Origin of the sequence: Salegentibacter maritimus, assembly GCF_016236975.1 — a bacterium.
Classification (GTDB): Bacteria; Bacteroidota; Bacteroidia; order Flavobacteriales; family Flavobacteriaceae; genus Salegentibacter; species Salegentibacter maritimus.
Genome location: NZ_JAEHNY010000005.1, coordinates 57,672 through 115,342, shown reverse-complemented (window position 1 = coordinate 115,342; position 57,671 = coordinate 57,672). Strand labels below are relative to the sequence as shown.

Sequence of the window (57,671 nt, the reverse complement as noted above, 5' to 3'; positions counted from 1 at the left end):
ATTACCTGATTTGAGTAACTTTCAAAAATGAACTTCTTAGCACATATATATCTCTCGAATGAGAATGATAACTTAAAAATTGGAAACTTTATAGCTGATTCGGTTAAAGGAAAGCAATATTTAAACTATCCTACCGAAATTCAAAAAGGAATAGTATTACATCGTGCTATAGATAACTTTACCGATACACATCCCATTGTGAGTAAAAGCGTAGAGCGCCTATTTGCCCGTTATGGCCACTATAGTAGGGTTATTGTAGATATTTTATATGATCACTTTTTAGCGGCAAACTGGAAAGATTATAGCGACATCCCACTAAAAACCTACACTGAAAATTTTTACAAACTTCTACAGGAGAATTTTGAATTATTACCGAAATCTATTCAAAGTTTTCTACCCTATATGATTGCTGATAATTGGCTTTATAATTACCGAAAAATTGAAGGTATTGAAAAAATACTGTTTCAAATGAATAAAAGAATTAAATACCGAATTAAAATGCACCTGGCCATAGAAGAGCTACAAGAGTTTTATGCAGAATTTGAGGATGAATTTAAGAGGTTTTTTCAAGAATTAAGAGCTTTTGTTAAGGTTCAAATAAGCCATTAAAAAAGAGCCCGGTTTGGGCTCTTTAGTTTTAGAGGTTACATTACCTCAATTTATATTCCTGGGTTTATATGATCTACGTCATTTAAACTGGTAGGATCATTGGAAATATTTATGTTATCCATTCCAAAATCATTTCCTTCCCAGTTTCCATCGGGATCTGAAATTTCGAAATCTATATTTCCAGAACCATCTGCCATAAGAATAAACCCAACTTTAGTCCAGGTATCATAACCGGCCAAGTCACTAATCTCAAACAATGCTATTTGTACACCATTAGCTGTTATTTCAAGCTGAGCGTCATTACCACCGTCACCTTCATTAGGAGTACTGATGTCTACCAAATCCATGGTTATGTAATAAACATCCTCATCGCAAACGGTTGGTATATTTTCTGAAAAATAAACGCGCCTAAGGGTTTCATTAGGGTTTAAATCGTCTCCATCAAAAACTACAAATTTACCATTGCTATCATTATCGGCATCCAAAAGGCTTGAGAAACCACTATAGAATTCTTGTGCGTTAGTTACAATATTATAAGTACCGTATGGGTCTTCACCAGTTGTTTCACTCCAGGCATACTCGGTACCTCCTATTGTTACATCACCAAAACTTTCAGCATTATTAAAGTCTTCTGTTTCATTAACTACACTAGCTAATAAACAAGGGTCTGAATCTTCACCACAGTATTCACCACCTTCTCTAAAGTGCCAGTAATTATACTGTTCGGTTTCCGAATCATAAAGTTGATCAATTTCGGCTGCTGTAAAATCTCCTCTTCTAATAAGGGTGCCTTGAGTACCCCCCTGTGAATCAAGTATATACAGTTCCGCATAGAAAACCTGGCCTTCCCTATCTGGTAAAGCTATACACAAAGGAGAAGCTTGTGTTACCACGGCATTTTCACCTTCACCGCTCCAAACAGCATCGTTAGAAGCTACCACGAAAGCATCATCTTCATTAAATGTAATATTACCCAAATCTATGTTAGCTGGATATTCCCATACTTTAATCATAAAATTAGAAGGATAATGACGCCCCTCATCTGTACATTCATTTCCAAAAATACAGATGTATTGTAATGGAAGCATCTCAAAATCGAAGAATAAATAACCGTATTCTTGTGCAAAAACCTCATCATAACAAAGTACTTCTAACTCTATATAAGTTTTTGTGCCATTCTCTAACTGAACACTTTGAGGAAGTGGGTTCTCAACAAAATTTTCAAAGTTGGCAGGCCCGTAGCTATCGTTAGAAGATGGCGCGATATAAAGTACCTCTCCTGCAGAATTTCTAACATCAAAATAAATAATGGTGTATTCACCGTTTTCCAGTTCAAGAAAACTTTCCTCGTAGGTTAACCAGTTTGGCATTCCATCGCCATCACTATCATTATTATCAACTGGAATGATGCCAATATCTACCGCTTCGGCATTACTGGCATCCCCATCATCCACATAATTAGTTGAGTTTTCATCTCCAACAGCTATTACGGCCCGTATAAAACTGGGTACGGTGTCTTCATTCTCACAGCTGGGTACCTCACCCTCTCCTAAAATATGATTTTTGGTTTGAGCAGCGCGCTTATCTTCAAAGTCTTCCAGGAATACCTCAAAGGAAAGGCTTGAAGTGTTTTCCCCACCTGGACCATCGGGATCATCAGGGTTGTTGTCCTTACTACAGGAAGTCATAAACATTGCAGCTATTGCTACAAATGCCAAACAAAACTTAAAGTTTTTCATAATAAATAATTTAGATTAATTAATAAAAGGTTTGAATTATAAGCCTGTAAAAGAACCACCCAATGACAGGCTTATGGGTTTTAATATTGTGTGTTATTCATTAGAACTGCAGATTAATTGATCATCTACATTTGTTGCTGAGATCAATTGAAAATTATTATCCCCAAAAATTTGTCCGGGAAATAATGGCTCTGAGCAACTAATATGAAGATCATAGTTTACTTCTGAAATTGTGAATTCCATCTCGGTCCAAACAGAAGGAGTTTCATTTCCTCCTGTTGTTGCCTCTCCTGTTAGAAGTATTATATCGTTTGGATTTACCACGTCATTAAATATTTCGTAAGGAGAATTAGGACCGTTATGGGTAACTAGCAAATTTGCTGGGGTATTACCTAAAAATTTAACCTCTAAAAGTTTTATTTTACCACCCTGATCATTATCACAAGGCACGCAATTTTCAGAAGGATCCTGAGGTTCTTCACCACATTCTCCTTCATTTTCGGTTAAATCATCCAGTAAAATGAAATTATCTTTATCACCACAACAAGCTTCTCTAAAGTGGTAATAATAATGTTGTTGTTCTTCCTGGTATACATTTGTAAGATCCTGGGCATTAAAATTTCCTTCTCTTATTAAAGTCTCTGATTCGTCCTCTACCAGCCATATTTTCGCAAAATATTCCTCTGTTTCCGGAAGTGGGAAGCAGAGTGCATCGGCATAATAATGCTCTCCATTTTCATCGGTAAAGGTTTTTCTTTCATTTTGCGCCACTACCAATAAATCTCCCTCGCTTGAATCTTGCCATACTTTTATCTTGAATTGGGCAGGAATGTGTTTCTGATCTTCCCTACATACATTGCCATAAGTGCACAAGTAAATTAAGTTGCTTGAATTAAAATCGAAAAATAAATAGCCAAAAGCAAAAGCATAATGTTCTTCATAACACAGTACTTCTACCGGCTGATAGTATTTTACGCCAGGATGAATTTGCACTTTTATGGGTAAAGGCTTATTCACAAAATTATGATATTGAATGCTTTGCGTATAATCTAGAGTACCTTCAGGAATTCTGGGAGCCATATAAATAATTGCTTCCTCATCCTCACCTGTAGCAGTGGCAACTGCAAAGTATTCAATTGAATATTCTCCTTCTTCCAATTCCAAATCGGCTGATTCCTGGGTAAACCAGGCATCTAGATCTCCGTCCTCATCCAGGTCTGTTCCATTTGGGTTCACTTTAATTTCTATTTTATTTGTGTTAGAATTTTTATACCAAACCCAATTACCGCTTTCATCTTTAAACTTAATTGCAAGCCTAACAAACAATGGATCTTCTTCTGAACATTTCGGGATTTTATTAGAACCGAGAGAACGTTGCTTTTTAAACTCACTGCGGTTGGCCAGGTCGCTTAATACACTTCCAAAGGAGAGTTTTCCTTTAACCTGAGAATCTTCTAATTGCTTTCCGACTTCTTCTTTAGCACAGGAAAAACAACATAACATTACAAATAATCCCAGGCTTACACGCATAAAATTTTTCATAGTTGGACTCATTAAATTAATTGCTGAAATAAATCAGGCAAGCTTTAATATCTTGTAGGGAAGAATTATTAAATAGAAAGATTCTGGCCAGGTAGGATGTGCGCCTTAAAATCTTAACGCTAATCTATAGGAAGTAGAGATACTAATTTATAAGGGAAAACCTGTAAGATTAAACTAGTAAAATATTTTCTTTTATTAGTCTGTTTCTTACAGAGTTAAATGCAATTAAAAAGTATAGAAAAGCTGAGATGTTAAAAAACAACCAATATAACTGATGATCTGCAATTAGACTCGGTAAACTATAGACATCTATATTCCATTAAAAAGTAAAATACAAATTTAACCTACCCCTCTTAAATTATAGGTATCCTTATTTCGGAAGTAAATTTTAAAAATGAGATAGAATATCTTGAAAAAATTATCTTTAGAAATATTTAAACTCTAAAAACTTTATTTACTCGTTATTTTATGTGGAAATGAACCTCAGCCTGTGTAGAAATTAAACCATTTATTATAAAAAAGCATAAAAAAACCCGGGTTGTAATACCCGGGTTAGTATAAAAATTATCGCGTGATTTTAAACCCAATACCAACGATTATTTCTTAATTCAACTCTTTTAAAACCATATTTAGTCCAAAAATACCAAAGATCATTGGCCCTAAGTACAGTTACGCCACTAATAGTATAATACTTTCCATTTACGTAGGTAGGTTCACCACCATCTCCGGGATACATTGCATTAATACCTCTAATATCTCCTGAAGAAAGCCCCGATCTTTGAACTTTATAAGTACTTCCATCCAGTTTCGTTATGGTAGGCTCACCATTTTTAGAAAAAGAGTAAGGACTGTACATCATTATCGATCCAAAATCCAAGCTACTGGTAAACTCATCGCCATCAAAACCACTTGTCTCGTAAGTATGAAAGTTGTGCTCAGTACCACTTCGAACATTTTCGAAATTAACATCAATATAACTATTACGGTCCACTCTACTTTGCTCATGCCAAAGTCCTACGGCATGACCAATTTCGTGAATTGCGTTACCCGTTGTACAAGCACTAGCCAAGGTAATATTTTGGCGACCTCCAATCATTCCCACATAAGAAGAACAACCAGAACCTGAAGTGAAATAAATATAATTAGATTCTCCAGATCTTTGAACAAATTTAAGAGTCGTATTAGCTTCAAAGTGGTCTATGGCATCATATACACGGTACTTATCCTGTAAATTATTATCTATTGCATAATAAACCGTATTTTTAGGCCACATACCGCGTATTCTACCGGTACTTTTTTGTGCGGCCTCATCACTATCTAAAATAAGGCTTTGTGCAGATTTACTTGTTTGGTTCACCGGAATTAAAATATCACCCTGATATACATAATTCCCTTCCTGAGATTCTACAGGTATCCTTTGCCCCCCATAGTAAACCTCTAAAACAGGTCCAATTTGATTGGGATAAGCTACTTCGGTAAGTTGATCATTAATTTCTTCAGGGTTTAATTGCGTTTCTGATTTGTCATCTTCTAAAATTGGATCTTTACTACATGCCAGAATCGCCAGAACAGGTAATAACAAAAATTTGCTTTTTCTCATAAGTAGGGTACTCATTTTATAAATTAAATAATTAAAAAATTTGAATTTGATTTACAAAGGTCATTCCAAAAATCCACCTCAAAAACACTATAAATATTTAATAGTCAGATTCCTACAAACAAAACCCATAACAGAAAGAAATTGCTTTTTAGAAAAATAATAAGATCAAAAAAAGAATCTCTGCATCTGCTTGCTATTACCGACATTTCAAGTTATTTACGGTGAAATTTATAAGTAAAACTTCAAAATTTAGCTCCGAACATAAATACTTTAAATGAAGGCTCTATTTTTTTTAACAAAAAAAAGCTGTGCGGATAATCCACACAGCCTCTTTTTACATCTCTCAAAAATAGGGAGAAGTAAAAACTACTCAGCTACTTAGTCACCCCCCGGTAAAAACCAGCTGAGATTATTATTCTCCAGACACATCGCAAATATTTGCTCTAAGGTCTATGGAAATTGGTAAATCACCTTCTGTGATATTTGGTATGGTTACAGATCCACCTTCATCCGGAACAGTAACTACTTCACAAGTTACACTTTGTAGCACTGTAACCTCTATATCTGCAATTTCATATGGAATTATGGGTGTAAGACCAACAAATAGTTCTCCATTCGTTATTTGTACTGTCCAGTCTCCGTAAGACACATTTGTTATAACAGGTCCGGCACTTTCCAGGTTAATGTTTAAAACATCTGTAGATTCACAACCTGTTATTGCTTCTGGCAAACATGGCTCTAAAACAGTTTCGCCACACTCTAAATCAGGATTTCTTTCACATCCATCATTTTCCTCGTCGTTAGGAATTCCATCTCCATCTATATCAGAGTCACAAGCATCTCCGGTACCATCTTCATCTAAATCACCCTGACCTTCATTAGGTGTTGACGGACAATTATCTTGCCCATTTGGTATTCCATCATTGTCACAATCATCGGCCGGATTTTCAGGATCGCATTCACCATTTCCATTCCCGGGACTGTCTCCGCCACAATTAAAAAACAAATGCTCATAATCAACCGTTCCATCGTCATTCAAATAACCGGAAATATCATCCCATGAAAGGTCTACTTCTAATGGTTCTATACCTACCGGATCGGGATAATTCCCCTCCCAATTAAGTAGCGTTGCTGTTAAGCGTATATATGGCTCACCACTTCCTTCACCATACTGTGGTGCAGGAACAGCTAAACAAAATGGATCTGCATAATAGTCTCCTGTAGATTCATCAAACCCGGTTCCAGGAAGATTAGCAGTATCATGAAGCAACATCTCCTCATCTCCTCCAATATAAGTTACAGCCAAACTATAATTTGCTGTAAAGTGACGCCCGGCATCATTGCAGTAATTAGCAAAAACACAAAGCTCATATAATACTTCCGGAATCAAATCAAAGAATTGATATCCATAAAGGTTTACCTCTCGATCATCAAAACATACTACCTCTATATCTACATACTTTTTTGATCCCGCTCTAATGGTAAAATCAAATGGGAGCCCCTGATTAACAAAAGCACCATATTCACTTGCCGTGGTAGGGGTTACCCAAATTAAATTAGATGAGGCATCTTCAGGATCACCATCGTATACCAAAAATGAAGTTAAGGATACTGATGCCGTATTGGTTTCACTATTTGCAACCGGAATTTTGAGTCCTTCATCATAGGCGGTATAAAAAGTACCATTATCTTCCATTATTGGAACATTTATTTCTATAGTTCCTTCTAAGTCGGTACCCGCATTGTGTGTAAGCTCAACATGAGCATAAGCCGGAGCTTCTGAAGAGCATTCTGGAATACTTTGTTTGATTGCAGCCTTATTTAACATGCTATTTAAGCTTGCTCCAAGACTTAGTTCTGCAAAGCTATCGGTTCCCGGGTCGTTTGTTATTGTATTGTCTTCCTTGGTACAGGAAGCTAGTAAGAATGAAAATACAGCAATAAATGCCATATATTTTTTTAGTGCTTTCATAATTAAAGTTTTTTGGATTAATATTTAGAATGGTTAATATAATTTTACCAGGAGTGGTTAATTCCTGGTAAATAAAGTTTCAATTAATAACAAGCCACGGCGTGTATTATAATATAAAAGTCGTCGCTATAGTCTCTCTCCCAGGTATAGGTAAGGGTGTTCACATCAACTATATTGTTGAGATTATACTGGCCGGGTGCAAAAACATTATTTCCAGACGGTGCAGTTTCACTCAAATTAATATGAAGTTCGTCTAAACTCACCCCTGTATTAAGCGTAATTTCCAAAGAGATTTCGTCTCCATCAATAGAAATTTCAGCAGTACCTATATGCTCTCCTTTCGAAGTATCATTTTGTCCTGCACCAGCCCAAATATCAAAGGTTTTACTAGTTCCGTCATCATCTTCCTGGAAGTGCTCAGCCCACCCCCATCTATTAGCATTTGCCAAGGTATTTAAAGCAGTATCGCCTTCCATATATGCGGTTTCGCAAGTATCACTACCCGGAACAGGACAACCATCATTAGACTCGGGACCAGCCTGATAAGGACATTGATCAATACAGTCATTTAAACCATCACTATCTGCATCTCCTATACAATCATCTATTGGGCAACCACCATCTAATGGATCTCCAAAATCTTCAGGACAAGTATCACATCCATCCGGAACTCCATCCTGGTCCATATCATCCCTATCATCATAACCTGGACATTCATCCTCTACATCGGGCACACAATCGCCATCTGTATCTTCTTCTGTAATGGGGCAATCATTAACCTGATCATCACAGTTAAAGAAAATATGTTCAAAATCTATAGTATTATCTTCTCCAAAATATTGCTGAACATCATTCCAACTCAACTCAACAACTTTAGAATACTCCCCTGCCGGGTCGCCATAATTATCATCCCAGGCAATAAGAGTTACAGTAACCTTTAAATAAACATCGGAATCAGTTTCACCATACATAGGAGCAGGAATAACCAAACACAATGGTTCAGCATACCAATCTCCTGAATTGTTGTCTTCGGTATTTCCTATTTCAGGAGATTCCCCCTCATATAGGTTAATTTCTTCTTCTCCTAACAGGTAATCTATATCTACATTATAATTAGCAGTGTAATGTCTACCATCATCGGTACAATAGTTCGCAAAAACACAGAATTCATATAATTTTACCGGTATAAGATCAAAAAATTGATAACCGTATAAATTCACCTCTCTGTCATCAAAGCAAAGCACTTCAACTGGCACATATTTTTTAGAGCCTGCACGCAGATTAAATACAATTGGTAATGGATCATTGACAAAATTTTCATAATCACTACCTTCTTTTGGAGCTATCCATATTGGCATTACCCCTTCCCCGGGCTCTTCTGCATAAACCATAAAATCGGTTAGGCTAACTTCGGTTGTAGTTTCACCTTCCGGAATTGGAATAGCAAGCTCCTCATCATAATCTGTAAATAAACCTGACTCATCTACAAGTATAGGTACTACAACATCTACGTTGCCTAATTCATGAGTTAACATTATTTGTGCATAAGCTGGCTCTTCATCTGTACAGGCGGGTATTTCTCCTTCAGCCTGGCGGTTTAAAAAATCATTTAATATTGGCCCTAATTCAATCATTGCCATTTTTTCGTCTCCTTTTTGCGTGTCTACAGCTTCATCTTGTGTACAGGAGGTAAAAATGAATAATGTGAATACTAAAGAAGTCATTAAATATTTAACTATTATCTTCATAATTCAATTTTTAAGAATTAAATAAGAGATGTCCTTAAAAAGGACATCTCTTAAACTTTTTCTAGTACTCTTCAAATTCACCACAGGCCACCGGCGTAAAATCGGCTTCATGTAGTACTGCTGTTCTATCATCCAGATTTGCAGCATTCACCTCTGCATTCGTTAAAGTAAATGTTCTGGTATAAAACATATTACCCATAGCATCAGCTTCTGGCCATACTCCTCCTGTATAGTCTAGTGTCCAAATTGGATTTCCGTAGTCGTCACAAGAAGCATTTTCGTGAATATGCTGTGGCACATCTCCGGCGGTTAACTCAGTAGCTGCTGTCGTAGCTGTTAACGTGTTTCCTTCCAGTTTTAGGTAAGCAAAGCCAACAGCATTCGCATCTCCTAAATTCTTTAAGCAAGCTTTGTAACGCTTAGCTTCTTTTCTTGGATCATCGAATGGTGGAGGGTTATCATTACCACATCCATAATTAAAGTGATAGTAATCCATAGTTGAATCATCCTCGTCACTATAGAACATTCTAATTTCTTCGTCGGTAATGGGTCCTGAAAGAATTACTTCGCCGGCATCTTCCGAATTATATTCATCTGTATTATTTAAGGTAATCTGGAAGTAGTACGTATCAGTTTCAGCGGTATCAGGTAACCAGAAGCATAATGGGTCTGCATAGTAATCTCCCGTAATCTCATCTTCTACCACGGCATTAGAAACCTCGGTATAAAGCAGATCTCCAGATGCATCAGAACCTTCCCATACACTTACGGTATAGCCGGCAACATAGTGTCTTCCGTCTTCCGATGGACAGAAATTACCGAACAAGCAGAATTTAATTAATGGTACAGGTACCAAATCAAAGAATTGATAACCATAAAGGTTTACTTCTCTATCATCAAAACATAATACCTCAACATCTACATACTTTTTAGAACCCGCGCGTAAATCAAAATTTATTGGTAGCGCATCATTTACAAAATTTTCATAGTCACTACCTTCTTTTGGAGCCATCCAAATAGGCATTGTCATTTCATCTGGTTCTTCGGCATACACCCAAAAATCGGTTAGACTTACAGCAGTAGTAGTCTCCCCATCGGGAATAGGAATTGCTAGGTCCTCATCATAATCAGTAAAATAGGTGGTTCCATCAAATTTAATAGGAACTATTACATCTTCTTCTCCCAGCTCGTGGGTAAGTACTACCCTGGCATACATAGGTGCATCGTCTGAGCATTCAGGAATGCTTTGCTTTAAAGCGTCCTGGTTTTTAATAAAATCATTTAAAACGGCCCCCAAAGAAATAGTTGCCATCTCATCGCCCACTTTGGGCTCGCCTGAGGTTTCGTCTTTACTACAGGAAGCAAAAAGCATTGCAACTATTGCAATACCAGCAAAGTAATTTTTAAAATTTTTCATAATCGAAAGTTTTTAATTAATAAATATTTAAGAATGGTTAATAAAATATCTACACAGTTCTAACTCTAGAACAATTGTATTCAGGAAAATAAAGGTTTGGGGGCTTGAAAAGTAGAGAGGTGGGGTGACTACTTTTACTTAAAATTTCAAGTATAAATGTAAGGTAATTCTTTCCTACAAGGCTATGGGGGAATTCTTCTATTTTTAACCTTCAATAAAGCTTACTGCACTTTTCGGTAATCTATAAGGTCATGACTAATTGCATAAATAATACTCTCTAAAATCGTATCAGAATTAGTGCGTTTTATAATATTAGAACGGTGTTTTTCTATTGTTTTAGGAGAAATAAATAAAGCTTCAGATATATCCTTTGTTTTATAGCCTTTTATTAAAAGCTGAATAATCTCTTTTTCTCTATTCGTAAATTTAAATTCGGTTAATTGATCATTTTGCTTAAAACAGGCTTCTACTTCCTGTGAAGAAGTACCTATATTATTATTAATTTCTTCATTTTGTTCTATAAAATCAATAAACATTACAAACTGGTGACCGAAGTTTTTATTCAGTTTAGAGAAGTTAATACGTGCATTTCTTAATTTATCATCTCTTAATAGTAAGGTGGTTTTTGTAGCCGCTTTAATATGCTTACCACGGGCAAAATTTCGCAAACTTTCTTTTACTTTTTGCGCATTCTCACATTTCACAAAATCTGTAAGTTTTAACCCCTTACTATTTTTTACCCTAAAACTTTGCTTAAAAGCATCGTTCATAGCTATTATCTCATTTTGATCTAGCAATAGCACTGGTTTTGAGATAAGATTAAACATCCCCATAAAGGCATCTTTCCAGAAATTCGATAAAGATCTATTCGCATATACCATCTTAATAATTTTCCCACACAAAGTTTCTATGCTGGGAGAATAAACAAACTCATCTACTACCTTCCTAAACCTGCTTTCGGCTTCAGCCCTAAAGCGTTCTTCGGCATAAACTATAAGCCAGGCCTTGGTAAGGAAATGATTTGATTTAAAATTAGCTATGTTTTTAAAATTTTTGCCCGATCTAAAAGAAGCATAATCTAAAAGAATAACGTCGGGCAATAAATTTAGTGCGATATTAAAACCGGTGTGTAATGAATTGGCCTCGGTTAATTCAAAATGCATACTTACCCCTTCTTGTACGCAGTCTACCATACTCTGCTTATTGGTAATAAGCAATAATTGTTTTTTATCCGTAATCATATTAAATTGTTTTTTGGCTACTAGCCCGTTAGTTAAAACCTGGGGTTAGGGCCCAAGACCTTTTGTTAACAGAATTAAAAACATAAGGCTTTGAGAACCGATGTTTTAATTCGTAATTAACCTGTAAAAAATAGGGGCAATAAATATTGGGACAAAAAATAAACCTGCTAACAGGTATTAGATTTCCGGGGGGATGGAAAATTTTAATTGAGACTTGGTATTTCAAATATAGGGGATTATCCTTAATTATCGCAAAAAAATTACGTAATATAATACTGACAATCAAATAAATAAGAGCAAGACAAAAGCTAACTATAAATCGACAAGACCTAATTCTTTTTGAAAACTAATAAATTAACTCATAGTAAATCAGTCAGGCATATAAATCTTAATTATTAAATAGAACACCTAAAAAAGTCGTACTATTTTGAGCTTATAATAAACTTTAAATCATTATTAACACCTGCCTAATCCTGCTTTCTTTTTAGTTAGCAACACTTTAAGTACATTTGCGTCCGTGATAAAAAATATGGCTAAAACCGAAGAAAATATAGAAGTATTAGGGGCTCGCGTCCATAATCTTAAAAATATAGATGTTACTATTCCCAGAGAAAAACTGGTTGTAATCACAGGCCTTTCCGGCTCTGGAAAATCTTCCCTGGCTTTCGATACCATTTATGCTGAAGGCCAGCGCCGGTATATTGAAACTTTTTCAGCCTATGCAAGGCAATTTTTGGGAGGATTAGAACGACCCGATGTTGATAAAATTGAAGGCCTGTCGCCTGTTATTGCCATAGAACAAAAAACTACCAGCAAAAACCCTAGAAGTACGGTAGGAACCATAACTGAAATTTACGATTTCCTACGTCTTCTGTTTGCTCGTGCCGGGGATGCCTATAGTTATGAGACTGGCGAAAAAATGGTGAGCTATACCGACAGCCAGATCAAAGACCTTATTTTAAAGGATTTCAAAGGGAAAAAAGTGAACGTTTTAGCACCTGTCATTAAATCCAGGAAAGGACATTATCGGGAACTATTTGAACAAATAGCTAAACAGGGATTTTTAAAAGCCCGTGTAGATGGTGAAGTCCGTGACCTGGTTAAAGGAATGAAACTAGATAGGTACAAAACCCACGATATTGAGATTGTAATAGATAGATTAAAAATTGATAATAAAATAGACGCGCAAAAACGCCTGGACGAGAGTATTAAAACTGCAATGTACCATGGCAGTGATACACTAATGATCTTAGACCAGGATACCGATCAGGTGCGTTATTTTAGCAGGAACTTAATGTGCCCTACTACCGGAATCTCCTATCCAAACCCAGAACCAAATACCTTTTCTTTTAACTCCCCAAAGGGAGCCTGCCCTAAATGTAACGGTATTGGCACATTGTATCAGGTGAATATCGATAAGATTATTCCAGATTATTCTAAATCGATTAAAAATGGCGCCTTAGCACCTCATGGGCCTCAGAAAAAGAACTGGGTATTCTCGCAATTGGAATTAATTGCTGAAAGATGGAATTTTAAATTAACAGATCCCGTTTCCAAAATTCCGGAGGCGGCAATGAAGCTTATTCTTCATGGCGGAAAAGAAACTTTTACCAAAGAATCTAAAAGCCTTGGGGTAAACCGGGAATTTAAGATCAACTTTGAAGGTGTAGCCACTTTTATTGAAACCACATTTAACAATAACGATTCCAGTTCCCTGAGACGTTGGGCAAAAGAATATATGGATAAAGTTGAATGTCCAGATTGCAAGGGCACCCGACTTAAAAAAGAATCGCTTTATTTTAAGATTTACGATAAAAATATAGCCGAACTCTCTTTAATGGATATTGAAGATTTGGCGAAATGGTTTGTAGGCTTAGAAAAAAAACTAAGCGAAAAACAAAACCAGATTGCCGCTGAAGTTATAAAAGAAATAAGAACGAGAATTGGATTTTTGGTAGATGTTGGGCTTACATATCTTTCTCTTAACCGCGGATCTAAATCCCTATCTGGAGGAGAGGCACAACGTATACGCCTGGCTACCCAAATTGGTTCGCAACTGGTAGGGGTTCTTTATATTTTAGATGAACCCAGCATTGGATTACATCAAAGAGACAACGAAAAACTAATCAATTCGCTAGTTTCACTGCGAGATATTGGAAATTCTGTCATTGTGGTTGAGCATGATAAAGATATGATAGAACGCGCCGATTATGTTATAGATATTGGCCCGGAAGCAGGAAAACATGGTGGAGAAATTATTAGCGAAGGGCCACCTTCAGCATTAAAAAAACACAAGACGCTTACCGCCTCCTACCTAAACGGGAAGAAAGAAATTGAAGTCCCTAAAGAAAGGCGTAAAGGAAACGGAAAAAACATAGAGCTTAAAGGTGCTTCAGGAAATAACCTAAAGAATGTATCTATTAAAATTCCGTTAGGAAAAATGATTGCGGTTACCGGAGTCTCGGGAAGTGGAAAATCTACTTTAATTAATGAAACCCTCTACCCTATTATGAATGCGCATTATTTTAATGGGGTAAAAGAACCAAAACCTTATAAAACAATCAAGGGACTGGATAATGCCGATAAGGTGATAGACATTAACCAGACGCCAATTGGTAGAACTCCACGGTCTAACCCGGCTACTTATACCGGCGTGTTTTCAGAAATTAGAAGTTTATTTGCTAAAACACCAGAAGCTCTTATTAGGGGATATAAACCGGGAAGGTTTAGCTTTAATGTTAAAGGTGGTAGATGTGAAACCTGCCGGGGTGGCGGACTTCGGGTGATAGAAATGAATTTTCTTCCCGATGTGTATGTAGAATGTGAAACCTGCCAGGGAAAACGATTCAATAGGGAAACTTTAGAAATTAGGTATAAAGGAAAGTCTATAGCCGATGTTTTGGAAATGACCATCAATGAAGCGACTGATTTCTTTGAACCTATTCCAAAAATCTATAGAAAACTAAAAACAATTAAAAATGTAGGCCTTGGCTATATTACCCTGGGACAGCAAAGTACAACCCTATCGGGTGGAGAAGCACAGCGAATTAAATTGGCTACCGAACTTTCAAAACGTGATACCGGAAATACTTTCTATATCTTAGATGAACCAACTACGGGATTGCATTTTGAAGACATTCGGGTTTTAATGGATGTTTTAAACAAGTTAACCAATAAAGGAAATACCGTTCTCATTATAGAACATAATATGGACGTGATAAAAATGGCCGATTATATTTTTGATATTGGCCCCGAAGGAGGGAAAAATGGTGGCCAGGTGATCGCCAAAGGTACACCCGAGGAAGTAGCTAAATCGAAAAAAAGTTATACAGCTAAATTCCTTAAAAAAGAATTACACTAACAATACTGAAGAATACTATGAGAAATAACCGACAAAATAAAGCCTGGAACGAAATAAAAACAAACGATTCCTGGGCCATCTTTAAAATAATGGGTGAATTTGTAAATGGCTATGAAAAGTTAAGTCAAATTGGCCCTTGTGTCTCAATTTTTGGTTCCGCAAGAACTAAACCAGACCAAAAATATTACAAATTAACCGAAAAAATTTCCAAGAAAATAGTGGAAAACGGTTATGGCGTTATTACCGGTGGAGGCCCCGGAATTATGGAGGCAGGAAATAAAGGAGCCCATCTTGGTGGAGGAACTTCTGTAGGACTAAATATAGACTTGCCTTTTGAACAACACGATAACCCATATATAGATAATGATAAAAGCCTGGATTTTGATTACTTTTTTGTTAGAAAAGTAATGTTTGTAAAATATTCGCAGGGGTTTGTGGTTATGCCAGGTGGATTCGGAACTTTAGATGAGCTTTTTGAAGCCATTACCCTTATTCAAACCCATAAAATTGATAAATTTCCTATTATTTTGGTAGGAAGAAGTTTTTGGAGCGGATTGGTGGAATGGGTTCAAAATACCCTTTTAGATGAATTTCAAAACATAAGTGCACCCGATATGGATTTGGTTCAGGTAGTAGATACCGAAGATGAAGTGATTGAAATCCTGAACGACTTCTACGGAGAGTATAACCTGAGTCCTAACTTTTAATTAATTCTTTAGTGGGGATAAAAACTTTGAGTATATTTAAGTCGCAATTCTTTTTACATTAAATATACTCCGCTTGAGGTTTTATCTATTTTATCTATTGTTTTTCGTGGCAATTGGATGGGGTTTTGCTCAAAACTCCATCTCTTTAAAAGCTCATTTAAACGATAGTACCCATATTCTCACAATACAACAGGAATTGGTTTATACCAACTCCAGTAAAGATTCGCTTAGCCATATTTACCTTAATGACTGGGCGAATGCTTTTAGTGCAAAAAATACCCCATTGGCAAAACGCTTTGCCGAAGAATTTGCCAGGCGATTTAGATTTGCCAAAGCCGAAGAGCGTGGCGCGACATTTATCAATAATATCACCGATGCTCAAAACGATAGTTTAATATGGGAAAGGCCAGAACAAGCTCAGGATCTTGTTAAAATAAACCTGGATAAAGCTTTACTTCCCGGGCAGAGCATAGCGGTTAAGTTAGATTATCACGTTAAAATTCCTATAGATAAGTTTACGCGATACGGAGTAGATTCCGATAACAATTACAAACTTAGATATTGGTATTTTACACCTGGCGTATATAAAGATGGAAAATGGCAGGTATACAGCCATAAAAATTTAGGCGACCAGTATAATGCACTTCACGATGTTGAAATAGAACTTAGCATACCACCTAAATATTATGTTGCATCTGCCCTAAAGCTTAGTGGCGTAAATACTATAAACGGTCAAAAAAAGGTTAAACTTTCGGGTATAGATCAATTAGATAGCAAACTTTACCTCACGAAATCTTTTATATTTGAATCTTTGGCGACCAAAGATTATGAAGTAGTCACCAATGTAGATGATGACGAACTTCAGCCCGAAATAAAAAGCATACTACTAGATCGCATCCTAAAATTTTATGAACAAAAATTAGGAGCATATCCACATAAAAAGATATTTGTAACCCGTGACGATTACTTAAATAGTCCCATCTATGGTTTAAATCAATTACCGGGTTTTATTCGTCCTTTTCCCGATGGTTTTCAATATGACATAAAGCAATTTAAAACCATCACCAACTACATGCTTGAGAATTCTATTCATATTAACCCCCGTAAAGAGCAGTGGGTACATGATGCTATTCTGGTTTCCTTAATGATAGACTATGTGAACGAGTATTACCCACATATGAAACTTTTGGGAAATTTAAGTGATATTATTGGGGTGCGATGGTTCCACGCTGCCGATTTAGAGTTTAATGACCAATACCAATTTCTTTATATGAATATGGCCAGAATGAATTTAGACCAGGCTTTAAGTTCTGCCCAGGATTCACTGGTGAAATTCAATAAAAATATTGCAAACTCCTATAAAGCCGGTATTGGATTAAAATATGTAGAAGATTTCCTTGGGAATGAAAAAGTTACCAAAGCAGTTAAAGACTTTTACCTACAGCATAATATGCAGCCCACTTCTTCTAAAGATTTTCAGCAAATTTTAGAAAATTATGCCACGAAAGATATCTCCTGGTTCTTTAAGGACTATGTAAGTACAAATAAAAAAATAGATTTCAGTATAGAAAAACTATATAAAACCCAAGACTCTCTTCGGGTTACTATTAGAAATAAGAGAAAAAGTAATTTTCCTGTTTCGCTATACGGATTAAAAAACGGAGAAATTGTTTTTAAAAAATGGATTGAAAATATTGATAAGACTAAAACTGTTGAAATTGCCAGGCAGGATGTAGATAGACTAGCTTTAAATTATGAACAAAAAATACCGGAATTTAATCAGCGGGACAATTACAAAGCTGTAACTAAACTTTTCAATAAGCCATTACAAATAAGGCTACTTCAGGATATTGAAGATCCAAGATATTCGCAGCTGTTTTTTATGCCAGAATTTAATTATAACCTATATGATGGCATTTCTATTGGGCCTAAATTGTATAACAAAACGGTGCTGTCCAAAAACTTCAATTTTAATATTTCCCCAAAATACGGATTTAACAGTGAGACCATTGTTGGTTCGGCTTCGATTACCAACAGGCATCAATTTGCAAACAAAGAACTTTATGCCATTACATATGGTATTGGGGGAACACGTTATTCTTATGGCTATAATTTATTCTATCAAAAATATACCCCTTTTATTAATTTTTCCTTTAGAAATAAATACCTACGCGATAACGAACGCCAAAATCTTCTCATTAGAAATGTAAATGTAAGGCGGGATATGAACCCCAGCCGGGATTTAGAAGAACCTAATTATAATGTGTTTAACATAAACTATCGTTACAGCAAACCGCATCTGGTAGATTATTACTCGGCCTCTTTCGATTTTCAATTGGCAGAAAAGTTTAGTAAAATCTCAATGAGTCTTGAGTATAGAAAATTATTTAAGAATAATCGTCAAATTAATTTACGTTTTTTTACCGGAACATTTCTCTATAGCGATGCTATGGAAACAAACTACTTTAGTTTTGCCTTAGACAGGCCTACAGATTATCTTTTTGATTATAATTATTATGGAAGAAGTCAGGGGTCCGGTCTGTTTAGTCAGCAAATTATTCTAGCTGAAGGTGGTTTTAAATCGCAATTACAACCCGAATATGCAAATCAATGGCTTACCACTTTAAATGCGAGTACCAATCTATACAAATGGTTCTTTATTTATGGAGATGTAGGTTTGGTAAAAAATCAACATCAAAATGCTAAGTTTTTATATGACTCGGGAGTTAGGCTAAGCCTGGTCGATGACTATTTTGAGATATTCTTTCCGGTCTACTCCAATTTAGGTTGGGAAGTTGCCCAGGAAAATTACGATCAAAAAATAAGGTTTATTGTCTCTTTGGACATTAACACACTAATAAAACTTTTTACCCGACGTTGGTATTAACAAATTTTTAATGGCCTTACTTAATTCTTAGCTTTCCCCACCCTTATTGCATAAAAACCATCATATCACAATATTTCAGACATTTTATTAAAATAAAAACAACAAAAAGCCCTTTGAATACACTTTTCTTAAAATATTTTGATTTTAATGAATTGTGTACAATCTAAGTTTTCGTTACATTTGTTGTTCATCAAGAACCTTAGGCCCTGCCTTTAAGGTATTAATTTGAGAAAGTACATATAAAATTCGAGGGCAACCTTTGAAGTATTAAACCCGCTATTAGGGATTCAAAATAACGTTCATGCAAAGCGAAACACAAACTAAAGATTCAATTTCATTTGAGGATTTTAAGGCCCAGGTAATGGCAGATTATAAAGTTGCCGTTACCAGCCGCGAATGCAGTCTACTGGGTAGACGCGAGGTCCTTACCGGAAAAGCTAAATTCGGTATTTTCGGCGATGGAAAAGAAGTGCCACAATTAGCCATGGCCAAAGCTTTTAAAAATGGTGATTTTAGATCTGGTTATTACAGAGACCAGACCTTTATGTTGGCCATTAATGAGTTTAGCATAGAACAGTTCTTTGCCGGCTTATATGCTGATTGTAACCTGGAAAATGAACCTATGTCTGGCGGCAGACAAATGGGAGGCCATTTTACCACACATAGCCTCCAGGAAGACGGTAGTTGGAAAAACCTAATGGAGCAAAAAAACTCCAGTGCCGATATCTCTCCTACCGCAGGCCAAATGCCGAGACTTTTAGGCCTGGCGCAAGCATCTAAAATATATAGAAACGTAAAAGGAATTTCCTCTGAAAAATTTTCAGATCAGGGAAATGAAATTGCCTGGGGAACCATAGGAAATGCCAGTACAAGTGAAGGTCATTTCTGGGAAACCCTTAATGCCGCCGGTGTACTACAGGTACCAATGGTGCTAAGTGTTTGGGACGATGAATATGGAATCTCGGTACACGCAGCCCACCAAACTACAAAAGAAAGTATTTCAGAAATCGTAAAAGGCTTTCAAAGAGACGAAGACAATAAAGGTTTTGAAATAATTGTGGCAAAAGGATGGGATTATGTCGCTCTTATTGAAGCCTACGAAAAAGCTGAAAAAATAGCGCGTAAAGAACATTGCCCGGTTCTTATTCACGTGATAGAACTCACACAACCGCAAGGCCATTCTACCTCAGGATCGCACGAACGCTATAAAGATGAAAAACGCCTTTCCTGGGAGCGCGAATACGACTGTAATGCTAAGTTTAGGGAATGGATTCTTGAAAACAATATTAGTACAAATGAGGAGCTGGAGGAAATAGAAAAAGACATAAAACGTGAAGTTAGAGAAGGCAAAAAAACGGCCTGGAATAATTACATACTCCCTACCAAAAACAAACAAAAAGAGCTACTGGCTATACTTGCTAAACTAGCTAAAAACACCGAAGAAAACGACGCGGTTATTAAATTGGCCAAAGACCTAAAAGCCAACAAAGAACCTCTTAAAAAAGACCTTGCCATTGCTGCAAGAAAAACTTTAAGAGTTGTTAGAAAAGAGACATCTGAAGAGAAGTCTAAACTTATTGAATGGTTAAATGATTTCAATAAGGCTATGGCTGATGATTACAGCAGCCACTTACACGTAGCAGCTAAAGATCTTAAGAACGAAGTTTTACCAGAGTATAACGATGATTCCCCTGAAGTAGATGCAAGAATTATTTTACGTGATAATTTCGATCAAATATTTGAGAACAAACCTGAAACCTTAATTTTTGGAGAAGATGCCGGAGAAATTGGTGATGTAAATCAGGGGCTGGAAGGACTGCAAAAGAAATATGGTAAATTACGCGTTGCAGATGTTGGTATTCGTGAGGCTACTATTCTCGGACAGGGAATTGGAATGGCAATGAGAGGCCTTAGACCTATTGCCGAAATCCAGTATCTGGATTATGTGATGTATGCTTTACAAGGTATGAGTGATGATCTTGCTACTTTGCACTATAGAACCAAAGGTAAACAAAAAGCCCCTTTAATTATACGTACAAGAGGTCATCGCCTGGAAGGTATTTGGCATAGTGGCTCACAAATGGGCGGTATTTTAAACCTCATAAGAGGTATGTATGTTTTAGTACCACGAAATATGACCAAAGCAGCAGGGTTCTATAATAGCCTGTTAGAACAGGATACACCGGCTTTATTAGTAGAATGCTTAAATGGCTACCGATTAAAAGAGAAAAAGCCAGGCAACCTCTCTGAACTTAGAACCCCCATAGGAAAAGTTGAAACAATAAGAGAAGGTAGCGATATCACTTTGGTCTCTTACGGCTCTACGCTAAGAATTGTTGCTCAGGTGGCTGAAGAATTAAGCGAATTTGGGATTGATGCCGAGGTGATTGATGTACAGTCGTTACTACCGTTAGACCTTGAGCACGATATTGTAAAGAGCGTTGAAAAAACCAATCGATTATTAATTATAGATGAAGATGTACCGGGAGGGGCTTCTGCATTTATCCTGGATAAGGTTTTAAACGAACAAAACGCCTGGAGATATCTAGACAGTAAACCGCAAACCCTTACTGCTAAAGAACATAGACCGGCCTATGGAACCGATGGTGATTACTTTAGCAAACCTTCGGCAGAAGATATTTTTGAAAAGGTTTATGCAATTTTTAATGAGGTAAATCCTGAAGAATTTCCGGCTATAAAATAGAAGGAACTTATGTAATATCTTAAAATACAAATCCCCAATCTAAAGAGAGATTGGGGATTTTTTATTAGTACCCCCAAAGGTCATAATACCCCAAGGCTTGGCCTAAAATAATTTACTACTTCAATTTTCAAAACAATCATATCCTAAAATAATTCCGGAAGTCTTCAGAATAGGATAGCCACTTTGTACTTCTAATACTTTCCAGGTTTAAAGCCATTTAAACTCACTTATTCTAAACCCAATAAAACAATCGTCTACACAGCCTTTTTCAACAAAACCACAATTAGAAATAATTCCATTTTCATCGGTATCAAAATAGATTGTATTCTCTTCCCGATTTACATTTAAATACTCCGAAAAACAGGTTTCGTACAATTCATCTATAAGCAAAGGGTCGAAACCTTCAGCATTGTTACCAATTTCTTCTTCGGTTTCTATATAAGATTCGATTGCTATTTCTATGGGTTCGCCATCTTCATTTCTATCCTGTTTGTAATACGTATATTCCCTTCTAATTACCGTACCATCTTTTACACTTATATGCGTTCTACTTCCATTACCTGTCCAGGAAATCGAATTTACGGTATAGCTATAACTATCTTCATTTTCAGATTTTAATTTCTTCCATAAACCTTTGCTATCACTGTAATTAATTCCACTTTTACCGCTGGTTTCCCCTATTTCTAAACGACTACCTGAACATGATAACATAAAAAGGCTTAGCGTAAAAACGAATAAATAATTTAGAACTCTCATAGCTTAATTTTTAATTTATAAATAATAGATGCGGAAGCCTATAATTGGTTGCGTTGTTATTTAAAACTAATTTCGCTGTGACGTGAGATGCTACATCCAGTTTCGCTTACTAACTTCAGCTTTATATAAGACATAATTTATGTATTGCAAAATATCTTTGCTAACAGCATAAAACTTAAGATCACCACCGGCGGTATGAAAAACAACATTCACCAGGTTTCTTCTGCGATACCAAATAGGTTGCTGCACACTTATAGATTGTATTTTAAACAATTGAAGGGTTTCTTCAGTTTTGTTCCAAAAGCCTTTTTTCTTTTGTAAAAAATCTTCGGTAAAAATTAATTTTCTAGCCCTAAATGCCAGTATTTGTAATGTTATTGCTATCAGTATATACACACCTACCAACGTTAGCACAGCCCATAATTTAAAGTCTACAAAATTGGTAAAATACCAGGCATAAAGGAATACTAAAACCGGTAACATACTCAATAAAATCTTTCGAAACAGTAATAAATTATCAGGTTTAAAAACAGTTTTAAAATTAGTATGAGAAGATTTACTGTATAAAAAAGACTTTATCTTCTCTACAATTTGCTTTCCAAGACCCGGAATCTTTATTTTATTCTTCTGAAGTTCGTTTTCACTGCTTGATAACGAAATTTGGGCCTCATAAAGGTTAAGCCGCTGCTGTACCGGATTGGTGATTATCCGCATTAATTGAAGCCTTCTGGGTTGAAGCGATACCTTTGTATTGGTTTTTAAACCCATCTCCACTTCAAGCTTTTCCCTTGTTTGCCGAACTTTAAGTCCATAATATTTAATAAAAACCTCAATAATGGTAATGCCTATACTTAATATTAAAAGCAACACAAAAAGCAAGGCACTATATCCAATAGACTGAAGCATCCCCGAAAATTGATCTACATAAACTTCAACATGATCCAGGCGATCTTTAAAGTAAGTGTTGGCCCTGTTATAAATTCCCATTACAAAGGCAACAACCAGCGATAGACCACGTAGATAATTTGTGCTTATTCCTATTTTTAAAAGGCTTAGAATACCAACTTTATGCGTCCAAATTTCACGATCTTCGGCCTCTACTCTTTTTTTATCTATTTGATTTGCTTCTACTTTTTCAGATTTAGCTTTTAAAAGAATTTCTGAAAGTCTATACGCATCATTTTCTGAAATAGCTTGTATTTCTACCTCCTGTTGGTTACTTCCGGCGGTATCTATAACCAGGGTATAAACATTAATTACCCGCTGAAGAATAGAACGTTTAAAATATACCTGTTGAATCTTATCAAAAGGAATCGCTGAATTTTCGGTAGAAAAAATTCCCTTTTCCAATACGAATTCCTCACGTTCATAATCAATATAGAAAATGAATTTAAGGTAATAGACATAACTGTAGATTAAAGTTAAACCCATCAATACCACCAAGCCTATGCCTGTATAAATTAAAGTAGTTTTGCTAGGGCCGCTCAACAATAAGTAAGCACCCATAGCCCAAAATATTTTTACCAGTTTATAGAGACTGGAAATGAAGATGAGTAAAATTCCGGCTATAGATTGTCTTTGTGCAGTATGATAGGCTTTAGAATTCATCTTTAGAAATCTTAACCGCAAGGGCTTCTTTTAGCTGCAATGCCATTTTTGGATCAAGGCCAGGAATCGTAATATCACTTCCGCTTCCTCCCGCCGTAAAAATATTAAGGTTAGAAATACCCAGTATCTTATCCCAAACTCCCCTTGAAATTGAAACATGTTGTACCCTGTTAAACGGAACTATTGTTGTTTTATTAAAGATAAAACCACGCTTATAAACGATATCCTTTTCCCGTACGGCATAGCCCAGGCTTTGTAACAATTTATAATTATTCCAAAATCTAAAAATAAAGGCGGCTATAACAACAGCTAAAAGGATGCCTGTTTGCCACTGGTTTAGTTGAAAAAACCATAAAACACCAAGTATAGTAAACAAGACGAGCATAAATATGCCCGTCTGAATATTCATTTTTATAAGGTATGTAGAAGAAACAGAAGAATAAGCTACCGACTCATATTTGGGTAAAGAGGCTAAATCAATCTGATCGTTACTAAAATCTTTACCTAAGGAATCCATTTTTTATCAAAATTGGGTTTTCTTTTCTCTAAAAAGGCATCGCGGCCCTCCTTGGCTTCGTCGGTCATATAAGCTAGACGGGTTACTTCTCCGGCAAAAACCTGCTGGCCAACCATTCCGTCATCAGTCATATTCATCGCGTATTTCAACATTTTTATAGAAGTTGGCGATTTAGCCATAATTTCCTGGGCCCATTCATAAGCCGTATCCTCCAGCTCATCGTGAGGAATCACGGCATTTACCATGCCCATTTCGTAAGCCTCTTGTGCCGAATAATTTCTTCCCAGGAAAAAGATTTCGCGAGCTTTCTTCTGGCCTACCATTTTTGCTAAATATGCCGATCCATAACCCGCATCAAAACTCGTTACATCAGCATCGGTTTGTTTAAAAATAGCGTGTTCTTTACTGGCCAGTGTTAGGTCGCAAACCACATGCAGGCTATGCCCACCGCCAACAGCCCAACCGGGCACAACACAAATTACAGCTTTAGGCATAAACCTTATTAAACGCTGTACTTCCAGTATATTTAACCTGTGATAGCCGTCTTCCCCAACGTAGCCTTGATGACCACGTGCTTTTTGATCTCCACCACTACAAAAAGCCCATTTTCCATCTTTAGAAGAAGGGCCTTCAGCTGAAAGTAATACACAGCCAATTGTGGTATCTTCATGCGCATCGTGAAAAGCGTCTAAAAGCTCTGATGTAGTTTTAGGTCTAAACGCATTTCTAACTTCCGGACGGTTAAAGGCAATTCGGGCAACACCTCCGGCTTTTTTATAAGTAATATCTTCGTATTCTTTTACAGTTTTCCAATTAATTTCACTCATAATTCTTTATTTTATCCAAAAATAAGCTTTTCAAATTATCTTAATATCTTTGTAGAGCAAATAGATTTGCATTGTTTTTGCTATACTAAAACAAAAGCCCTGATAATGAAATTTCGTTTACTCCTTATAAGCACATTTTTTTTAAGTATAACACCTGTTTTTTCTCAGGAATACTGGGACATGGCCGATTTTGAAATTAGCAATTATAGCATTGAACCCGCCTGGAGCGATCTAAGTTTTGGGCAACAATTTTTTCAGGGGGATTTTGATCTTCCCAGTGGAGAATTTCTAAATGTAGACCAAAATAAGCGTGCTACCGTAGATATGGTAGGAATCCTTGAGCAGCAACGCAATATGAAAAAACGCAGCGTAGATATTGGAACACCTTTACCTACAACTACTCAGAAAAAGAAAGCTTTCGAAATTTCTAATAATTATAGGCTTAGAGATAAAGATGAAGTGTATAACGATGCGCTTAACTCCAATCCTTATTATCAAAACCAGCGAATCTATCAAAATGCCCTACATAGGCAACATCAGCGCCGAATGTATTACGGCTCTTACTATTATGCCCCTCGGGGCCGTTATTACTAGCCTTCTTTAAGATAAAGGCCTTTATCCTTTATCTCTATTTTTCTTTGCTTATAAAGCGTACCGGCAGCACGTTTAAAACTTTTTTTACTAATTCCAAGCTGACTGTGGATTGCCTCTGGCGAAGACTTATCGGTAAGGTTTAAGTAGCCATCATTTTGTTTCAGCTTATCAAGAATAAGTTGGGCATTTGGCTCAATACTTCTATAACCCGGCCTTTGTAAACTTACGTCAATTTTACCATCTGAGCGTGTTTTCTTAATAAACCCGCGCATTTCATCCCCTACGTTTATTTCCTGAAAAACATCGTCATGATAAATTAAACCTAAATGCAGTTGATTAATAATCACATTATAACCTAAATCGCTTTTATTGCTTATTATTAAATCTACTTCTTCGAAAGGAGCTACGGTTAAGGACGAATTATCCAGGAATGCATGTACTTTACTGGAAGCAACCAAACGGTTGGTATCCTCATCTAAATAACAAAAAACAAGGTAACGCCCACCTTTTTTCATAGGGTAAGCCTGTTCTTTAAAAGGTACAAAAAGATGTTTTTCAAGCCCCCAATCTAAAAAAGTACCAAATTCTGTTGTCTCTACGCATTTTAAAAAAGCAAATTCATCTAATTTTACCAGGGGTTCTAAAGTGGTCGCAACCGGACGTTCTTCGTGATCAAGGTATACAAAAACCTCAATCTCCTCCCCTATTTCAAAAGTTTCGGGAATGTATTTATTGGGAAGTAAAACTTCATTCCCCTCTTCATCGGTTAAAAATAATCCGGGTTCGGTTTCCCTTACAATATGAAGTGTATGATTTTCGCCAATTCTAAGCATAAGCAATATTTTGGGAGCAAAGATACTTTATATTTACGGGCTTTTCTGCAAAACAAAAAAAATCCGTTTTCATACTCGGAAAACGGATTTCTATATAACTTTAAATCAAGGCTTATTTAAAAACACTTTCTTTTTTGAAATGCTTTGTAAGTAGGTAGTATACCACCGCACGATATTTATTACGATTAGATTTACCATATTTTTCCATAACGGCATTTAAACCAACATCCAGCTTTTCATCATCTTTTAAACCTAATTTTTTAATAAGAAAATTACGCTTCACGGTTTCCATTTCAGATTCTGAAGAACTGGAAACAGTCTCGGCATCACTCCTAAAAATACTTGGGCCACAAGATTCAGTTACTTTTCGCAATAAATCTACATCGGGCTCTTCTCCGGTTTTATCCTTTACATCCTGGATGTACTTACCTACCTTTTCATCGGTTTTTGTACTCATAATTAATAGTTTTTAGTTATTCATCACTAATTTACTTAAAAGAGCCATATTTAAAAATTAAATACTCAAGATTTCATAAAATTAAAATATTCCAAAAGCACCTCGTCATTAATTTTTCTTGGCGTAAAAATTTCCAGAAGTTTTGGCTTTTCAGTAGGTTTAAAAAATTCTTTAAGATGCTCCTGTATCTCCTCAGAATTTTTAGCCGAACCATACTGAAAACCATACATTTCACTTAGGTGTTTTGCCTGAAGTTGGTGTGTGGTTTCAAAATATTTTTCAAAATTATCGGTATTCTTATTTCCAGGTAGGATCCTAAAAATTCCACCACCGCTATTATTTATAACGATTATCCTAAAATTTTTAGGGATATAATTATTCCATAATGCGTTACTATCGTAGAAAAAACTAAGATCTCCAGAAATTATTAGTGTTGGTTCAGCTTTTACACACGCAGCTCCTACTGCTGTAGAAATGCTTCCGTCTATCCCACTGGTGCCTCGATTACAAAAAATACGTAAACTTTCTTTCCACTTAAATAATTGTGCATATCTAATGGTAGAACTATTGCCCAGGTGTAACAAATAATTTTCGGGTACATAAGGAACAATCTCCTGCATAGCCTTCAAATCTGAATAAGGAATTTCATTCATATATTCCTCATGACGCACTTGCCTATGGCTTTTTACTTCTTTCCAATAAGTTCCATAATCGCTTTGAACATTTTCCGTTAGCGGAAAGAAATGAGTAAAGAAAGAGTTTACTGTGGTCTCAAAATGTTTATTTAAGCAAAAAAATGTATTATATGCTTTCTTAGGATCAATATGCCAGTGTTGCTGTGGCTGATAGTTCCTTAAAAAGGCTTTAACCTTCTTAGAAACAATCATGCCTCCAAAAGTAAGTAAGATTTCCGGTTGAAGCTTTTTAAACAGTTCCTCACTATCCTCATCTTTTTCTATAGGACCAATTAGGGTATCTATTCTTGTGAAAAAATCGGGGTGATTTAAATTAGAAGTGGTTTCGGTAAGCACAATAACCGACTCATCTTTGGCCAGTGCTTCTAAAAATTTCTGCTCAACAATATTGGGTTGTGCTACCCCAACTATTATCATTTTACGTTTGGCCTTATTCCAAAGTTCGGCATAGCCCTGTAGCTGTTTTTGGGTATAGCTTCGTTCTACAATTTCAGGTAAGATTTGCAACGGGTTTACGTTCACATTTTCCACCAAATCATATAAGGGCTCATAAAATGGTACATTAATATGAACCGGCCCTTTCCCCTCTATAGCTTTGTTAAGTGCCAGATTTATTTCACGTTCATTGTGCTTTTGAGACTCAAACTGCTTTTGCTGAAGTTTTTTATCGGTAGCTTCAGCATCCAAAACCAATTCTGAGTGTAAGTTTGCTGAATACAGAATATGGTTTTCAAAAACGTTTTTTTGCCTAATGGTTTGACCATCCCCAATATCGATACGCTCTACAGGCCTGTCGGCCGAAATTATCACCAAAGGAATATCGCTGTAAAAAGCTTCTACAATAGCCGGGTAATAATTTAACAAAGCAGAGCCCGAAGTACAAACCAGCGCTACAGGCTTTTGTAGCTGCTGTGCCATTCCCAGGGCGTAGAAAGCAGCACATCTTTCATCTACAATACTGTAAGGCTTAATATCTGGATGATGTGTAAAGCCTATAGTTAAAGGAGCATTTCTGGAGCCGGGGGAAATTACTACGTGATGTATATTTTTAGCAACGCATAGCGCTACAATAGATCTTGCAACAGGTATTTTAGAATATTTCACAAAGTTTAGTTTTCAAAGCAGCACCCCACAGTTTATAAAATCCTGTGAGGTCTTTATTTTTAATCACACCAATCTAATCTCAGGTTCTAAGTTTGAATAACAACGTAGGTGCTAATGTAAACTTAGAATGACGTTATTTAACACTTGACCTTATTGGTTCAATACCTTATAGGTCATTTTCAACAACTCAAAATTACAATTTCAAAAGTATTTACCGGCCAGGTTTTGCCCTTATTTAACAAGTACAGATTTTATGGTATGAGACTTATTCACCGTCTCCTCCCATTCATCAGCAGGATTAGAATCTTTTGTAATTCCGCCGCCAATAAACAGGCTGGCCGTATCGGCTTCTAATTTCATACAGCGAAGGTTTACAAATAATGAAGTATGCTTTAAAACACTCGCGTAAGCCTGGTTTTCCTGATTTCTTCGATTACTGCTACGTTTAACTTCTTTTTTCATATTCATTTCTCCCAAAAATCCAGAATAGAACTCACGCTTATAGCCTTCACTTTTAAGAATAAACCTTTGTGCTTTTATCTTTGGAAGACCGCATACGGCGGGAGTTGGATGTAAAGCTAAAATTAAACTTTTAAGGTTAGATTTTTCCAAATCCAGTATTCCCTGAATATCTGTTTGTAAATGCAATAAATTTCCAGCTTTGGTAGTATAGGGCTCTGATTTATAAATTTTGCCCGAAACCTTATCTTGCAGGTTTTCCAAAATAGAATCTGTAACAATTTGTTGCTCTTCAATTTCTTTCTCTCCCCAATTTACATTACTTGTTCCTGCAAATGCCTGCGTTCCGGCAAGAGACATGGTTTTAAACTTATTGCGCTCTACATTTAAAAGGGTTTCGGGCGTGGCACCCAACCAGGTTCCTGTTTCGGGATGGAACCAATAGTACACAAAAGCAGTTTCATATTTCTTTAGTAGATTTTTAAAAATCTCAACCGCATTAAGTTGTGTTTGCACGTCTTCTTTTCGGGATAACACTACTTTTTTAAATTCATCCTGTTGAATAGCTTCAATTCCTTGCTGAACCAATTCTTCGTGCTGTATTTTAGATTCAGTATTGGTTAAGCCGGGAGGAAAATGCTGCTCTTCCTGCTTTTCTATAGCCGAAGTTGTAGGCGAATATTCTGTAGTAATACTTTCTGCACTTTCAGAAGGAACAAAAAGTGCGCTCTTAGGGTTTTCAAAAGGAGCAAAAACAAAACCGCTTTCCTCATAAGATGATGTTTGGTAAGTTTTATCTGAATCCTGAAGCAAAGCCCTTGTCAACCCATTTTTGTCATTAGGATTTCTATATGCCACAAATGGATTTCCACTACGAATTTGCATCTCTAATTTTATAAAAAAATCTTCGCTATTCATTTTCTATTTCTTTTTAGGCAATGCTATGGTAGTGAGTTTTACAATAGAAATAAGGTTTTTATCCTCATCGGTAACCTTTATTTCAAAAAGTTGGGTGGTACGGCCTTTATGAACAAAGCTGGCTTTAGCATAAACAACACCTTCTGAAATACTTTTTACGTGATTGGCCGAAATTTCAATCCCGCGAACATAAAATTTATCGGTATCCAAAAAAACATAGCTTGCCAAACTCCCTACACTCTCTGCCAAAGCCACACTGGCCCCACCGTGCAATACACCATCGGGCTGGTGAACTTTTGAAGTAACCGGCATTTTAGCGATTAAATAGTCTTCTCCTACCTCGGTAAACTCTATCTCAAGAGTTTCCATAAGCGTATTTTTACAAACTTTTTTAGAAAGCTCCAGAAGTTCTTCTTTGGTCATAGCAATAAGATTGGTTTCTTTGCAGGCCACCTCGGGTAAACCGAGAGGCACTTTATAAAAATCTTTTTGATTCGCAGCAAGCTTCGAATCATTTAAGCCTTTATTATTGAGTAAAAATACAAAACCGCCCTAAAAGATGAGTATTGAAAAGGAGCTTTCTTATCAAATTACCAATACGTATAGTGTTTTAAACCATTTCACTGAAAAAACAAAAACGGTATGGCTGGTTTGCCACGGAATTGGTTATTTGAGTCGCTATTTTCTTCGGCATTTTTATCATTTAAATACTGAAGAAAATTATGTGATCGCCCCACAGGCACAATCCAAATATTATCTCAACAACCAATATAAACACGTAGGCGCCTCCTGGCTTACCAAAGAAAGAACCGAGGCCGAAATAGAAAACGTACTAAATTATTTAGACGGGGTTTATACAGCCGAAAATCTTAAAAATGCACCAAGGCTTATTATTTTGGGGTATTCTCAAGGAGTTTCGGTGGTAACCCGTTGGATAGCCTCCCGTGAAATTAATTGCGAAGAATTGATTATGCATTCAGGAAAAGTTCCAGCCGAATTAACAAGAGAAAACTTTCAGTTTTTAAAAAATACTAACTTCAGTTTTATTCATGGAACCGAAGATGAATACCTGAAAAACGGAATTATTAAAGTGGAAAAAGAACGATTAAAAGATCTTTTTCCACAAAATTTTAAAATAAAAACCTACAAAGGTGGTCACGAATTTAATACTGAACTTATAACGGAATTTGCTTAAATTGACTTTTCGGCTACACATTCAAAGCTTTTAAATGAAACAAAAAATTAATTCTAAAAAATCTATCCTAAAAAGTATAGGACCGGGCTTTTTGTTAGCCGGGGCTGCAATTGGTGTCTCACATTTAGTGCAGGCCACAAGGGCCGGTGCCGATTACGGTTTTATCTTAATTTGGGTTTTAATTATAGCCTGTGTTTCAAAATATCCATTTCTGGAATTTGGTTCTCGTTTTGCCGCAGGTACCGGAAACCATTTAATTACCGGCTACAAAAAACTCGGAAAATTCCCTTATTGGACCTATATCCTAATCACTGTAGGAAGTATGTTTATTATACAAGCTGCTGTAACCATTGTCACTGCCGGTTTAGCCGAGCGTTTATTTAATTTTGGTTGGCCGCCATTTCTATGGAGCGCAATTATTCTTATTGCCTGTATCGCTCTGCTTTTAATAGGAAAATATCCCGGCCTCGATAAAAGCATGAAAATTATTGTTACGGTATTAACCCTTGCAACCCTAGCTGCCGTTATCCTGGCCTTTAGCCCCGAAACTATAAATAATGCAATAAGCATACAGCCACCTTCGCTTTGGACAACAGCAAGCCTGGGGTTTATAATCGCTTTTATGGGCTGGATGCCTATTCCTCTAGATGCTTCGGTGTGGCATTCTATATGGACTCGCGAAAAAGCCAGCCAGAACAAAAACAAAATTTCGGTTAAAGGAGCTTTTGCCGATTTTAACGTGGGATATCTTTCGGCCGCATTTATTGGTTTACTTTTCTTTTTACTGGGGGTTTTAGTAATGTTTGGCAGCGGTACTTCTTTCTCCAGCAACAGTGTAGAATTTTCAAGTCAGTTGGTGGATTTATACGGAAAGACCCTTGGCGAATGGAGCAAGCCTTTAATATCGGCAGCTGCTTTTATTACCATGTTAAGTACGGTTATAACAGTTACTGATGCCTATCCAAGAGTGATTTCAGAATTAAAAGATCCTGAAAAAGATAAACCTGAAGATAAAAAAGGCAAATGGCAGGTATACCGTGTTTCTATCTTTATTATCCCTATTCTTTCACTTTCAATTTTGTATTTTCTTTCAGGATCATTTACCATTTTGGTAGATTTTGCTGCCGGACTTTCATTTCTTTCAGCTCCCTTTCTGGCCTGGTTTAATTACAAACTGGTAAGCGGAGAACAAATGCCGGAAAAACATAGGCCGGGAAAAAATTATAAAATTTTCAGCTTAGTTTGTTTTGCGCTTTTAGTAGCCTTTAACTTTGTGTATTTATATTATAATTTTTTGACTTAGTTTTTTAATCAAATGATTCTTGCACACTAAGTTCACCTTAAGTAAACTACCTCGGGGCAAGCTCACGAGGCATTCGTTGGAAACGAATTTTTAATTTCGAGGCAAGCCTCGGGGTATTAAACTCTTTGGCGGTGCCAATTAAACACAGGAATTTTTATCAACCGAAAACACTTTTTCTTTTAATACTTCAATATCGCCATTAGCTGTAAGCTTAAGGTGATACCTATTGGTTTTAATTGGCGTGCAATAACTAACAGTTTTTAATACTATAAGTTCAAAACCGGAATTTGTAGCTTTTATTGCACCGCCATCAATATCATTAATTCTATAATAATAATCGTTTGCACGAATCCAAAGCAAAGCCTCTTCCTTTGTATTTATAGCACCTAAAAATTGCAGTAAATCGTCTGTAGAAGCAACCAGGTTGTTTTCATTATTGGCTTGATATTTTAAATAATAAAAACATAGTCCCGGTAAGCAACTGGGAGCAAAACCGTATTCCGGTTTTAAATTGTTAAACCCATCCTTGCACATATCGTCTTCTTCACTGGCACATAGCACTCCGTTTTGACCTATAATTTTTTCGTTAAAATCATTCGGGCCGTTTACCAAAGCATATACAAGCTCCCAATAATTGTTTTCTATACCGGGATCCAGGTCATGAAAAGGATATTCTTCTGAAATTGGCTCAAAGCCTTTGGTAGAAATAGTGTCGTCAGTACTACAGGAAACAAAAAGAACGAGTGTAAAAAACAATATTGATATTTTCATAATAATCGATTTCTTAATAGATACAAAATCCCTAAAAAGTTGTGTTTAAAAATAAAAAAAGCGCAATCAATTTAATGATTACGCTTTTTGGTATTATTATTTAAGCTAGATTTTTAAAGATCCCGAAACAAGTTCGGGATAAGCGATTCGCACACTTTTACAAGCGCTTTGCGCTTGTAAAAGTGGCTCTCTGCTTACTTCACCTCCTCAAAATCTACATCTTCTACGTCGTCTCCGCTTTTAGAGTTTCCTCCGGCCTGCTGGCCACCTTCGGCTCCGGTAGCACCTTGTTGTGGTCCTGCCTGGCCTCCCTGGGCTTCAGCTTGTGCTTTATACATTTCTTCAGAAGCAGTTTTCCAGGCTTCGTTCAATTTGTCTAAAGCAGGAGTAATTTGATCCAGCTCTTTAGTTTCGTAAGCTTTCTTCAATTCTTCTAAAGCTTCTTCTACCGGCTTTTTCTTATCTTCAGAAATCTTATCGCCAAATTCTTTTAACTGCTTTTCAGTTTGGAAAATCATAGCATCAGCTTCGTTAAGCTTATCTACTTTTTCTTTGGCTTTCTTATCGGCATCAGCATTTGCTTCAGCTTCCTTCTTCATTTTCTCGATTTCTTCCTCGGTTAACCCTGAAGATGCTTCAATACGAATATCCTGAGATTTTCCGGTTGCTTTATCGGTAGCACTTACTTTAATGATACCATTGGCATCAATATCAAAAGTTACTTCAATTTGAGGTGTTCCTCTTGGCGCTGGTGGAATTCCGTCTAAGTGGAATCTACCAATAGTCTTGTTATCGGCCGCCATTGGGCGCTCCCCTTGCAATACATGAATTTCTACTGATGGCTGATTATCGGCCGCGGTAGAGAATGTTTGCGATTTCTTGGTAGGAATGGTAGTATTGGCTTCAATAAGCTTTGTGTTCACTCCTCCCATAGTTTCAATACCTAAAGAAAGTGGTGTAACGTCAAGTAGCAATACATCTTTTACATCTCCGGTAAGTACACCACCCTGGATAGCTGCACCAATAGCCACAACCTCATCTGGGTTTACTCCTTTAGAAGGTTTTTTACCAAAAAATGCTTCTACTTCTTCCTGAATTTTAGGAATACGGGTAGAACCACCAACAAGAATTACCTCATCGATATCGCTTTTTGAAAGCCCTGCATCACTAAGTGATTTCTTAACAGGCTCCATAGAACGAGTCACCAACTCTGCAGCCAATTGCTCAAACTTAGAACGGGTAATTGTTTCTACAAGGTGCTTTGGGCCACTTGAAGTTGCAGTTACATAAGGTAAGTTAATTTCAGTTTGACTTGAAGAAGACAACTCGATTTTAGCTTTTTCTGCAGCTTCTTTTAAACGCTGAAGTGCCATTGGGTCTTTTCTAAGATCTATATCTTCAGCCTTTTGGAAAGTATCTGCAAGATAGTCTATTAACACCTCATCAAAATCATCACCACCAAGGTGCGTATCACCATTTGTAGATAATACTTCAAATACACCATCACCCAATTCAAGGATAGAGATATCAAAAGTACCTCCACCAAGGTCATAAACTGCAATTTTTTGATCCTGGGATTTCTTATCTAAACCGTATGCAAGCGCAGCTGCAGTAGGCTCGTTTATAATTCGGCTTACTTTTAAACCTGCAATCTCCCCGGCTTCTTTTGTAGCCTGGCGCTGAGAATCGTTAAAATATGCCGGTACGGTAATTACTGCTTCATTTACTTCCTGCCCAAGATAATCTTCTGCTGTTTTCTTCATTTTCTGAAGTACCATTGCAGAAAGTTCTTGTGGAGTATATTTTCTACCATCAATTTCTACACGAGGGGTATCATTATCACCTTTTACTACTTTATAAGGCACCCTACCGGCTTCTTTAGAAGACTCAGAGTATTTATTCCCCATAAAACGCTTAATAGAAGAAATGGTTTTGGTTGGGTTAGTAACTGCCTGACGCTTGGCCGGGTCACCAACTTTTATTTCGCCACCTTCTACAAAAGCAATTACAGAAGGGGTAGTTCTTTTTCCTTCAGCATTAGGTATTACCGTTGGTTCATTTCCTTCCATTACGGAAACGCACGAGTTGGTAGTACCTAAATCAATTCCAATTATTTTACTCATAACTTTATACGTTGAATTTTATATTATTGATTTCAATTCTTCGAAGTCTTAAAGTCAATCTTTATGCCAGCGAAAAACTTATGACAGGTTGTCATTTTTTCAATCAGGCACTTGTCAAATATGCGCTTTTCCTTGTAATAAAAAGTAAGTCAACACACGTCAGGTTCCCTTGTAATAAATTACATCCTGGCAAGTTAAGGAGGCATTAAATGGAATATTTTTTAATTCGGGGCAGTTGTAAGAGTATTTGTTTATCAACTAAAACACGTTAAGAATACTATTGAATTTGAAATATTTGCTCAGCATAAAGATGTTAGCAGTTTTTAATTTTTAATGTGATTTACTATTCACGAAATCGTTTTAATATTTCAATAAAACATTCTCTTTCATGTTAGCAAATCCTTACTTTTGCGGTAAAATAGGAGATTTATAATGCGGAAAATTGAATGTATTAGCGTTTTTGATATGTTGAAGGTTGGTGTAGGTCCCTCCAGTTCACATACCTTAGGTCCCTGGCGAGCTGCCCAAAGATGGATTGCAGAGTTAAAGAAAAAAAGAACTTTTGAAGAAGTTAAACATATTCACATAGATCTTTATGGCTCTCTTTCGCTTACCGGAGTGGGTCACGCTACCGATATTGCTACTATTTTAGGGCTTTGCGGACATGATCCTGTAACTATGGACATTTCTATTATTGATTCTGAAATCCAAAACATCAAAGAATCAAAGAAACTTCTACTTAATGGTGAAAAGAGCATTGATTTTAGTATCACTAACGATATAAAATTCAATAAGAAATTCCTTGAATTTCATCCTAATGGAATGACATTCCGTGCAGAACTTAAAAGCGGTAAAAAAACATCCTCATCTTTTTATTCTATTGGTGGCGGTTTCGTGGTAAAGAAAGAACGTAAAAACGCCAGTAAGAAAATGAAAAGCTTTATGGAGTTTCCATTTTCTATTGAAAAAGCTACCGAACTACTGGCCTATTGTAAATCTGAAAACAAGCCTATTTCTGATATTGTTCTTGAAAATGAAAAATCCCTTAGAAGCGAAGAAGAAATAAACGCCGGTTTAAAGCAAATTTGGGATGTAATGCTAGAATCTATGTACATTGGTTGCCATACCGAAGGTACACTACCCGGCGGCCTTAACGTAAAACGCCGCTCTTTTGAAATGCACCAACGCCTTATTGGCGAAGAAAAATATGATTCTCCTGAAGATTGGATTACCGCGATTAGAAGGACCGAAGTAAAGTTTAGGCAAATTCTTAAATGGGTTAGCTGCTTTGCCATAAGCGTTAACGAAGTAAACGCGTCTTTGGGACGTGTGGTTACCGCACCCACCAATGGTAGTGCAGGTACTGTTCCTGCAGTGATGATGTATTATATGGTGATAGAAAACCACAAAGCTACTTTTGAAGATATGAAGCGTTTTATGCTGGTAGCAGGTGAGATTGGCAGTCTGTTTAAAAAAGGAGCCACTATTTCTGCTGCTATGGGCGGTTGCCAGGCAGAGATAGGTGTATCATCGGCGATGGCGGCCGGTGGATTAACAGAACTACTGGGAGGAACCCCGGAACAAGTACTTATGGCTGCCGAAATTGCTATGGAACACCACCTGGGCCTAACCTGCGACCCTATAGCCGGTTTAGTACAGGTGCCCTGTATTGAAAGAAATGCCATGGGCGCCATAAAAGCCATTAATGCGGCAGAAATAGCCCTGGAAAGCGATGCAACAAAAGCAAAAGTACCTCTGGATAAAGTGATTGAGACTATGTGGGATACCGCCAAAGATATGAATTCGAAATATAAAGAAACTTCAGAAGGCGGCCTCGCAGTTAAAGTGAATTTAAGCGATTGTTAGCCTGTTTTCGGTTGTGGGTTCTCAGTTTGGCGTTTTTTGTTCGTGGTTTATTGTTTTTAAAAGTCTGCTGAGACTGTAAACTGCTTGATGAGTTCATCCTGTTCTCGCTTCACGGCATTGTGCGAAATAGAAAAGGTCTTTCAATAAAAATTTCGTGAATTTGTGGCTTAAAACAAATACAGTTTTAAATTGCAGTAATATTTAAAATAAAAATCTTGCAGCTCCCTAAAATACCACCTAAAGTCGGTAACCTGTTTCGCAATTATTGGTTGATGATAGGATCCTATTTTCTGTTTTTCTTTTTAATGGGGTTCTTAAATACTTTTTTACCCGACTTAGACCTGGAAAAATATCAGCAAACCGAGTTATTTAATTTAATGAACGAAAGTCCCCTGGCTTTTGTTATTATGGCAGTGATTATTGCCCCGGTGTTGGAAGAAAGTATGTTTAGAACGCTTATTAAACCCTCTTTTACCGAAATACATATTTTCTGTTGTGCTTTGCTTGCCTTTTTCGGCTTAGGTTTTATACCCCAGGAGGCCCATTCGTTGCTAAAATATGGACTGGTAATTTTAGCGGCTATTATCATCTTTCTTTTCTTGCAATCTCTTAAACCTTCACGAATCATTAGAATATTCCGTATTCTTCTATACCGATATTATAGAGTTGTATGGCTACTTACCGCAGGTCTTTTTGGTTTGGTTCACATCTGGAATTATGTTGAAGGTTGGCAATTTGATCTCATTTTATTTCTCTTAATTTTCCCAAGAATTATTGCTGGCTACTTTTTTGGAAAAATAAAAATTGAAAACAATAGCCTTATTTGGCCAATTGCCATGCACGCTATGAATAATGGTGTTGTGGTTATATTTCTTCTCCCAAAGATTTTGTAAAAGAAGTAAACTAGCTCGGGGTATTATAGCCGTTAGCGGTGCCAATAAATGTTGGCAAATAAGCAGACTTAAACTCACCTCTCCGGTAATTCCAAATTTTCTCTACTCCAAGCATAAGAAAATCAAAACATTACTATCCTAAAAATAGATTTGCAATTTATTCTATAAAATTTTCGGGTCGGGTATTTTTATACGTTTGAATTACTTCTTTATCTTTAACCAAAATTCTAAGTATGCGATTCTCTTTTAATCCAATGATCCTGGTCTTTTTAATTGGTTTGTTTTTTAGCTGTAAAAACCAGGAAGATAAAAAACCTGAAACTCCCACGGCAGATCTTGAGGAAACTGAAAAATCTTATCATGAGGCGTATATGGAGGAAATTGCTGAGATTAAAGAGCGAGATTCAGTATCAACCTCAGGTATGCTTAGAATTGAAGGTGGGGAATATTTGATGGGCGGAAATTCAGACCAGGCCCGGCCAGACGAATTTCCACAACATATAGAGAAAATAGCAACACTACTGGTAGACGAAACCGAAGTAACAAATGCCCAATTTAGGGAATTCATAAACAGTACCGGTTATGTTACCACGGCTCAACGCAGTTTTGAAGTACAAGGGCAAACTTTCCCTCCCGGAGCCCTTATTTTTAATGAAAACAACCCACAAGCCTGGTGGAAATTTAAAGAAGGGGCTAACTGGGAAAATCCTTATGGACCAGGCAGTTCTATTGAGGGAAAGGATGACCATCCCGTAGTACAGGTTTCCTGGTATGACGCCATGGCCTATGCAAAATGGGCTGGAAAAAGATTGCCAACCGAAGCCGAGTTTGAATATTTAGCGCGAGGTGGAAAAGAAGATGAAATTTACCATTGGGGAAATGACTTTAAAAAGGCTACCCAATTTGTTAACTTCCATCAGGGTAATTTTCCGATTTCCAATGAAGTTCAGGACAATTTCGAGAAAACAGCTCCGGTAAAAAGTTTTCCTCCAAATGACTTTGGACTTTATGAAATGGCAGGAAATACCTGGGAGTGGGTATTGGATACCTATTATCCAAATGCCTATTCAAAACTGGAACAGCGCACCGATGGCTACTTTAAAGAATATTATAATGCTGAACAGCAAAAAGTAATTCGCGGCGGCTCTTTTTTGTGCAGTGAATCTTATTGTACCGGCTACAGAAACGCGGCCAGAATGAGCTCTACCCCCGAAAGTGGTTTAGAACATTTAGGTTTTAGGTTAGTTAAAGATATAGAGTAAATTATTTCATGGTAAGTCGACGAGGTATGAAAATCTCGATTATCGAGTATATCCTCTATTCACAGCCTAATTTGCTGCGTGTATCTACCAGATAAATTATTTTCCACTGGCCTTTAAATTTCATTAGTTGAAAAGTATTTACGCCACAATGACTTAATTCGTCATTTACATAAAATGAATACGGAGTACTTACGTTTGCGATCACTCCATTTATGTTAATTTTAAATCCATGTAGTTTTTCTCTAAACTTAGTGGTTTCTGGAATTGAGGCAATAGCCCTCAAAAAATCAGTATAATCTTCGGTAGAGAGCATTGTTTTTCCGTTAACATCTATAGCAACTGAATGCATTTTTATCTCAGGGTGCGCAAAATTCTTTAAAGCAATAGAGTCCTTTGCGTGAAAAGCACTAAAAAAGTTTTCGATTAAATTTTGAAGATTTTCTTTTTCTGAACTTTGATTATAGCCTAATTGACAGAGAAATAGAAAACTAATTAGGAAAAACTTATTCATTGGCCTATTTTTATAGAATAGCTAATTTAATATTTTAATACACTCAAGCTAATCCTTTATATTATGAAAAAAGCATTGGTGCCCTCTCTCCTATTATTTTTAGGTTTTGTTTTAAATACCTGGACTGTAAAAGCACAGGAAAAAGTTGTAGGTTATATTGTAGCCGGAAATGTTGATGATAAATTTAATGAGATTACGGCAAAAAAACTTACACATGTTAATTATGCCTTTGCTAATATTGAAAAAGGGAAAATTGTAGAAGGTAGTCCTAAAGACAAAGAACGTTTAAAAAAAATTAATGGTTTAAAACAAGATAATCCCGATTTAAAAATCTTGATATCCGTAGGTGGCTGGGCTTGGTCTGGTGGCTTTTCTAAGGCTGTTGCTAATAAAATTAATCGTGAGCGTTTTGCAAATAGTGGAATTTCTTTCCTTAAAAAACATGATATAGACGGCATAGATTTAGACTGGGAATACCCGGGACAACCGGGAGCCGGAAATCTACATTCGCCGGAAGATAAACAGAACTTTACGGCTATACTTAAATTGTTTAGAAAAAAACTGGATTCGCTAGGAAAAGTTGATTCCAAAAATTACTTGTTAACCATCGCAACCGCTGCAAACAAGGAGTATTTAAAACATGTTGAATTAGATAAAATTCATCCTCATTTAGATTTTATAAATATAATGAGCTATGATTACCGGGGTGGTTGGAACAATTCTACCTCGCACCATACCAACTTATACGATTCAGAAACCGATCCTGAAACATATAAAAGAAGTACAAATACCGCTGTAAAAGAACATTTGGCAACCGGTGTTCCTTCAGAAAAGCTTGTTATTGGAGTTGCCTTTTACGGCAGGGGTTGGCACGAAACAGAGAATAAAAACGCAGGCCTGCATCAAAGAGCTTTCGGAAAATCTTTCAGCATAAATTATCGCGAAATAAAAGACAGTTTAAAAGATGGCACATACAGCCGTTTTTGGGACAAATCGGCCCGGGCACCCTATTTATGGCGCAAAGATACCGGCACTTTTATTACCTATGATGATCCCGAATCTATAAGACAAAAAGTAAATTTTATAAAAGAGCACAATCTTGGTGGTATTATGTTTTGGCAATATCACGGAGACGATGGTGAATTATTGGAAACACTTTACACTGAATTTAAAAAACAATAAAAGCTGCTTAGTGACATAAAACCGCTCGATTTTGTACTTTTACCTTCCAAAATTGAAAATATGTCTGTAGCTAAGAAAGAATACAAAAGAGTTACCACCAAGTCTTTGGTAGATATGAAAAAGAATGGCGAAAAAATCGCTATGCTTACCGCATATGATTACTCGATGGCGAAAATTGTAGATGGTGCCGGAATAGATGTAATTCTTGTGGGCGATTCTGCCAGTAATGTAATGGCGGGACACGAAACTACACTTCCTATTACTTTAGACCAAATGATCTATCACGCAACCAGTGTGGTAAGAGCTATAAATAGAGCACTTGTTGTAGTAGACCTTCCCTTTGGAAGTTACCAAAGCGACCCAAAAGAAGCCTTAAGATCGGCGATTAGAATTATGAAAGAAAGCGGTGGTCACGCCGTTAAACTTGAAGGAGGAAAAGAGATTAAAGAATCGCTAAAACGTATTCTACACGCCGGGATACCGGTAATGGGACATTTAGGCTTAACCCCCCAATCTATTTATAAGTTTGGTACTTATACGGTAAGAGCAAAAGAAGAAGCTGAAGCCGAAAAATTAAAATCTGATGCACTATTACTGGAACGCCTTGGCTGTTTTGCCATCGTTTTAGAAAAAGTACCGGCAAAACTGGCAAAAGAAGTAGCAGAAAGTATAAACATTCCTGTAATTGGTATTGGTGCCGGAAATGGCGTAGATGGCCAGGTATTGGTAATACACGACATGCTGGGAATGACCCACGAATTCAATCCAAGATTTTTAAGGAGGTATGCCGATTTACATTCAGAAATGACGAAAGCTTTTGAAGGCTATCGGGATGATGTAAAAAGCAAAAGTTTTCCATCTGATGATGAGCAATATTAATTAAAGAACCAATACCCGGTTGAAGTTTAAAGCTCTTATAACATAATTAGTTTGGAAAAAACAATTTCGAATAAAAACAACCTACAGGTCCTTTTTGAAGACAACCATATTATTGTGGTAAATAAACGCCCCGGTGATATTGTACAAGGCGATAAAACCGGGGACAAACCGCTTAGCGAAGTGGTGAAATTGTATTTAAAGGAAAAATACAATAAACCCGGAAATGTATATTTGGGCGTAGTACATAGGCTTGACAGGCCAACTAGCGGAATTGTTCTATTTGCGAAAACCTCGAAGGCCCTACCCCGGCTCAATAAACTTTTTCAAAAGAAAGAAGCGCAAAAAACATACTGGGCCATTATAAAAAATGCTCCTCCCAAAAAATCAGATACTTTAGTCCATTTTTTAAAGCGAAACCAAAAACAGAACAAATCTTACGCGCATAGTAAAGAAGTACCCGATAGTAAAAAAGCTATTTTGGAATACAGAATAGTAAAGAAACTTGATAATTACTTCCTACTCGAAATAGATTTACATACCGGGAGACATCATCAAATTAGGAGCCAGCTTTCGGCTATTGGCAGCCCCATTAAAGGTGATTTAAAATACGGTTTTAACCGAAGCAATAAAGACGCAAGTATTCATCTACACGCCAGGGAGTTAAAATTTATCCATCCGGTAAAAAAAGAAGAGGTTCATATAATAGCCCCTCCACCCCGGGAAGTGCTTTGGAATAATTGTATAGGCTAAACTGAAATCAAAATTGCTTCTTAAATTTTTTTCAACCTATTTTCAGGCTTTGTTGTCTCAAAAATAATTACCTACCTACCAAAGCTACTTTTTCAGCGATTACATCAGCTACGGGGCGGTTTTGTATTTTACTTTCCAACCACGAAATAATATCCAGGTAAAGAAATGCCCTGCGTTCATAAGGGTGATTTTCATACTCCTTTAGCTTAGCGTGCAATTTTCTAAATTCATCTTTTATTTCCAGAGGAGAGATTTCAGGCAAATTTCTTAGGAAAATTATCATTTGTTTTTGAACCTCGTGCAAATCGTTCATTTTAATCAAAAATTTATAAGTAGATTTCACCAACCTATCTAAATGATAATCCAGGCCTGCTTCATAATGAGCTACCAGGCTTAAAATACGGGCAAAGCACATTAAGTCTTCCCGCATTTCCAAAGATTTATTATTAATAATTTTATTTAGAAATTCTATACATTTTTTATTGTCACCATCCCCAAAATAAAGACAGGCTATCTTGTAGTAAAAAACCATGATGTGATGCTCATCTATACGGTCTTTATATTTTTTTATACGTTTCTGAATTTTTTCTACCAATTTATCGCCATTGGCAAAAGCTCCCTTCATAAACCGTAAATTCAATTTATTGGAATATAGATAAAGAAAGGCCAAAGCTTTAATATTATCATCGTCTGGAATCTTGGCATCTTTCAGCATACCTTCAAGATTTTTAAGCGTCTTTTCGAATAAATTGGTATGATTTAAATAAAACAAAGACTCCAACAAATAATGGTTTCCTTTTAAATAAGAAACGGGGTGAATGGGCACCAGGTGCTTCTGGTCGTTAAAAAGATCTATCCATTTCATAGAATAACGATAGCAAGCCAGGAAATCTTGCGTAATAAAACTAAACCATAAGTGGGCTTTATAAAGCCATAATTTCTCCCTAAAACCTATGTTTTTTATTTTGTACTCGGGAAGATTCTGGTAAAAGTAGTTCCTAATACTATCTGCTTCTTCCTGGGTTCTGGCATACCCCATCTTTAAGAAAATGGCATATAACTGTAAAGATAAATTAGAAAGCTTACTGGATATTAAATTAAGCTCACTCAAACTCTCGGTTTGTTGAATTAAGCTTTCCGCCCTGTTTTCTATACTTCGAGTAATATATTGGGATTCGATAATTTTCTCTAACTCCAGGATTTCATAGGCCAGGTTTTTTTCTTCATACTCCAGTGCCTGGGTTTTTATTTTATCCAATAACTTCAGGCTTTGCTTATAAAGCCCTTTTCTATATAAGATATAGGCAAAATCAAACTGCTCCCTAATTTGAACCGGAATACTTTGGTGAGCCGGGTTCAATCGTAAACTAATAAGTATTTGCTTATATAAATGAGCTTTTACATTTGAGAGTTGTTGCTTACTAATCTTAGTTTTTAGAAGAATCTCTTTCTCGTTATATTTCTTCAATTTGGTCATCACCTTAAATAAATTCAAAAATTTACTATCGGTATTCACCCCAATTCTTCCAACATACAACGAAAACTGTCGCTTTTCCGACGGTGAAAGCGACTTAATTAAAGAAAATAAGTTATCGGTTAAATCATTAGTCATTGTAACAAAATCGTTTATAAAACACTGATTATCAGTATTATTACATTCTATTTTTTAAGTTAATTATCGTAATACCCTTATGGGCTAAAGCCTGAAGTGTTTAGTTAAGCAATACTTTAGTTAAAGATAAAGTAAAATAAATCTCTTATGAGCACAGAAAAGGTAGAAATTTTTGACACGACGTTACGAGACGGAGAGCAGGTTCCAGGTTGTAAATTAAACACAGCCCAAAAGCTAAAAATTGCCGCACGTCTCGATGAGCTGGGAGTAGATGTGATTGAGGCAGGTTTCCCTGTTTCCAGTCCCGGCGATTTTCAATCTGTTAATGAAATCTCTAAACTGGCAAAGAATGCCTCCGTTTGTGGGCTCACCCGTGCTGTAAAAAAAGATATAGAAGTTGCTGCAGAAGCTTTAAAACATGCTAAAAGACCACGTATACATACTGGAATTGGCACATCAGACTCACATATTAAGTTTAAATTCAACTCTACAAGAGAGGAAATTATTACTCGTGGTGCAGCTGCCGTAAAGCACGCTAAAAACTTTGTAGACGATGTAGAGTTTTATGCCGAAGATGCCGGAAGAACAGATAACGAGTTTCTTGCTCGCGTTTGTACAGAAATGATTAAAGCCGGTGCCACTGTATTAAATATTCCCGACACCACAGGCTACTGCCTTCCAGAAGAGTATGGAAGAAAAATAAAATATCTAAAAGACAATGTAAAGGATATTGATAAAGTCATTATTTCATGTCATTGTCATAACGATTTAGGTCTTGCCACAGCTAATGCAATTGCAGGGGTTATGAATGGTGCCCGCCAAATAGAATGTACCATTAATGGTATTGGTGAGCGTGCAGGTAATACAGCTTTAGAGGAGGTCGTCATGATCTTAAGGCAACACCCAACTTTGAATTTAAATACCTTAATAGATCCAAAATTCCTTTTTGATACCAGTTGTATGGTTTCACAGGAAATGGGAATGATGGTTCAACCTAACAAAGCTATTGTGGGTGCCAATGCATTTGCACACAGCTCGGGAATACATCAGGACGGTGTGATTAAAAATCGTGAGACTTACGAAATTATTGATCCTGCAGAAGTTGGGGTAACCGAGTCGGCTATCGTTTTAACCGCAAGAAGTGGACGAGCAGCTTTAGCTTACAAGGCGAAAAAAATGGGCTACGAGTTAACCAAACTTCAATTAGATGAAGTTTACACCGAATTCCTGAATTTTGCCGATGCCAGAAGATGTGTAGAGGATAATGATATTCACGAAATCATGGAAATTTCAAAAAGAAAAATAAGGGCAATAGCCTAATAAAACAGTTGTAAAACTTCAGAATAGCAGTATGCTACTTCCAGAGACAAGCCTCGGGATATTAAGTAAAACATAAAACTCTTATGCATTCCTTATAGGGAATTGAATTTATAAAAAACAAATGAAAAAAACTTTATTCGATAAAATTTGGGATTCCCATGTGGTAGAATCTATACCCGATGGGCCGGATATTTTATATATCGATAAGCACCTAATTCACGAAGTTACAAGCCCACAAGCTTTTAACGAACTTAAAGAGCGGGATATTTCTGTTTTTAGACCGAACCAAATTGTCGCTACGGCCGATCATAATACCCCAACTGAAAACCAGCATTTACCGGTTAAAGATTTATTATCCAGAAAGCAATTAAAAGAATTAACCCAAAATTGCGAGGATAATAATATTACGTTATACGGTCTTGGGCATCCCTATAATGGTATTGTTCATGTTATGGCCCCGGAACTTGGAATTACCCAACCGGGCATGACCATGGTTTGTGGAGATAGCCATACCTCTACCCACGGCGCCTTTGGCACTATAGCCTTTGGAATTGGAACCAGCCAGGTATCACAGGTTTTTGCCAGCCAGTGTTTATTGGTTGAAAAACCTAAAAAACTTAGGGTAAATGTAAACGGTAAACTGAAAAAAGGGGTTTTACCAAAAGATGTGATCCTCTATATAATTAGCAAACTGGGTACAAATTCTGGCACCGGCTATTTTTGTGAGTATGCCGGGAATGTTTTTGAAGAAATGTCTATGGAAGGCCGTATGACGGTTTGCAACATGAGCATTGAAATGGGCGCTCGTGGTGGTCTTATTGCTCCTGATGAAACTACTTTTGAATATGTAAAAGATAAAGAATTCGCCCCAAAAGGTGAAGAGTTTGAAGCTATGAAAGCTTATTGGGAGACACTGAAAACCGACGAAGATGCAGCGTTTGACCAGGAATATTCTTTTGATGCCGAAGATATTGAACCCATGATCACCTACGGAACAAATCCGGGGATGGGTATTAAAATTACCGGATCTATCCCAATGGAAGGTGGTAAAAGCGATGCCAAAGCCCTGGCTTATATGGGCTTTAAGCCTGGAGAAACTTTACTTGAAAAACCTATTAACTGGATTTTTATTGGAAGTTGTACCAATTCGAGGATTGAAGATTTTAGAGAAGCAGCAGCCTATATAAAAGGCAAGCAAAAGGCCGAAAATGTAAACGCATTAATTGTACCCGGTTCCCGCCAGGTGGCGGCCCAAATTGAAGCTGAAGGCCTACGCGAAGTATTTGAAAACGCCGGTTTCACCTTAAGACAACCGGGGTGTTCAGCCTGCCTGGCCATGAACGATGATAAAATACCGGCCGGAGAATACTGTGTCTCTACCAGTAATAGAAATTTTGAAGGAAGACAGGGACAGGGTTCCAGAACTATATTAGCAAGTCCGTTAACAGCTGCTGCAACTGCAGTTTCAGGAAAATTAACCGACTTCACAAAAAATTTAAATTAATTAAATGGAAAAGTTTATCACATTAACCGATACGGCGGTTCCTTTAGAAATAGAAAACGTAGATACCGACCAGATAATCCCTGCCAGGTTTCTTAAAGCCACCGATAAATCTGGTTTTGGAAAAAACCTGTTTCGTGACTGGCGTTTTGATAAAAACGATGAGCCAAATCCCGAGTTTGCTTTAAACAAACCAGAATATAAAGGTGCCATCCTGGTTGCGGGAGATAATTTTGGTTGTGGATCCAGCCGTGAGCATGCCGCCTGGGCCATAAAAGCATACGGATTTAAAGTAGTTGTTTCCAGTTATTTTGCCGATATTTTTAAAGGAAATGCCTTGAATAATGGCCTGCTTCCGGTACAGGTAAGCCCTGAATTTTTAGAAATTCTTTTTACTGAAATAACCAAAGACCCTTCGGTAGAAATTAAGGTAGACCTGGAAGCGCAGAAAATTGAAATTCCAAAGAAAAATATATCAGAAAGCTTTGACATTGATACCTATAAAAAAACCTGTTTAATCAATGGGTTTGATGATATAGATTTTCTGGTAAGCAAATTAGACGCCATAAAAGAATTTGAAAATAAGAAAGCGCAAAAATTACAAACGACTAAATCCTTGTAAGTTGGAATTGTTTTCGTCAAGCTGAACTTATTTCAGCTTCTAACGTGACAAAACAACTAAAAAGAACTTAGATCCTGAAATAAATTCAGGATAACGCAATCAAAAGCTTTCTGAAAATATTAAAAATAACCACACATATTACAAAAAAAATGAAATTAAAAATAGCAGTTTTACCCGGAGACGGTATAGGTCCCGAAATCACACAGCAATCGGTTAAAGTTTTAAAAGCTGTAGCAGATCGTTTTGATCACCAATTTGAATTTGAAGATGCCCTGGTAGGTGCAACAGCAATAGATTTGCTGGATAACCCGTTGCCTGAAGCTACCCTTGATTTGTGTAAGAAATCTGATGCTGTGTTATTTGGGGCTATTGGCCATCCAAAATACGACAATAACCCCGATGCAAAGGTAAGACCGGAGCAAGGGCTACTAAAACTAAGAAAAGGACTGGGGCTTTATGCCAATATTAGACCGGTTAAGGCCTACGATAAACTAGTTGAACAATCTCCATTAAAAGCCGATCGTATTGCCGGTGCCAATATGGTTATTTACCGGGAGCTTACCGGTGGCATCTACTTTGGCGATAAATTTACTGCCGAAGATGGGCAAAGCGCTACAGATGTTTGTTCCTATTCAGTAGAAGAAATCTCTAGAATGGCACACCTGGCTTTTAAAGCTGCTCAACAACGCTCTAAGAAACTAACGCTTGTAGACAAAGCCAATGTATTGGAAACCTCGAGGCTATGGCGAAAAACAGTAACTAAAATTGGCGAAGAGTATCCCGATGTGAGCCTGGATTTTCTTTTTATAGACAATGCCGCGATGCAAATGATTTTAAATCCAACTCAGTTTGACGTGATTTTAACCGAAAATATGTTTGGCGATATTTTATCAGATGAAGCTAGTGTAATTGGTGGAAGTATTGGTTTACTGGCCTCGGCATCTGTAGGTAAAGAGAATGCAATGTTTGAACCTATTCACGGTTCCTATCCGCAAGCAACAGGTAAAGGAATTGCTAACCCTGTGGCTTCTATTTTATCGGCAGCCTTATTACTGGAACATTTTGGGTTAATTGAAGAAGCTGAAGCCGTTAGAAAAGCTGTAGAACTAAGTATTAAATTGAATGTTTGCACAATAGACATTAATAAAGATAACCATTACACCACCGAAAAAGTGGGCGATTTCCTGGAAGGGCTTATTAGTGAAATTGATAATATTAATATCAATAACGAAAACCTAAATCTGGGACAAATGACCATCATTTAAGATTTTTTTTCTTCATTCATTTATGTTTTGAACCCTTCGCATTTCGTGTGGTTTTGCGGAGGGTTTTTTAGTGAAGCTAATTTTTTCGAGGATTAAAATCCTCTATAAATCTTAGATGAATAAACCCCGATGAAAATCGGGGTTTTATATTTATTTTTTATGCATTAAAACTCGGAAGGTTTACAACTCTTTAGCCTCCTATACCTCGTCCTTCTTTTTCTTAATCTCTTCTAAAGCCAAATTATCCTTACTTCCCAAATGCGAATGTTTCTTACCTTCAGCAGCCTTATAGGTTCCATCCTGAACCTCCCCGCCAATTACCTGGTAAGCTTCTCTAAAAGATTTTCCCTGCATCACCAGGTCATTAATACTATCTACCGTAAACAGGTACTTATATTTTTCATCTTGCAAATCAATATCTTTCACCTTAACTAGCCCGATAGAATGAATAAAAATATCCAGCACCTCTTTAATATTTTCAACAGCATATATACTGTTTTCCTTAATTAACTGGTAATCTCTATGGTAACCACTGGGAAGGTTGTTTGTTATTAAAATCATTTCATTGGCGATACTTTGTAGCTTATTACATTTCCCACGAATAAGTTCAAAAACATCGGGATTCTTCTTATGAGGCATAATACTGGAGCCTGTGGTAAGCTCATCTGGAAAAGTGATAAAATCAAAATTCTGACTCATATACAGGCAAATATCCATCGCAAAACGAGCTAAGGTATTAGCGACCGATGAAATATTAGCAGTTACCGTTCGTTCGCATTTTCCGCGACCCAATTGTGCGGCCACTACATTATATTTTAAGGTTGAAAAGCCCAATTCTTTGGTGGTAAAATCACGATCTATAGGGAAGGAAGAACCATAACCGGCTGCAGATCCCAAAGGGTTTTGATCTACAACCTTTAAACCGGCTTCCATTAAATAAAGATCGTCTATAAGCAGCTCGGCATAAGCTGAAAACCATAAACCAAAACTTGAGGGCATGGCCACCTGCAAATGTGTATATCCGGGTAACAATTTTTCCTGATGTGCATCTGCAAGGCCTAAAAGAACATCTATCAATTGCTTTGTTTTAGCTGAAATCTCCAACAGGTTTTCTTTAAAGTATAACTGCATAGCTACCAAAACCTGATCATTTCTAGAACGGGCGGTATGAATTTTCTTCCCGGTATCTCCCAGTACTTTTGTAAGTTCGAACTCGATTTTAGAATGTACATCTTCAAAATCTTCTTCAATCTGAAAAGTTCCATTTTCAAATTGCTGTTGAAGTTTATCTAATTCTACTTCTATAGCCGCCACTTCTTCTGAAGTTAAAATTCCTACTTTGCCCAACATTTTGGCATGTGCCTTTGAAGCTAGCAAATCGTATTCAACAAGGTGCATATCCAGCTCGCGGTCATTTCCCACCGTAAACTTTTCAATTTTTTTATCTATTGATATTCCTTTATCCCAGAGTTTCATAGAATTTATTTTAAGTTAAAATTAATTATAAACGTCATTCTGAATTTATTTCAGAATCTAAGTTGTTATATACCCGGAACGTATTAGAAGCTAAAACAAGTTCAGCTTGACGTAAATTTTTCTATCAGTCTACTTATAGTCTTTATATTCTCAACGCTTTTTCCAGTAACGTAATATACTTTTCAATCCCTTCTTCTATTTCCTTAACATAAATAAATTCATCGGCTGAATGTGACCTGGTAGAATCACCCGGCCCCAATTTTAAAGACGGGCAACTTAACATAGCCTGGTCTGAAAGGGTGGGCGAACCGTAAGTTTCCATTCCTAAAGCTATCCCGGCTTTTACCAATTCGTGATTTCCAGGAATAGATGATGAATTTAACCTAAGCGAACGCGCCTTAATCTCATCTACAGGAGCCTGCTTTTGCAAAATCTCCTCTATTTCAGCATTAGAATAAGCGTCATTTACCCGAACATCAATCACTAAATCTACGTGACCCGGCACCACATTATGTTGGCTCCCGGCATTGATTTGGGCTACGGTGAGCTTCACTTCTCCCAATGCTTCAGATGCTTTTGGAAACTTAAATGCCTCAAACCATTTTAAAACATCTGCGGTTTTATAAATAGAATTATCATCGTTAGGATGTGCCGCGTGAGATGGGGTTCCTTTTACTTTAGCATCAAAAACAACAAGGCCTTTTTCAGCAATGGCCAGTTTCATTAAGGTAGGCTCCCCAACAATAGCTACATCAATTTTCGGCATTTTTGGTAATAAATTGGCAATACCATTTTTACCATTTATTTCTTCCTCCCCTGTTCCTGCAAAAACCAAATTATAATCCAGATCTTTAGCTTCATAAAACCAGGTAAATGTTGCAAGTAAGGATACAAGACAACCACCGGCATCATTACTTCCCAATCCATATAGCTTACCATCTTCAATGCTAGCCTTAAATGGATCTCTGGTATAAGCAGAATTTGGTTTTACCGTATCGTGATGCGAATTAAGTAACAGGTTAGGTTTAGCTGAATCGAAATATTTATTGGTTGCCCAAACATTGTTTAAATCTCTCGTGAAAGGTATCCCTTTCCCCTTAAACCAGGCTTCCAGCAATTCAGCGGTTTTATCTTCTTCTTTTGAGAAAGATTGTGTTTCAATAAGGTTTTGCAACAAGCCCAGGGCTTCTTTTTGTAGTTCTTCAAGCTTCATTACTTACTTATTTTAGTATACGTAGATTCCTTTTTTAGCAACTGAAAATCACCCAAAAATATTTGCTTAACACCATGATCTAATGCCTGAAAACAGTTATGCAATTTTGGTAACATGCCATCACTTATTATTTTTTCCGATAACAACTCCTCATATTTTTCGCGATTAATTTCCCCAATTACAGAATCATCGTTTTTCGCGTCGGCTAAAACGCCTTTTTTCTCAAAACAGAAATAGAGTTCGGTTTCATAAATTGAACTCATTGCCTGGGTAATCTCAGCGGCAACAGAATCTCCATTGGTATTCAACAACAATCCTTCTTTAGTACAGGAAATGGCCGAAAAAACAGGTGTGATATTTTGCGCTAAAATGGAGTCTATAAAATTAGCGTTTACCTTTTTTACATCACCTACAAATCCAAAATCAACCTCCTTAACGGGACGTTTTTCAGAAATAATACTCAATCCGTCTGCTCCGCAAAGTCCTATAGCGTTATTTTGAAGCCCCTGTAATTTAGCAACAATATCTTTGTTGATAAGACCTCCATAGACCATAGTAATTACTTTAATAGAATTGGCATCGGTAATTCTTCTTCCTTCAAACATTTGGGTTTTATAACCTAGTTTACCCGCCATCTCAGTGGCCAGGTTTCCACCGCCATGCACAAGGATTTTTGGACCTTCTAAAGCAACAAAATCCTTTAGAAACTCAGTGAATTTCGCTTCATTTTCAATAAGTTTACCGCCAATCTTTACTACTTTTAGAACCTTTTTTTTCATACTTTGTTAATATTGTAGAATCGAGTACTTCTTAAACCAGGCATGCGTTATACATTTTTTCCTAAATCTTTTACTTTTTCTTCTAAAATCCTTTTTAAGACGGCTTGTGCTGCAAAGGTCCTATTTCCGGCCTGTTGAATCACTACCGAATTTTCTGAATCCAACACCTCATCGGCAATGACCATGTTTCTTCTTACCGGTAGGCAATGCATTACCCTTGCGTCATTGGTTAATTTTAATTTTTCGGCAGAAAAAGTCCAGTTTCGATCTTCATTTAACTTTTCTCCATAATTATCATAACTGCTCCAATTCTTAACATACACAAAATCGGCATCTTTTAATGCTTCGTCCTGGTTGTGGATAACAGGGACGTTTTTAGTGATTGCAGGATTAAGATCATAACCTTCGGGATTAGTGATTACAAATTCGGCGTCCAGTTTTTGAGCAACTTCAGCAAAAGAATTTGGTACACTCTGGGGCAAAGCCTTTGGGTGCGGTGCCCAACTAAGTACAATTTTTGGTTTATCTTTTTTGTTTAATTCTGAAATAGTAATCGCATCGGCAAGTGCCTGAAGTGGGTGACCTGTAGCGCTTTCCAGATTTACAACGGGTACTGAAGCATATTTTTTAAAACTGTTTAAAACGACCTCAGCTTCGTCTTTTTCTCTGTCTTTTAAATCTGGAAACGCCCTTACTGCAATAATATCGCAATACTGAGATAATACTGCGGCAGCTTCTTTAATATGTTCTGCTTTATCGGTATCCATAACCGCTCCATCTTCAAACTCAAGCTTCCAGCTATCGCTCCCTGCATTCATTACCATAACATCCATTCCCAGTAACTTCCCTGCCTTTTCAGTACTTAAACGCGTACGCAAACTAGGGTTAAAGAATAACATCCCCAGGGTTTTTCCTTTCCCTATTTCTAAAGCAGAGGTAGCTTTTTTAAGCTCCAGGGCTTCGGTAACTAAGCCTTGTAAATCTTGTATATCTGATAATTCTGTATAATTCTTCATGGTATTTTCTTTCTTTTGAAACAATCTTAAAACTTTGAAAAACTAAGTTATTAAAAGCTGAATCAAATTCAGCTTGACGACTTTTAAAGAATGCTTCTTTTACTATTGAAATTAATTTAAACCTATACTTTTTTAAAACTTCAAAATCGTTTAGTCTAAAGCAATCTTCAAAGCTTTAAAAAACGTATCAAAATGTTGTTTTTGAAGGTTTAATGGTGGTAAAATTCGCAGTAGATTTTTATTAGCAGCAGCAGCACCGGTAAAAATTTGATGTTTATACAACAAGTCTTTTCTTAACTGGGCGATGGGAAAATCGAATTCCAGACCAATCATTAAACCACGTCCTTTTACTTTTTTTATTTGAGATATTTCTGAGGCTTTTTCCTCAACATATTTAAATAGCTTGCCAGCATTTTCTACCAGATTGTCCTTTTCAATAATTTCCAGAACCGAAATTCCGGCGGCACAAGCCAGGTGATTTCCACCAAAAGTAGTTCCCAGCATCCCGGTTTTTGCTTCAATAGCCTTATCAATCAAAACTCCACCAATAGGAAAACCATTCCCCATACCTTTGGCTATAGATATTATATCGGGGCGAATTCCATGTTTTTGATAGGCAAAAAAGTCTCCCGTCCTTCCATAACCAGACTGCACTTCGTCTGCAATGATGGCTGATTGATACTGCTTAGATAATTCAGCTATCTTTTTATAAAACGCCGAGCTAGCTTCATCCAGGCCTCCCACTCCCTGTATCACTTCAAAAATTACCGCGGCAACATCTCCTTTTTTCAATTCTTCCTCAAGTGTTTCGGTATCTTCAAGAGCAAGCTTTGTAGCCTTGTGATTTTGGTTAAAAGGTGCTTTAATATTATCATTATCGGTTACTGCAACCACACCGGAAGTTCTTCCGTGGAAAGCGTTATCAAAGTAAATAACCCGATCTTTACCTGTATAAAAAGAAGCTACTTTTAATGCATTTTCATTGGCTTCGGCCCCAGAATTACATAAAAATAAATTGTAGTCTTTTATTCCTGAAACTTTCTCTAACTTATTAGCAAGTTCTTGTTGTAAAGGGTTTTTAATCGAGTTTGAGTAAAATCCAAGTTGAGCTACTTGATTGGTAACAGAGTTTACATAAGCCGGGTGGGAATGCCCAATAGAAATTACCGCATGACCTCCATAAAGATCTAAATATTTGTTTCCTTCTTTATCAAAAACATAAGCGCCCTTTCCTTTCACCGGAGTGATATCATAAAGCGGATAAACATCAAATAATTGCATAGTTAATTGGTTGTAATTGTGTTTATTTTTTTAAATGAGGATTGAATTCCTTTAATTAAAGAAGAACTCAAGCCATTATGTTCCATTTCGTTTAAGCCTTCTATTGTGCAGCCCCGTGGTGTGGTTACTTTATCAATTTCCTCTTCGGGATGTTTACCAGATTCTATAAGCAAGCTGGAAGCTCCCAAACAGGTTTGCATCGCTAATTGTTGTGCATCTTTAGCATCAAAGCCCAATTGCACGGCCCCTTGCGTGGTGGCACGTATTAACCGCATCCAAAATGCAATTCCACTGGCACAAATTACCGTAGCTGCCTGCATTTTGTTTTCTGGGATAATGATACTGCTACCCAATCGATTAAATATTGCTTCTGCAATAGCGATACGTTTCTCTCCCTTTTTGTTGCTACAAAGGCAGGTCATGGATTTTCCAACAGCAATAGCCGTATTGGGCATAGCCCTTACAATAAATTGCTCCTCCCCCACTATGGCTTCCATTGCAGGAATTTTAAACCCTGTTACGGTAGAAATAAGTACGTGCTTATCGGAAAGATCGTCCTTAATCTCTTCCAGAATCCCACCCATTTGTGTAGGTTGTACGGCAAAGATTAAAATATCTGAATTTTGAACTGCTTCCCTGTTATTAGCTGTTACCTTTAGCTTCGCATATTCTTCATAATCCTGAATATCTTCTGCTTTTCTTTTGGTTAAATACAAACTAGTGAAGGCATTGCTCACAATAAGGCCTTTCGCGATAGAAAGTCCTAAATTACCGGCTCCTATAATGGCTATTTTCATAATTCTTGGTTTTAGTTGGCTGGGCTTGTTATAAATTCACTACTATTCTTTTTTAATAGTTTTTATTAGTTAATGGTATTATGATTCGGACTTTTACCCGGAGGCAATATTTTGTTAAAAATAATTGGCCTTTAGTTTTAGTCCTAAGCTTTCTTCAAATCCAAACATCAAATTCATATTCTCAACTGCCTGTCCTGAAGCTCCTTTCAACAAATTATCAATAATACTGGTAATCAAAATCTTATCACCAAATTTCTGTAATTTCAATAAACATTTATTGGTATTTACTACTTGTTTTAGATGCAATGCCTCCTCAACCAAAAATGTAAACGCCGAATCTTTATAAGCTTCGGTGAAAATAGCTTTGGCTTCTTCTAAACTTCCATCAAACTTTGTATAAGCCGTGACGTGGATTCCTCTTGAGAAATTTCCCCTATTTGGAATAAAATTCAATTCTGGTAACTTATTGTCCTGAAGTTTTTTTAAACTCTGCCCTATCTCGTTCAAGTGCTGATGTTCAAAAGCTTTGTAACTGGAAAAATTATTATCCCTCCAGGTGAAATGTGTAGTGGCAGAAAGGGAGGTTCCTGCCCCGGTTGCCCCGGTAACCGCGTTAATATGAACATCGTTTTGTAGCAACCCCGCTTTTGCCAGCGGTAATATAGCTAAGCTAATAGCTGTGGCAAAGCAACCGGGATTGGCTATAAAGTTGGCTTTTTTAATCTTCTTCTTATTGAATTCAGGCAAACCGTAAACAAACTCGTGCTCACCATCCATCCTATAATCGGTACTTAAATCTATGATTTTGGTATTTGCCGAAAACTGGTTTTCAGCAAGAAATTTCACTGAATTTCCATGTCCCAAACATAAAAAAACCACATCTGTATTTTTATTGATCTCACCGCTAAATTCCAAATCGGTTTCCCCCAGTAAATCCTGATGTATTCCAGCAACCGGTTTTCCCGGTTGCGAAGTGCTATAAACAAAATCCAGTTCCACCTCCGGATGATATATTAAAATCCTGATAAGTTCTCCTGCCGTATATCCGGCACCACCTATTATTCCTGCTTTTATCATTATTCTCCTTTTACATGTTGATAAACCTTACCGGCATTAGATAAAATTTTTATAAAGCCTTTAGCATCATTTGCCGTCCAGGCCTTATTTTCCTCTCCATAATTTCCAAAGCTTGAATTCATTAAATCGTTTTTAGATTTAATTCCATCAAGTGTAAATCTATACGGATGTAGGCTTACAAAAACTTCCCCGCTAACCTGTTTCTGTGAACTTTCTAAAAAAGCTTCTAAATCTCTCATTACAGGGTCTAAATATTGGCCTTCGTGCAAATGTGTTCCGTACCAATTGGCTAAATAATCTTTATGTTGCAACTGCCATTTGCTAAGGCAATGTTTTTCAAGCAAATGATGTGCTTTAATGGTAATTTGGGCGGCAGCAGCCTCAAAACCAACCCTTCCTTTAATTCCAATAATAGTATCCCCAACATGGATATCTCTTCCTATGGCATATTTTGAAGCTATATTTTCAAGAATTTCAATATTTTTTTCTGGTGAATTCTCTTCTCCATTTATTGCTGAGAGTTCACCCTTTGCAAAACTCAAACTAATTTGTTTGGACGCTTTTTCCTGAAGTTGTGAAGGGTAAGCCAACTCAGGTAAAGGTTTTTCTGAAGTTAAAGTCTCTTCTCCTCCTACACTGGTTCCCCAAAGACCTTTATTAACCGAATATTTTGATTTCTCCC

46 protein-coding genes (1 of these 46 only partly in view) are annotated in these 57,671 nt (G+C 36.8%); 18 read left to right on the top strand and 28 right to left on the bottom strand.

Annotated elements, in window-relative coordinates:
* The first annotated feature begins 27 nt into the window (after nt 1–27).
* Nucleotides 28–609 carry an acyl carrier protein phosphodiesterase gene (locus tag I6U50_RS06840; RefSeq protein WP_198628926.1) on the top strand — a complete coding sequence of 194 codons (582 nt, stop codon included), beginning with the start codon at nt 28–30 and terminating at the stop codon, nt 607–609.
* A 50-nt stretch (nt 610–659) separates the two neighbouring features.
* Here the strand turns inward: I6U50_RS06840 and I6U50_RS06835 are convergent, their stop codons facing one another.
* From I6U50_RS06835 to I6U50_RS06805, 7 genes are all read right to left on the bottom strand, one after another.
* Nucleotides 660–2,348 carry a hypothetical protein gene (locus I6U50_RS06835; RefSeq protein WP_198638296.1) on the bottom strand — a complete coding sequence of 563 codons (1,689 nt, stop codon included), beginning with the start codon at nt 2,346–2,348 and terminating at the stop codon, nt 660–662.
* A gap of 93 nt (nt 2,349–2,441) precedes the next feature.
* On the bottom strand, nt 2,442–3,890 hold the full coding sequence (locus tag I6U50_RS06830; protein WP_198638295.1) for a hypothetical protein: 1,449 nt from the start codon (nt 3,888–3,890) through the stop codon (nt 2,442–2,444).
* A 577-nt stretch (nt 3,891–4,467) separates the two neighbouring features.
* Nucleotides 4,468–5,490 (bottom strand): M12 family metallopeptidase, encoded by a 1,023-nt coding sequence (locus I6U50_RS06825; protein WP_198628932.1) that lies wholly within the window; start codon nt 5,488–5,490, stop codon nt 4,468–4,470.
* Between the two features lie 412 nt (nt 5,491–5,902).
* Nucleotides 5,903–7,462, bottom strand: a complete 1,560-nt coding sequence (locus I6U50_RS06820) for a thrombospondin type 3 repeat-containing protein (RefSeq protein ID WP_198628934.1) — start codon at nt 7,460–7,462, stop codon at nt 5,903–5,905.
* Nucleotides 7,463–7,545: 83 nt separating this feature from the next.
* Nucleotides 7,546–9,210 (bottom strand): hypothetical protein, encoded by a 1,665-nt coding sequence (locus I6U50_RS06815; RefSeq protein WP_198628936.1) that lies wholly within the window; start codon nt 9,208–9,210, stop codon nt 7,546–7,548.
* A 61-nt stretch (nt 9,211–9,271) separates the two neighbouring features.
* Nucleotides 9,272–10,627: a hypothetical protein gene (locus tag I6U50_RS06810; RefSeq protein ID WP_198628938.1), complete on the bottom strand. Its 1,356-nt coding sequence runs from the start codon at nt 10,625–10,627 to the stop codon at nt 9,272–9,274.
* 221 nt (nt 10,628–10,848) lie between these two features.
* Entirely contained in the window at nt 10,849–11,868 is a 1,020-nt protein-coding gene (locus I6U50_RS06805; protein ID WP_198628940.1) for a response regulator transcription factor, read from the bottom strand.
* Between the two features lie 529 nt (nt 11,869–12,397).
* Between I6U50_RS06805 and uvrA the strand changes: the two genes are divergently transcribed.
* The 4 genes from uvrA (at nt 12,398) to I6U50_RS06785 (ending at nt 21,527) form a co-directional block, all read left to right on the top strand.
* Nucleotides 12,398–15,229, top strand: a complete 2,832-nt coding sequence (uvrA, locus tag I6U50_RS06800; protein WP_198638294.1) for an excinuclease ABC subunit UvrA — start codon at nt 12,398–12,400, stop codon at nt 15,227–15,229.
* Nucleotides 15,230–15,246: 17 nt separating this feature from the next.
* Nucleotides 15,247–15,936, top strand: a complete 690-nt coding sequence (locus I6U50_RS06795) for an LOG family protein (RefSeq protein WP_198628944.1) — start codon at nt 15,247–15,249, stop codon at nt 15,934–15,936.
* A gap of 73 nt (nt 15,937–16,009) precedes the next feature.
* A complete protein-coding gene (locus I6U50_RS06790; RefSeq protein ID WP_232805891.1) occupies nt 16,010–18,823 on the top strand; it encodes a metalloprotease in 2,814 nt (937 codons plus the stop codon).
* A 301-nt stretch (nt 18,824–19,124) separates the two neighbouring features.
* Entirely contained in the window at nt 19,125–21,527 is a 2,403-nt protein-coding gene (locus I6U50_RS06785; RefSeq protein ID WP_198638293.1) for an alpha-ketoacid dehydrogenase subunit alpha/beta, read from the top strand.
* Nucleotides 21,528–21,734: 207 nt separating this feature from the next.
* On the opposite strand, the gene I6U50_RS06780 is transcribed toward I6U50_RS06785, so the two are convergent.
* The 4 genes from I6U50_RS06780 to I6U50_RS06765 all read right to left on the bottom strand — a co-directional run bounded on the left by I6U50_RS06780 (nt 21,735) and on the right by I6U50_RS06765 (nt 25,235).
* Nucleotides 21,735–22,283: a hypothetical protein gene (locus tag I6U50_RS06780; RefSeq protein WP_198638292.1), complete on the bottom strand. Its 549-nt coding sequence runs from the start codon at nt 22,281–22,283 to the stop codon at nt 21,735–21,737.
* A gap of 90 nt (nt 22,284–22,373) precedes the next feature.
* Nucleotides 22,374–23,891: a PH domain-containing protein gene (locus tag I6U50_RS06775; protein ID WP_198638291.1), complete on the bottom strand. Its 1,518-nt coding sequence runs from the start codon at nt 23,889–23,891 to the stop codon at nt 22,374–22,376.
* Nucleotides 23,881–24,408 (bottom strand): PH domain-containing protein, encoded by a 528-nt coding sequence (locus I6U50_RS06770; RefSeq protein WP_193709943.1) that lies wholly within the window; start codon nt 24,406–24,408, stop codon nt 23,881–23,883. The genes I6U50_RS06775 and I6U50_RS06770 overlap by 11 nt, the downstream gene beginning before the upstream one ends.
* Nucleotides 24,396–25,235, bottom strand: a complete 840-nt coding sequence (locus tag I6U50_RS06765; RefSeq protein WP_193709944.1) for a 1,4-dihydroxy-2-naphthoyl-CoA synthase — start codon at nt 25,233–25,235, stop codon at nt 24,396–24,398. Before I6U50_RS06765 ends, I6U50_RS06770 begins: the two co-directional genes overlap by 13 nt.
* Before the next feature lie 105 nt (nt 25,236–25,340).
* On the opposite strand from I6U50_RS06765, the gene I6U50_RS06760 reads away from it, so the two are divergent.
* Nucleotides 25,341–25,829 (top strand): hypothetical protein, encoded by a 489-nt coding sequence (locus I6U50_RS06760; RefSeq protein ID WP_198628956.1) that lies wholly within the window; start codon nt 25,341–25,343, stop codon nt 25,827–25,829.
* On the opposite strand, the gene I6U50_RS06755 is transcribed toward I6U50_RS06760, so the two are convergent.
* The 5 genes from I6U50_RS06755 to I6U50_RS06735 form a co-directional block, all read right to left on the bottom strand.
* Entirely contained in the window at nt 25,826–26,662 is an 837-nt protein-coding gene (locus tag I6U50_RS06755; protein ID WP_198638290.1) for a CvfB family protein, read from the bottom strand. The genes I6U50_RS06760 and I6U50_RS06755 overlap by 4 nt on opposite strands.
* Before the next feature lie 112 nt (nt 26,663–26,774).
* The gene (locus I6U50_RS06750) at nt 26,775–27,119 is read right to left on the bottom strand and encodes a DUF2853 family protein (protein WP_079719426.1); all 345 of its coding nucleotides are present in this window, start codon (nt 27,117–27,119) and stop codon (nt 26,775–26,777) included.
* 65 nt (nt 27,120–27,184) lie between these two features.
* A complete protein-coding gene (gene menD, locus I6U50_RS06745; RefSeq protein ID WP_198638289.1) occupies nt 27,185–28,918 on the bottom strand; it encodes a 2-succinyl-5-enolpyruvyl-6-hydroxy-3-cyclohexene-1-carboxylic-acid synthase in 1,734 nt (577 codons plus the stop codon).
* A gap of 231 nt (nt 28,919–29,149) precedes the next feature.
* The gene (locus I6U50_RS06740; protein ID WP_198638288.1) at nt 29,150–30,295 is read right to left on the bottom strand and encodes a chorismate-binding protein; all 1,146 of its coding nucleotides are present in this window, start codon (nt 30,293–30,295) and stop codon (nt 29,150–29,152) included.
* 3 nt (nt 30,296–30,298) lie between these two features.
* Nucleotides 30,299–30,718 carry a PaaI family thioesterase gene (locus I6U50_RS06735; RefSeq protein WP_198638397.1) on the bottom strand — a complete coding sequence of 140 codons (420 nt, stop codon included), beginning with the start codon at nt 30,716–30,718 and terminating at the stop codon, nt 30,299–30,301.
* Between the two features lie 136 nt (nt 30,719–30,854).
* Here I6U50_RS06735 and I6U50_RS06730 point away from each other — a divergent pair, with 136 nt between their 5' ends.
* Both I6U50_RS06730 and I6U50_RS06725 read left to right on the top strand, forming a co-directional pair.
* Entirely contained in the window at nt 30,855–31,490 is a 636-nt protein-coding gene (locus tag I6U50_RS06730; protein WP_198638287.1) for an alpha/beta hydrolase, read from the top strand.
* 34 nt (nt 31,491–31,524) lie between these two features.
* Nucleotides 31,525–32,793: an NRAMP family divalent metal transporter gene (locus I6U50_RS06725; protein WP_198638286.1), complete on the top strand. Its 1,269-nt coding sequence runs from the start codon at nt 31,525–31,527 to the stop codon at nt 32,791–32,793.
* 138 nt (nt 32,794–32,931) lie between these two features.
* On the opposite strand, the gene I6U50_RS06720 is transcribed toward I6U50_RS06725, so the two are convergent.
* A complete protein-coding gene (locus tag I6U50_RS06720) occupies nt 32,932–33,564 on the bottom strand; it encodes a hypothetical protein (protein ID WP_198638285.1) in 633 nt (210 codons plus the stop codon).
* Nucleotides 33,565–33,758: 194 nt separating this feature from the next.
* Complete coding sequence (dnaK, locus tag I6U50_RS06715; protein WP_193709953.1) at nt 33,759–35,687, bottom strand: molecular chaperone DnaK; 1,929 nt, start codon at nt 35,685–35,687, stop codon at nt 33,759–33,761.
* Between the two features lie 432 nt (nt 35,688–36,119).
* Between dnaK and I6U50_RS06710 the strand changes: the two genes are divergently transcribed.
* The 3 genes from I6U50_RS06710 to I6U50_RS06700 all read left to right on the top strand — a co-directional run bounded on the left by I6U50_RS06710 (nt 36,120) and on the right by I6U50_RS06700 (nt 39,708).
* A complete protein-coding gene (locus I6U50_RS06710) occupies nt 36,120–37,553 on the top strand; it encodes an L-serine ammonia-lyase (RefSeq protein WP_198638284.1) in 1,434 nt (477 codons plus the stop codon).
* A gap of 272 nt (nt 37,554–37,825) precedes the next feature.
* A complete protein-coding gene (locus tag I6U50_RS06705; protein WP_198638283.1) occupies nt 37,826–38,446 on the top strand; it encodes a CPBP family glutamic-type intramembrane protease in 621 nt (206 codons plus the stop codon).
* Between the two features lie 233 nt (nt 38,447–38,679).
* Nucleotides 38,680–39,708: a formylglycine-generating enzyme family protein gene (locus tag I6U50_RS06700; RefSeq protein ID WP_198638282.1), complete on the top strand. Its 1,029-nt coding sequence runs from the start codon at nt 38,680–38,682 to the stop codon at nt 39,706–39,708.
* A gap of 55 nt (nt 39,709–39,763) precedes the next feature.
* On the opposite strand, the gene I6U50_RS06695 is transcribed toward I6U50_RS06700, so the two are convergent.
* Entirely contained in the window at nt 39,764–40,219 is a 456-nt protein-coding gene (locus I6U50_RS06695) for a nuclear transport factor 2 family protein (RefSeq protein WP_198638281.1), read from the bottom strand.
* A 63-nt stretch (nt 40,220–40,282) separates the two neighbouring features.
* Between I6U50_RS06695 and I6U50_RS06690 the strand changes: the two genes are divergently transcribed.
* Genes I6U50_RS06690 through I6U50_RS06680 form a run of 3 tightly spaced genes read left to right on the top strand, consistent with a single transcriptional unit; the run spans nt 40,283 to nt 43,030 of the window.
* On the top strand, nt 40,283–41,401 hold the full coding sequence (locus I6U50_RS06690) for a glycoside hydrolase family 18 protein (protein WP_198638280.1): 1,119 nt from the start codon (nt 40,283–40,285) through the stop codon (nt 41,399–41,401).
* Nucleotides 41,402–41,461: 60 nt separating this feature from the next.
* Nucleotides 41,462–42,280, top strand: coding sequence for a 3-methyl-2-oxobutanoate hydroxymethyltransferase (panB, locus tag I6U50_RS06685; RefSeq protein ID WP_193709959.1), 819 nt, complete (start codon nt 41,462–41,464; stop codon nt 42,278–42,280).
* 51 nt (nt 42,281–42,331) lie between these two features.
* The gene (locus tag I6U50_RS06680; RefSeq protein ID WP_232805890.1) at nt 42,332–43,030 is read left to right on the top strand and encodes an RluA family pseudouridine synthase; all 699 of its coding nucleotides are present in this window, start codon (nt 42,332–42,334) and stop codon (nt 43,028–43,030) included.
* A 67-nt stretch (nt 43,031–43,097) separates the two neighbouring features.
* Here I6U50_RS06680 and I6U50_RS06675 read toward each other — a convergent pair whose 3' ends face one another.
* Nucleotides 43,098–44,642: a hypothetical protein gene (locus I6U50_RS06675; protein ID WP_193709960.1), complete on the bottom strand. Its 1,545-nt coding sequence runs from the start codon at nt 44,640–44,642 to the stop codon at nt 43,098–43,100.
* 147 nt (nt 44,643–44,789) lie between these two features.
* Between I6U50_RS06675 and I6U50_RS06670 the strand changes: the two genes are divergently transcribed.
* The 4 genes from I6U50_RS06670 to leuB all read left to right on the top strand — a co-directional run bounded on the left by I6U50_RS06670 (nt 44,790) and on the right by leuB (nt 49,350).
* Complete coding sequence (locus I6U50_RS06670) at nt 44,790–45,962, top strand: 2-isopropylmalate synthase (RefSeq protein WP_193709961.1); 1,173 nt, start codon at nt 44,790–44,792, stop codon at nt 45,960–45,962.
* A 121-nt stretch (nt 45,963–46,083) separates the two neighbouring features.
* The gene (gene leuC, locus I6U50_RS06665; protein ID WP_198638279.1) at nt 46,084–47,466 is read left to right on the top strand and encodes a 3-isopropylmalate dehydratase large subunit; all 1,383 of its coding nucleotides are present in this window, start codon (nt 46,084–46,086) and stop codon (nt 47,464–47,466) included.
* Between the two features lie 4 nt (nt 47,467–47,470).
* A complete protein-coding gene (gene leuD / locus I6U50_RS06660) occupies nt 47,471–48,085 on the top strand; it encodes a 3-isopropylmalate dehydratase small subunit (protein WP_198628987.1) in 615 nt (204 codons plus the stop codon).
* 149 nt (nt 48,086–48,234) lie between these two features.
* Nucleotides 48,235–49,350, top strand: a complete 1,116-nt coding sequence (gene leuB / locus I6U50_RS06655) for a 3-isopropylmalate dehydrogenase (RefSeq protein WP_198638278.1) — start codon at nt 48,235–48,237, stop codon at nt 49,348–49,350.
* 198 nt (nt 49,351–49,548) lie between these two features.
* On the opposite strand, the gene argH is transcribed toward leuB, so the two are convergent.
* The 8 genes from argH to I6U50_RS06615 form a co-directional block, all read right to left on the bottom strand.
* Complete coding sequence (gene argH, locus I6U50_RS06650; protein ID WP_198638277.1) at nt 49,549–50,826, bottom strand: argininosuccinate lyase; 1,278 nt, start codon at nt 50,824–50,826, stop codon at nt 49,549–49,551.
* Between the two features lie 142 nt (nt 50,827–50,968).
* A complete protein-coding gene (locus I6U50_RS06645; RefSeq protein WP_198638276.1) occupies nt 50,969–52,039 on the bottom strand; it encodes a M20 family metallo-hydrolase in 1,071 nt (356 codons plus the stop codon).
* Nucleotides 52,039–52,818: an acetylglutamate kinase gene (argB, locus tag I6U50_RS06640; protein ID WP_198638275.1), complete on the bottom strand. Its 780-nt coding sequence runs from the start codon at nt 52,816–52,818 to the stop codon at nt 52,039–52,041. The genes I6U50_RS06645 and argB overlap by 1 nt, the downstream gene beginning before the upstream one ends.
* Nucleotides 52,819–52,865: 47 nt before the next feature.
* The gene (locus tag I6U50_RS06635; protein WP_198638274.1) at nt 52,866–53,834 is read right to left on the bottom strand and encodes an N-acetylornithine carbamoyltransferase; all 969 of its coding nucleotides are present in this window, start codon (nt 53,832–53,834) and stop codon (nt 52,866–52,868) included.
* A gap of 150 nt (nt 53,835–53,984) precedes the next feature.
* On the bottom strand, nt 53,985–55,115 hold the full coding sequence (locus I6U50_RS06630) for an aspartate aminotransferase family protein (protein ID WP_198638273.1): 1,131 nt from the start codon (nt 55,113–55,115) through the stop codon (nt 53,985–53,987).
* Between the two features lie 2 nt (nt 55,116–55,117).
* Nucleotides 55,118–55,912 (bottom strand): pyrroline-5-carboxylate reductase, encoded by a 795-nt coding sequence (gene proC, locus I6U50_RS06625; RefSeq protein WP_193709970.1) that lies wholly within the window; start codon nt 55,910–55,912, stop codon nt 55,118–55,120.
* A gap of 114 nt (nt 55,913–56,026) precedes the next feature.
* Nucleotides 56,027–56,989 carry an N-acetyl-gamma-glutamyl-phosphate reductase gene (gene argC, locus I6U50_RS06620; protein ID WP_198638272.1) on the bottom strand — a complete coding sequence of 321 codons (963 nt, stop codon included), beginning with the start codon at nt 56,987–56,989 and terminating at the stop codon, nt 56,027–56,029.
* Nucleotides 56,989–57,671 carry the 3' portion of an argininosuccinate synthase gene (locus I6U50_RS06615; protein ID WP_198629004.1) on the bottom strand. The gene runs 502 nt beyond the window's last position, so the window shows 683 of its 1,185 coding nt (coding positions 503–1,185); its start codon lies beyond the right edge, outside the window — the gene reads right to left on this strand; its stop codon occupies nt 56,989–56,991. Before I6U50_RS06615 ends, argC begins: the two co-directional genes overlap by 1 nt.

Excerpts from the sequence above, each read along its gene's own strand:
- I6U50_RS06840 (WP_198628926.1), top strand. The coding sequence starts at position 28 with ATGAACTTCTTAGCACATATATATCTCTCGAATGAGAATGATAACTTA.
- I6U50_RS06835 (WP_198638296.1), bottom strand. The coding sequence starts at position 2,348 with ATGAAAAACTTTAAGTTTTGTTTGGCATTTGTAGCAATAGCTGCAATG.
- I6U50_RS06830 (WP_198638295.1), bottom strand. The coding sequence starts at position 3,890 with ATGAAAAATTTTATGCGTGTAAGCCTGGGATTATTTGTAATGTTATGT.
- I6U50_RS06825 (WP_198628932.1), bottom strand. The coding sequence starts at position 5,490 with ATGAGAAAAAGCAAATTTTTGTTATTACCTGTTCTGGCGATTCTGGCA.
- I6U50_RS06820 (WP_198628934.1), bottom strand. The coding sequence starts at position 7,462 with ATGAAAGCACTAAAAAAATATATGGCATTTATTGCTGTATTTTCATTC.
- I6U50_RS06815 (WP_198628936.1), bottom strand. The coding sequence starts at position 9,210 with ATGAAGATAATAGTTAAATATTTAATGACTTCTTTAGTATTCACATTA.
- I6U50_RS06810 (WP_198628938.1), bottom strand. The coding sequence starts at position 10,627 with ATGAAAAATTTTAAAAATTACTTTGCTGGTATTGCAATAGTTGCAATG.
- I6U50_RS06805 (WP_198628940.1), bottom strand. The coding sequence starts at position 11,868 with ATGATTACGGATAAAAAACAATTATTGCTTATTACCAATAAGCAGAGT.
- uvrA (WP_198638294.1), top strand. The coding sequence starts at position 12,398 with ATGGCTAAAACCGAAGAAAATATAGAAGTATTAGGGGCTCGCGTCCAT.
- I6U50_RS06795 (WP_198628944.1), top strand. The coding sequence starts at position 15,247 with ATGAGAAATAACCGACAAAATAAAGCCTGGAACGAAATAAAAACAAAC.
- I6U50_RS06785 (WP_198638293.1), top strand. The coding sequence starts at position 19,125 with ATGCAAAGCGAAACACAAACTAAAGATTCAATTTCATTTGAGGATTTT.
- I6U50_RS06780 (WP_198638292.1), bottom strand. The coding sequence starts at position 22,283 with ATGAGAGTTCTAAATTATTTATTCGTTTTTACGCTAAGCCTTTTTATG.
- I6U50_RS06775 (WP_198638291.1), bottom strand. The coding sequence starts at position 23,891 with ATGAATTCTAAAGCCTATCATACTGCACAAAGACAATCTATAGCCGGA.
- I6U50_RS06770 (WP_193709943.1), bottom strand. The coding sequence starts at position 24,408 with ATGGATTCCTTAGGTAAAGATTTTAGTAACGATCAGATTGATTTAGCC.
- I6U50_RS06765 (WP_193709944.1), bottom strand. The coding sequence starts at position 25,235 with ATGAGTGAAATTAATTGGAAAACTGTAAAAGAATACGAAGATATTACT.
- I6U50_RS06760 (WP_198628956.1), top strand. The coding sequence starts at position 25,341 with ATGAAATTTCGTTTACTCCTTATAAGCACATTTTTTTTAAGTATAACA.
- I6U50_RS06755 (WP_198638290.1), bottom strand. The coding sequence starts at position 26,662 with ATGCTTAGAATTGGCGAAAATCATACACTTCATATTGTAAGGGAAACC.
- I6U50_RS06750 (WP_079719426.1), bottom strand. The coding sequence starts at position 27,119 with ATGAGTACAAAAACCGATGAAAAGGTAGGTAAGTACATCCAGGATGTA.
- I6U50_RS06740 (WP_198638288.1), bottom strand. The coding sequence starts at position 30,295 with ATGAATAGCGAAGATTTTTTTATAAAATTAGAGATGCAAATTCGTAGT.
- I6U50_RS06735 (WP_198638397.1), bottom strand. The coding sequence starts at position 30,718 with ATGACCAAAGAAGAACTTCTGGAGCTTTCTAAAAAAGTTTGTAAAAAT.
- I6U50_RS06730 (WP_198638287.1), top strand. The coding sequence starts at position 30,855 with ATGAGTATTGAAAAGGAGCTTTCTTATCAAATTACCAATACGTATAGT.
- I6U50_RS06725 (WP_198638286.1), top strand. The coding sequence starts at position 31,525 with ATGAAACAAAAAATTAATTCTAAAAAATCTATCCTAAAAAGTATAGGA.
- I6U50_RS06720 (WP_198638285.1), bottom strand. The coding sequence starts at position 33,564 with ATGAAAATATCAATATTGTTTTTTACACTCGTTCTTTTTGTTTCCTGT.
- dnaK (WP_193709953.1), bottom strand. The coding sequence starts at position 35,687 with ATGAGTAAAATAATTGGAATTGATTTAGGTACTACCAACTCGTGCGTT.
- I6U50_RS06710 (WP_198638284.1), top strand. The coding sequence starts at position 36,120 with ATGCGGAAAATTGAATGTATTAGCGTTTTTGATATGTTGAAGGTTGGT.
- I6U50_RS06705 (WP_198638283.1), top strand. The coding sequence starts at position 37,826 with ATGATAGGATCCTATTTTCTGTTTTTCTTTTTAATGGGGTTCTTAAAT.
- I6U50_RS06700 (WP_198638282.1), top strand. The coding sequence starts at position 38,680 with ATGCGATTCTCTTTTAATCCAATGATCCTGGTCTTTTTAATTGGTTTG.
- I6U50_RS06695 (WP_198638281.1), bottom strand. The coding sequence starts at position 40,219 with ATGAATAAGTTTTTCCTAATTAGTTTTCTATTTCTCTGTCAATTAGGC.
- I6U50_RS06690 (WP_198638280.1), top strand. The coding sequence starts at position 40,283 with ATGAAAAAAGCATTGGTGCCCTCTCTCCTATTATTTTTAGGTTTTGTT.
- panB (WP_193709959.1), top strand. The coding sequence starts at position 41,462 with ATGTCTGTAGCTAAGAAAGAATACAAAAGAGTTACCACCAAGTCTTTG.
- I6U50_RS06675 (WP_193709960.1), bottom strand. The coding sequence starts at position 44,642 with ATGACTAATGATTTAACCGATAACTTATTTTCTTTAATTAAGTCGCTT.
- I6U50_RS06670 (WP_193709961.1), top strand. The coding sequence starts at position 44,790 with ATGAGCACAGAAAAGGTAGAAATTTTTGACACGACGTTACGAGACGGA.
- leuC (WP_198638279.1), top strand. The coding sequence starts at position 46,084 with ATGAAAAAAACTTTATTCGATAAAATTTGGGATTCCCATGTGGTAGAA.
- leuD (WP_198628987.1), top strand. The coding sequence starts at position 47,471 with ATGGAAAAGTTTATCACATTAACCGATACGGCGGTTCCTTTAGAAATA.
- leuB (WP_198638278.1), top strand. The coding sequence starts at position 48,235 with ATGAAATTAAAAATAGCAGTTTTACCCGGAGACGGTATAGGTCCCGAA.
- argH (WP_198638277.1), bottom strand. The coding sequence starts at position 50,826 with ATGAAACTCTGGGATAAAGGAATATCAATAGATAAAAAAATTGAAAAG.
- I6U50_RS06645 (WP_198638276.1), bottom strand. The coding sequence starts at position 52,039 with ATGAAGCTTGAAGAACTACAAAAAGAAGCCCTGGGCTTGTTGCAAAAC.
- argB (WP_198638275.1), bottom strand. The coding sequence starts at position 52,818 with ATGAAAAAAAAGGTTCTAAAAGTAGTAAAGATTGGCGGTAAACTTATT.
- I6U50_RS06635 (WP_198638274.1), bottom strand. The coding sequence starts at position 53,834 with ATGAAGAATTATACAGAATTATCAGATATACAAGATTTACAAGGCTTA.
- I6U50_RS06630 (WP_198638273.1), bottom strand. The coding sequence starts at position 55,115 with ATGCAATTATTTGATGTTTATCCGCTTTATGATATCACTCCGGTGAAA.
- proC (WP_193709970.1), bottom strand. The coding sequence starts at position 55,912 with ATGAAAATAGCCATTATAGGAGCCGGTAATTTAGGACTTTCTATCGCG.
- argC (WP_198638272.1), bottom strand. The coding sequence starts at position 56,989 with ATGATAAAAGCAGGAATAATAGGTGGTGCCGGATATACGGCAGGAGAA.